Origin of the sequence: Spirillospora sp. NPDC052242, assembly GCF_040679555.1 — a bacterium.
GTDB lineage: Bacteria > Actinomycetota > Actinomycetes > Streptosporangiales > Streptosporangiaceae > Spirillospora.
Map to the genome: position 1 here is coordinate 1 of NZ_JBFAUZ010000030.1, position 57671 is coordinate 57671.

42 protein-coding genes, 1 tRNA gene and 2 pseudogenes (1 of these 45 running past the window's edge) are annotated in these 57671 nt (G+C 72.4%); 13 read left to right on the forward strand and 32 right to left on the reverse strand.

Going from position 1 to position 57671, the window contains the following annotated elements:
* Nucleotides 1-269: 269 nt before the first annotated feature.
* The gene (locus AB0L25_RS23890; protein ID WP_500174881.1) at nt 270-1058 is read left to right on the forward strand and encodes a ZIP family metal transporter; all 789 of its coding nucleotides are present in this window, start codon (nt 270-272) and stop codon (nt 1056-1058) included.
* Between the two features lie 99 nt (nt 1059-1157).
* On the opposite strand, the gene AB0L25_RS23895 is transcribed toward AB0L25_RS23890, so the two are convergent.
* The 4 genes and pseudogenes from AB0L25_RS23895 to dcd form a co-directional block, all read right to left on the reverse strand.
* Nucleotides 1158-2039 carry a glycine betaine ABC transporter substrate-binding protein gene (locus tag AB0L25_RS23895; protein ID WP_500174882.1) on the reverse strand — a complete coding sequence of 294 codons (882 nt, stop codon included), beginning with the start codon at nt 2037-2039 and terminating at the stop codon, nt 1158-1160.
* 35 nt (nt 2040-2074) lie between these two features.
* A pseudogene (locus AB0L25_RS23900) lies at nt 2075-2863 on the reverse strand (ABC transporter permease); the annotation flags it as partial.
* Nucleotides 2864-2946: 83 nt separating this feature from the next.
* Nucleotides 2947-4197, reverse strand: coding sequence for a quaternary amine ABC transporter ATP-binding protein (locus AB0L25_RS23905; protein WP_500174883.1), 1251 nt, complete (start codon nt 4195-4197; stop codon nt 2947-2949).
* Nucleotides 4198-4396: 199 nt separating this feature from the next.
* On the reverse strand, nt 4397-4972 hold the full coding sequence (gene dcd, locus AB0L25_RS23910) for a dCTP deaminase (protein WP_500174884.1): 576 nt from the start codon (nt 4970-4972) through the stop codon (nt 4397-4399).
* A 77-nt stretch (nt 4973-5049) separates the two neighbouring features.
* On the opposite strand from dcd, the gene AB0L25_RS23915 reads away from it, so the two are divergent.
* A tRNA-Gly gene (locus tag AB0L25_RS23915) sits at nt 5050-5120 on the forward strand.
* 73 nt (nt 5121-5193) lie between these two features.
* On the opposite strand, the gene AB0L25_RS23920 is transcribed toward AB0L25_RS23915, so the two are convergent.
* The 17 genes from AB0L25_RS23920 to AB0L25_RS24000 all read right to left on the reverse strand — a co-directional run bounded on the left by AB0L25_RS23920 (nt 5194) and on the right by AB0L25_RS24000 (nt 27833).
* Nucleotides 5194-5661 carry a tyrosine-type recombinase/integrase gene (locus AB0L25_RS23920; protein WP_500174885.1) on the reverse strand — a complete coding sequence of 156 codons (468 nt, stop codon included), beginning with the start codon at nt 5659-5661 and terminating at the stop codon, nt 5194-5196.
* 1115 nt (nt 5662-6776) lie between these two features.
* On the reverse strand, nt 6777-8429 hold the full coding sequence (locus tag AB0L25_RS23925; protein WP_500174886.1) for a tannase/feruloyl esterase family alpha/beta hydrolase: 1653 nt from the start codon (nt 8427-8429) through the stop codon (nt 6777-6779).
* Between the two features lie 42 nt (nt 8430-8471).
* Nucleotides 8472-9242 carry an SDR family NAD(P)-dependent oxidoreductase gene (locus AB0L25_RS23930; RefSeq protein ID WP_500174887.1) on the reverse strand — a complete coding sequence of 257 codons (771 nt, stop codon included), beginning with the start codon at nt 9240-9242 and terminating at the stop codon, nt 8472-8474.
* Nucleotides 9243-9546: 304 nt separating this feature from the next.
* Complete coding sequence (locus AB0L25_RS23935; protein WP_500174888.1) at nt 9547-12318, reverse strand: helix-turn-helix transcriptional regulator; 2772 nt, start codon at nt 12316-12318, stop codon at nt 9547-9549.
* 133 nt (nt 12319-12451) lie between these two features.
* The gene (locus tag AB0L25_RS23940) at nt 12452-15211 is read right to left on the reverse strand and encodes an AAA family ATPase (protein WP_500174889.1); all 2760 of its coding nucleotides are present in this window, start codon (nt 15209-15211) and stop codon (nt 12452-12454) included.
* A 152-nt stretch (nt 15212-15363) separates the two neighbouring features.
* A complete protein-coding gene (locus AB0L25_RS23945) occupies nt 15364-16170 on the reverse strand; it encodes a GNAT family N-acetyltransferase (protein WP_500174890.1) in 807 nt (268 codons plus the stop codon).
* 38 nt (nt 16171-16208) lie between these two features.
* Nucleotides 16209-17570 carry a dihydrolipoyl dehydrogenase family protein gene (locus tag AB0L25_RS23950; protein WP_500174891.1) on the reverse strand — a complete coding sequence of 454 codons (1362 nt, stop codon included), beginning with the start codon at nt 17568-17570 and terminating at the stop codon, nt 16209-16211.
* Nucleotides 17571-17677: 107 nt separating this feature from the next.
* A complete protein-coding gene (locus AB0L25_RS23955; RefSeq protein WP_500174892.1) occupies nt 17678-20434 on the reverse strand; it encodes a helix-turn-helix transcriptional regulator in 2757 nt (918 codons plus the stop codon).
* A gap of 38 nt (nt 20435-20472) precedes the next feature.
* Nucleotides 20473-20994, reverse strand: coding sequence for an STAS domain-containing protein (locus tag AB0L25_RS23960; protein ID WP_500174893.1), 522 nt, complete (start codon nt 20992-20994; stop codon nt 20473-20475).
* Nucleotides 20991-21200: a hypothetical protein gene (locus AB0L25_RS23965; RefSeq protein WP_500174894.1), complete on the reverse strand. Its 210-nt coding sequence runs from the start codon at nt 21198-21200 to the stop codon at nt 20991-20993. Before AB0L25_RS23965 ends, AB0L25_RS23960 begins: the two co-directional genes overlap by 4 nt.
* 85 nt (nt 21201-21285) lie before the next feature.
* Nucleotides 21286-23016, reverse strand: a complete 1731-nt coding sequence (locus tag AB0L25_RS23970; protein ID WP_500174895.1) for an L-aspartate oxidase — start codon at nt 23014-23016, stop codon at nt 21286-21288.
* Nucleotides 23017-23018: 2 nt separating this feature from the next.
* Entirely contained in the window at nt 23019-23237 is a 219-nt protein-coding gene (locus tag AB0L25_RS23975) for a hypothetical protein (RefSeq protein ID WP_500174896.1), read from the reverse strand.
* A gap of 372 nt (nt 23238-23609) precedes the next feature.
* Complete coding sequence (locus AB0L25_RS23980; RefSeq protein ID WP_500174897.1) at nt 23610-25436, reverse strand: ferritin-like domain-containing protein; 1827 nt, start codon at nt 25434-25436, stop codon at nt 23610-23612.
* A 64-nt stretch (nt 25437-25500) separates the two neighbouring features.
* Entirely contained in the window at nt 25501-25737 is a 237-nt protein-coding gene (locus AB0L25_RS23985; RefSeq protein ID WP_500174898.1) for a hypothetical protein, read from the reverse strand.
* 2 nt (nt 25738-25739) lie between these two features.
* Entirely contained in the window at nt 25740-26534 is a 795-nt protein-coding gene (locus AB0L25_RS23990) for a class I SAM-dependent methyltransferase (protein ID WP_500174899.1), read from the reverse strand.
* Nucleotides 26535-26604: 70 nt separating this feature from the next.
* A complete protein-coding gene (locus AB0L25_RS23995) occupies nt 26605-27039 on the reverse strand; it encodes a cupin domain-containing protein (RefSeq protein ID WP_500174900.1) in 435 nt (144 codons plus the stop codon).
* A 44-nt stretch (nt 27040-27083) separates the two neighbouring features.
* The gene (locus AB0L25_RS24000; RefSeq protein ID WP_500174901.1) at nt 27084-27833 is read right to left on the reverse strand and encodes an SDR family oxidoreductase; all 750 of its coding nucleotides are present in this window, start codon (nt 27831-27833) and stop codon (nt 27084-27086) included.
* A 230-nt stretch (nt 27834-28063) separates the two neighbouring features.
* Between AB0L25_RS24000 and AB0L25_RS24005 the strand changes: the two genes are divergently transcribed.
* Nucleotides 28064-29251, forward strand: a complete 1188-nt coding sequence (locus AB0L25_RS24005; RefSeq protein ID WP_500174902.1) for a low temperature requirement protein A — start codon at nt 28064-28066, stop codon at nt 29249-29251.
* Here the strand turns inward: AB0L25_RS24005 and AB0L25_RS24010 are convergent.
* Complete coding sequence (locus AB0L25_RS24010; RefSeq protein ID WP_500174903.1) at nt 29248-32052, reverse strand: helix-turn-helix transcriptional regulator; 2805 nt, start codon at nt 32050-32052, stop codon at nt 29248-29250. The two genes, AB0L25_RS24005 and AB0L25_RS24010, sit on opposite strands and share 4 nt — an antisense overlap.
* Nucleotides 32053-32474: 422 nt before the next feature.
* On the opposite strand from AB0L25_RS24010, the gene AB0L25_RS24015 reads away from it, so the two are divergent.
* Nucleotides 32475-32807 (forward strand): WhiB family transcriptional regulator, encoded by a 333-nt coding sequence (locus tag AB0L25_RS24015; RefSeq protein WP_500174904.1) that lies wholly within the window; start codon nt 32475-32477, stop codon nt 32805-32807.
* A gap of 75 nt (nt 32808-32882) precedes the next feature.
* Here AB0L25_RS24015 and AB0L25_RS24020 read toward each other — a convergent pair whose 3' ends face one another.
* The 5 genes from AB0L25_RS24020 to AB0L25_RS24040 all read right to left on the reverse strand — a co-directional run bounded on the left by AB0L25_RS24020 (nt 32883) and on the right by AB0L25_RS24040 (nt 41109).
* A complete protein-coding gene (locus tag AB0L25_RS24020; protein WP_500174905.1) occupies nt 32883-33542 on the reverse strand; it encodes a sigma-70 family RNA polymerase sigma factor in 660 nt (219 codons plus the stop codon).
* 76 nt (nt 33543-33618) lie between these two features.
* Nucleotides 33619-34344, reverse strand: a complete 726-nt coding sequence (locus AB0L25_RS24025) for an alpha/beta fold hydrolase (protein ID WP_500174906.1) — start codon at nt 34342-34344, stop codon at nt 33619-33621.
* A complete protein-coding gene (locus tag AB0L25_RS24030; protein WP_500174907.1) occupies nt 34341-35306 on the reverse strand; it encodes an alpha/beta hydrolase in 966 nt (321 codons plus the stop codon). The genes AB0L25_RS24025 and AB0L25_RS24030 overlap by 4 nt, the downstream gene beginning before the upstream one ends.
* A gap of 292 nt (nt 35307-35598) precedes the next feature.
* Nucleotides 35599-38196: a helix-turn-helix transcriptional regulator gene (locus AB0L25_RS24035; protein WP_500174908.1), complete on the reverse strand. Its 2598-nt coding sequence runs from the start codon at nt 38194-38196 to the stop codon at nt 35599-35601.
* 168 nt (nt 38197-38364) lie between these two features.
* Nucleotides 38365-41109 carry a helix-turn-helix transcriptional regulator gene (locus AB0L25_RS24040; protein WP_500174909.1) on the reverse strand — a complete coding sequence of 915 codons (2745 nt, stop codon included), beginning with the start codon at nt 41107-41109 and terminating at the stop codon, nt 38365-38367.
* A gap of 684 nt (nt 41110-41793) precedes the next feature.
* On the opposite strand from AB0L25_RS24040, the gene AB0L25_RS24045 reads away from it, so the two are divergent.
* Both AB0L25_RS24045 and AB0L25_RS24050 read left to right on the forward strand, forming a co-directional pair.
* Entirely contained in the window at nt 41794-44556 is a 2763-nt protein-coding gene (locus tag AB0L25_RS24045) for an ATP-binding protein (RefSeq protein ID WP_500174910.1), read from the forward strand.
* Between the two features lie 54 nt (nt 44557-44610).
* The gene (locus AB0L25_RS24050) at nt 44611-45501 is read left to right on the forward strand and encodes a polysaccharide deacetylase family protein (protein WP_500174912.1); all 891 of its coding nucleotides are present in this window, start codon (nt 44611-44613) and stop codon (nt 45499-45501) included.
* 65 nt (nt 45502-45566) lie between these two features.
* On the opposite strand, the gene AB0L25_RS24055 is transcribed toward AB0L25_RS24050, so the two are convergent.
* Nucleotides 45567-46343 carry an SDR family NAD(P)-dependent oxidoreductase gene (locus tag AB0L25_RS24055; protein ID WP_500174913.1) on the reverse strand — a complete coding sequence of 259 codons (777 nt, stop codon included), beginning with the start codon at nt 46341-46343 and terminating at the stop codon, nt 45567-45569.
* Between the two features lie 56 nt (nt 46344-46399).
* On the opposite strand from AB0L25_RS24055, the gene AB0L25_RS24060 reads away from it, so the two are divergent.
* From AB0L25_RS24060 to AB0L25_RS24085, 6 genes and pseudogenes are all read left to right on the forward strand, one after another.
* Nucleotides 46400-46747, forward strand: coding sequence for an ArsR/SmtB family transcription factor (locus AB0L25_RS24060; protein WP_500174914.1), 348 nt, complete (start codon nt 46400-46402; stop codon nt 46745-46747).
* A 524-nt stretch (nt 46748-47271) separates the two neighbouring features.
* A pseudogene (locus AB0L25_RS24065) lies at nt 47272-47598 on the forward strand (gamma-glutamylcyclotransferase family protein); the annotation flags it as partial.
* 242 nt (nt 47599-47840) lie between these two features.
* The gene (locus tag AB0L25_RS24070; protein WP_500174915.1) at nt 47841-48416 is read left to right on the forward strand and encodes a GNAT family N-acetyltransferase; all 576 of its coding nucleotides are present in this window, start codon (nt 47841-47843) and stop codon (nt 48414-48416) included.
* A gap of 318 nt (nt 48417-48734) precedes the next feature.
* Nucleotides 48735-49691, forward strand: a complete 957-nt coding sequence (locus tag AB0L25_RS24075; protein WP_500174916.1) for an NAD(P)-dependent alcohol dehydrogenase — start codon at nt 48735-48737, stop codon at nt 49689-49691.
* A 62-nt stretch (nt 49692-49753) separates the two neighbouring features.
* Nucleotides 49754-50101 (forward strand): MmyB family transcriptional regulator, encoded by a 348-nt coding sequence (locus tag AB0L25_RS24080; protein ID WP_500174917.1) that lies wholly within the window; start codon nt 49754-49756, stop codon nt 50099-50101.
* A gap of 114 nt (nt 50102-50215) precedes the next feature.
* Nucleotides 50216-50716 carry a protein-tyrosine phosphatase family protein gene (locus AB0L25_RS24085; protein ID WP_500174918.1) on the forward strand — a complete coding sequence of 167 codons (501 nt, stop codon included), beginning with the start codon at nt 50216-50218 and terminating at the stop codon, nt 50714-50716.
* Between the two features lie 7 nt (nt 50717-50723).
* Here AB0L25_RS24085 and AB0L25_RS24090 read toward each other — a convergent pair whose 3' ends face one another.
* Both AB0L25_RS24090 and AB0L25_RS24095 read right to left on the reverse strand, forming a co-directional pair.
* Nucleotides 50724-51068, reverse strand: a complete 345-nt coding sequence (locus AB0L25_RS24090; protein WP_500174919.1) for a hypothetical protein — start codon at nt 51066-51068, stop codon at nt 50724-50726.
* A 20-nt stretch (nt 51069-51088) separates the two neighbouring features.
* Nucleotides 51089-52051 (reverse strand): YbgA family protein, encoded by a 963-nt coding sequence (locus AB0L25_RS24095; RefSeq protein ID WP_500174920.1) that lies wholly within the window; start codon nt 52049-52051, stop codon nt 51089-51091.
* 126 nt (nt 52052-52177) lie between these two features.
* Between AB0L25_RS24095 and AB0L25_RS24100 the strand changes: the two genes are divergently transcribed.
* On the forward strand, nt 52178-53998 hold the full coding sequence (locus tag AB0L25_RS24100) for a PhoX family protein (protein WP_500174921.1): 1821 nt from the start codon (nt 52178-52180) through the stop codon (nt 53996-53998).
* A gap of 50 nt (nt 53999-54048) precedes the next feature.
* Here the strand turns inward: AB0L25_RS24100 and AB0L25_RS24105 are convergent, their stop codons facing one another.
* Nucleotides 54049-56670 (reverse strand): TolB family protein, encoded by a 2622-nt coding sequence (locus AB0L25_RS24105; protein WP_500174922.1) that lies wholly within the window; start codon nt 56668-56670, stop codon nt 54049-54051.
* 135 nt (nt 56671-56805) lie between these two features.
* Nucleotides 56806-57671, reverse strand: the end of a protein-coding gene (locus AB0L25_RS24110; protein WP_500174923.1) for an ABC transporter ATP-binding protein. Its footprint extends 1099 nt past the window's final position; the window shows 866 of its 1965 coding nt (coding positions 1100-1965); its start codon lies beyond the right edge, outside the window — the gene reads right to left on this strand; it ends in the stop codon at nt 56806-56808.

Sequence of the window (57671 nt, forward strand, 5' to 3'; positions counted from 1 at the left end):
GACGCGATCAACGAGAAGAAGAACGAGGGCGCGGCCAAGGAGTCCCTGGAAGTCGTGGACGTCTCCCAGCTCCTGATCCGCTCCATCAAGGGCGAGGGCAGCGCCCCTGAGAAGGAGCCCGTCGCCGCCGAGTAACCCGGCACGACGCACGCGCGCGGCCCCGTCTCCGGTTCGTCCGGGGGCGGGGCCGTTCGCATGTGCCGGATGGTCAAGGCTTCTGTAGCACGCCATGGACGGGTAGGAAGATCCACGCGGGTAGAGATCGGCTCATGGCCGTCCTCGTCTCCGTCCTCGCGTTCTTCATGACGCTCGCGGGCGGCCTCGCGGCCATGAAGGTCCGCGACCACCGGCACCTCGTGCTCGGCCTCGCCGGCGGCCTGATGCTCGGCGTCGTCGCGTTCGACCTCATCCCCGAGTCCCTCGAACTCGCGGACGCGCACCCCCTCGGCGTCCCCGCCCCCATGATCGCGTTCGCCGCCGGGTTCCTGCTGCTGCACGTCGTCGAGCAGGCCGTCGCGATCCACCGCGCCCACGAGGACGAGTACGCCCCGCACGTCCACGCCCACGGCGAACCCCACGGGCACCGCACCGGCCACGGACACGGCCACGCCCTCGGGAACGGCTCGCAGGCCGGACTGCTCGCCGCCCTCGCGCTCGTCCTGCACAGCCTCGTCGACGGCATCAGCATCGGCCTCGGCTTCCAGTCCGGCACCGACGTCGGCGTCGTCGTCACCCTCGCCGTCGTCACCCACGACTTCGCCGACGGCTTCAACACCGTCACCGCCGCGTCGCTGCGCCGCACCGACCGGCGGCCCGCCCTCGCGCTCCTGCTCGCCGACGCCCTCGCCCCCATCGCGGGCGCCGCGCTCACCACGCTCGTCACCGTCCCCGACGCCGTCCTCGGCCCCTACCTCGGGCTGTTCGCCGGGGTCCTGCTCTACCTCGCCGCCGCCGAGATCCTCCCCGAGGCCCACAGCCGCCACCCCCGCGTCCTCACCCTCTGCGCGACCGGCCTCGGCCTCCTCGCCGTCCTGTTCGTCGTCGGGCTCGCGCACTGAACCGCCCCGCAACGGCAGAGGGCCGTCCGGTTCGCACCGGACGGCCCTCTGACACCTGCGTAACGTCCCAGGTCGGGAGGGACGTTCAGCGGCGCGCGATCAGCCCGTCATGGACGTCGCGAAGTTCGGGTTCGCCTTCAGCCACTCGTCCACGGCCTGCTCGGGCTTGCCCTTGTACTTGTTCTCCAAGAGGTCCTCGAGCGACCCCAGCTGCTTGTCGTCCATCTTGAACTTCTTCAGCCAGCCGGCGACCTCCGCCTGCTCCTCGCCGAAGCCCTCGCGCGCGACCGTGAAGATGCCGTCGGGCTTGCCCATGGCGCCCTTCGGGTCCTTCAGGTCACGGATCGGGAACTTCGCGTAGGCCCAGTGCGGACGCCACAGCGTGACGACGATGTTCTCCTTGGCCTCGATGGCCTTCTGCAGCTCGGTGAGCATCGCCGGCGTCGACGACGTCTTCACCGTCCACTCGTCGTCCAGCCCGTACGCCGGGAGCATCTCCTTCGACGACACCCGGTACAGGCCCGAGCTCTGCTCGATGCCGACGATCGTCCCGTCGTACTCCCCGTGCTTGCCCTTCAGGTCCTCGAGGGACTGCAGCGGCGAGTAGTTCGGTACGGCGATCGTCAGCGGCGCCGAGTCGTACCACGACCCGACCTTCTCCAGCTTGTCGCCGTACTGCTTCCAGTAGTCCTCGTGCGTGCCCGGCAGCCAGGCGTCGAGGAACAGGTCCACGTCGCCCTGCGCCATGCCCGTGTACAGCGGCCCGGTGTCGAGCGTCTTGATCTCGACGTCGTAGCCCTTGTCCGTGAGCAGCTTGTCCCACAGGTGCGTGGCGGCCTCACCCTCGGCCCAGCCCGAGACCATGCCGATGGTGATGCTCTTGTCGTCGCCGCCGGAGTCCTCCGACCCGCACGCCGCGGTGCCGAACGCGAGCGTCAGAGCCACGGCCCCGATCGCCAGACCTTTGAGTTTCAGGCGCATGCCCGTCCTTTCCTTGTGTTGCGTGCCTGGCCGGTCTAGATCTCGACAGCGACGGTGCGCGAGACGCTCGAACGGTCGCCCAGGGCACCGGTGAGCCGGTCCAGGAAAATGGCGAGCACGACGACGGCGATGCCGCCCTCGAACCCGGCGGCGACGTCGACGCGCTGGATGCCGCCCAGCACCACCTCGCCGAGGCCGCCCGCGCCGACCATGCCCGCGATCACGACCATGGACAGCGACAGCATGATCAGCTGGTTGACGCCCGCCATGATCGACGGCATCGCGAGCGGGATCTGGATCCGGGTGAGGATCCGGCCCGGCGGCGTCCCGAACGCCTCGCCGGCCTCGACCATCTCCGGGTCGACGCCGCGGATGCCGAGCTCGGTCAGCCGGACGCCCGGCGGCATCGCGAAGATCACCGTCGCGACCATGCCCGGCACCGGGCCGATGCTGAAGAAGAAGATCGCCGGGATCAGGTAGACGAACGCCGGCATCGTCTGCATCAGGTCCAGCACCGGCCGGAGCACCCGGCTCACCATCTCGTTGCGCGCCGCCGCGATGCCCAGCGGGATCGAGATGACCACCGCCACCACCGCCGACACCAGCACCAGCGCCAGCGTGTCCATCGCCGGCTCCCACAGCTCGATGCTGTCGATCAGCATGAACCCGAGCAGCGCGAACAGGCCGACCTTCCAGCCCGCCACGAACAGCCCGATCAGCGCCAGGATCGCGACCAGCACCAGCGGCGGCACCGCCAGCAGCCCCTCCGCGAGGCCCTCCACGGTCGCCTCGCCGATCGTCACGATGCCGTCGAACAGCCAGCCCAGGTTGTCGTTGCACCAGCCGACGATCGTGGAGAACCACTCGCCGACCTCGATACGCGGCAGCTCCACCGCCATGCCCGTGCTCACGCCTGCTCCTTGCTCAGCGCGGGCTCGGGCGCGACGACGTCCTGCACCACCGCGTCGTCCACCTGCGTGTTGATCGCGCCCAGCGCCGCCAGCAGCGTGACCCGCGGGATCACGCCGAGCAGCGTCCCGTCCTCATCGGCCACCGGCACCGGCAGGTCGCTCTCCGCGCACCGCGCGAACAGCTCCGCCACCGGGGTGTCCGGCGGCACCGGCTCCGGGTCCTCCGCGTCGATCAGGCCGTCGAGCTTGTCGACGCCGTCCTGCACCGCGTCGGCGACCTTCGCCGCACGCACCCGGCCCCGCAGCTTGCGGTCCTTCGTCACCACGAACGCGGCGGACGTCTGGTGCTCGCGCATCGTCCGCAACGCCGTCCGCGGACCCGTCGTCGCGAGCACCGTGACCAGCGGCTTCTCCATGACCGACGCCGCGGTCAGCACTCTGGTACGGTCCACGTCCGCGACGAACTGGGCGACGTAGTCGTTCGCGGGATCGGTCAGGATCTCCTCGGCCGTCCCGATCTGGACGATCCGCCCCTCGCGCATCACCGCGATCCGATCGCCGATCCGCATGGCCTCGTTCAGGTCGTGCGTGATGAACACGATCGTCTTGCCGAACTTCGACTGCAGGTCCAGCAGCAGATCCTGGACCTCCCGCCGGATCAGCGGGTCGAGGGCGCTGAACGCCTCGTCCATCAGAATGACGTCGGTGCCCGACGCCAGCGCCCGGGCGAGCCCGACACGCTGCTTCATCCCGCCCGACAACTGTCCCGGGAGCTTGCTCTCCCAGCCCTCCAGCCCGACCAGCTTCAGGAACTCGCGGGCGGTCTTCTCGCGTTCTTCCTTCGCGACACCACGAACCTCGAGCGCGTACGCGGCGTTCGCCAGAACCGTTCGGTGAGGGAAGAGCGCGAAGTGCTGGAACACCATGCTGACCTTGTTCTGCCGCGCGGCCCGCAGGGCCTTCGGCGACAGTTCGGCGATGTTCTCGCCTTCGATCTCGATGCTGCCCGCCGTCGCCGGCAGCAGCCCGTTCAGCATCCGGATCAACGTGGACTTCCCGGAGCCCGAAAGCCCCATGACCACGAAGATCTCGCCCTGCTTCACCTCGAACGTCGCGTCGACCACGGCCGGCGTGACGCCGAGCTTGCGGACCTCCTCGGGGTCCGCGCCGTTTTTGATCCTCCGTTGTGCCTCGGCCGTCTTACGGCCGAACAGCTTTGTGACGCCTTCCGCGCGGAGTATGGACACGATCTCCTTCCGGGTTCCCACGTCCAACCGGCGCGGAAACGGGTCGCCTACACGTCCAGGCGCCCGGACTCGACGAGACTCACGTAAAGAGACTGTCAAGCGAACGCCAACACTCTGCGTCGCTCGAAACTACCTGCTGAGGGAACATGTTTCATCTTTTGGTGAGTTCAGTCACGTTAGGGTCACAAAACAGACACGTTCACACCTTTGTCCGGTGGAAGTTCAGGTACGACCGCGACGGCGTCGGCCCCCGCTGTCCCTGGTAGCGCGACCCGTACTCCCGCGACCCGTACGGGTGCTCGGCCGGCGAGCTCGTCCGGAACAGGCACATCTGCCCGATCTTCATCCCCGGCCACAGCTTGATCGGCAGCGTCGCCACGTTCGACAGCTCCAACGTCACGTGCCCGTTGAACCCCGGGTCGATCCACCCCGCCGTCGAGTGCGTCAGCAGCCCGAGCCGTCCCAGCGAGCTCTTCCCCTCGAGCCGCGCCGCCAGATCGTCCGGCAGCCCGAACACCTCGAACGTCGACGCGAGCACGAACTCCCCCGGGTGCAGCACGAACGCCTCGTCCGCCTCCACCTCCACCGGCCGCGTCAGGTCCGGTTGCTCCATCGCGGGGTCGATGTGCGGGTACTTGTGGTTCTCGAACACCCGGAAGTACCGGTCCAGCCGCACGTCCACACTGGACGGCTGAACCATGCCCGGCTCGTACGGGTCGATCCTGACCCGTCCGGACTCGAGCTCGGACCTGATATCGCGATCGGAGAGCAGCACGCAGAAAAGCTACCCGGTCCACACGCCCCCGCCGATCCGGTACGATGGCGCAAGCGCGGACGGCGACCCCGTCCCACGCGGGTGTAGTTCAATGGTAGAACTTCAGCTTCCCAAGCTGACAGCGCGGGTTCGATTCCCGTCACCCGCTCGCATGATGAAGGCCCAGGCCAGTGATGTATCACTGACACTGGGCCTTGCTTGTTCATCACCCGGCGTGCCCGCTACGTGCCCGATGCCTCGCCGGAGCCCTTCCGGCGCTTGTCCCGCTTCTTGGCCTTCTTCGCCTTCTTGAGTTCGCGCTCGACCATCTTCCCGAGCGTCGAGGCGATCTCGCGGTCACGTTCGCTGCGCGCGTGAAGGTAGACCTGGGCCGCCCGGATGGACGAGTGCCCCATGCGGTTCATCAGCTCGGCCAGCGAGGCGCCCGACTCGGCCGCGTAGGTGTTGCCCGTGTGCCGGAGGTCGTGGATGCGGATCTGTCCGACCGGCAGGTCTGCCCGCTCCAGAGCCCGAGCCCACACCTTGGAGAGGTTGCTCCGCCGGAGCTGGTTGCCCCGGACGCCGACGAAGACGAAGCCGTCCGGTCCCGGTTGGGCGTACTCGTCCAGGTGCTTGCGCACGTCCGGAATGATCAGGTCGGGGATCGCGACGGTCCGCCGGCCCGCCTCCGACTTGGGCTTTCCCTGCACGAGCGGCCCGAGTTCACGGTCTCGTCCACGCGCACGGTCCCGGCGTCAAGGCGGCGCCGCTTCGCGCCGCCGCAGGCCCGGCGGCTACGCCGCCCCCGGGCGTGCGGCGTGGGCGCCGGTCCCCGGACGGCGGACCGCCGGGCCGCTATTGCCGAAACGTCAGCCCGATCTACTCGGCGACGGGCGTAGCGCTGGAGCGTCGTCGTCCGGCTGACGGTCCCGGCGTGCATGGGATCGAGCGTGCGCTTACCAAGGGGTCTCGCGACCCCCCATGGACCCCCGCGCGCCGAAATACTCATTCGCGCGATGCCGCCCTTGCCGGGCTGGGGCCGTTCGCGCGAATAAGCACTTCGGAACGTGGGTGCGTCCGTCCGGGAGGACGACGAGGCCGAATGATGGACCGGACTGACATCGCCCCTGAGGTAGGGATCGCTGACTAACCTTCGTCGCGACGCTCACGACGGCGTATCCGCGAGTTGCGCACCGACGTAACGATCAGGCCGATCCACGTCCCCGCAAAGCCTCCTAATAGACCGGTGCCGATCGCACTGTCGGAACCGAGGTCGGCTGCCCACAGCACTCCTGCGAGCCCACCGATAACGAGACCCACGAACGCACCTAGCACATGCCCCTCCGACCGCCGACGACCGTCTCAGCCTTCCCTCAGCCCACAGCAGCCGTCCACCCAGTCACCACAACGGAACACCCTGGCCTCTGGGCCCGAAGCCGTCTCGCGAGCGTGCCCGTTGCGTGCCCGTCAGGGCGGACGATCACGGGCGCGTGCGGTCGCCAGCGGGGTTGAGGACACGCGAGGGCAGGTCAGCGGGTTCCCTGGTGATCGTTGATCTAGGGATGAGTGATCCCAAGCTGACAGCGCGGGTTCGATTCCCGTCACCCGCTCCACAGTCTCCGCAGGTCAGGCCCCTGCAGCACGCGTAGCGATCGCGCTCTCAAAATCGCATGTCAACCAGATGTCAATCTGTCTCCGCGTGACCGCGCGAGACTGTGACCCATGCCATACCGCCCTGGAGCGCGTCCAGCGACTCGGCGATGAACAAAGTGGCGCGCTCGTTCGCGACAGCCGCTCGTTGCCGACTTGCGGGAGGGAACGGGCGTCAGTGTCGGGGTTTGCCGGTGCACACGAAGTTCTCGGCCTGGTCGACGTCACCGTGGCCCTTGTACTTCGGCCAGCGCGGGTATTCGCACAAGGGGCGTGTGCGGTGTTCGGCGGCGGGGCCGGCATCGGTTGCGACGGGCTTCGTGGGCGGCTTGTTTCGGCTCGCCCAGGTGTCCAGGGCGGTGAGGGAGTCCCAAGCCAGGTCGAAGCGGCCGTTCCCATGGGCCATACCGGGTTGGACGTAGTAGCGCACGAAGCGGTGGATCGACGAGCCGTAGCGTAAGGCCATCCGGTCGTAGTGGGCGTTGGTCAGCTCCTCCGGGACCAGTACGTCCGTGGTGCCCTGCACGATGATGAGCTTGCCGCCACGGCGAGCGAAACGGTCCACATTGGGGTCGGTCGTGGCGAGGAGCCGCGACAGCTTTCTGACGCGCTTCTCGTACTTTCGATAGTCGAAGTCCGTCAAGGAACCGTTGCCGTCCTGCCTGACGAGGTAGCGGACGACGGGCCCCAGCAGCCCGAGGTAGCCGGCGGCCTCGGCGTTTCCCGCGTCGTCGAGCAGCATGGTGAGATCCGCGCCGCGCAAGAAGGGGTAGCGGCCGATACCGGTGACCCCGTTCGCCAGTGGGAAGGCGAACTCATGAGGAGATGCCGCGGTCCGCATGGTTCGGATCTGAGCGGGGGTCAAGCAGGTGGTGTCCGCGCCTTCGGGTTCGTCGGGGCAGCGTAGTGAGTTGATGGAAAAGGCACTGTCGCAGCCTCGGACGTTGGAGATCAGTCCATCGAAGGCGCCGTCGAGGCCGTCACATGTGCGGTACACGGCGTCTGTGACCAGTCGCTGTTCGGTGACGTCGAGATGGGCTCCGGGACGGTCGTAAGCCTGGTGCCACATGCGGTACCAACTGATCATCATCGCCTGATTCTCGATGGCCGGATAGTAGGCGATGATCCCGTCGTAGTCGTCACCGTAGCGTTGTGCGGCGACGAGTCCTTCGTGTCCTCCCTTGGAAGCTCCTACGTAGTACTGTTTTGTGGGTTCTTTGGTGTAGTACTTCTGGATTAGGGTTATGGCTGCATCGCGAGTGCGTTTTACGCTTTCCCCGGAGAAATTGGCGAGCGCCTCCTCGTTCAAGGCGAAGGATCCGGCAGGTGCGGTGCCCACGGCGGTGCCGCCGTCACTCCCGAACGTGACGTAGCCGCGGTCGATCGGCGGCTGTCCCTGGGCGGGATCGGCGTTGACGAACCCGGGGGCGACGTTGAGTCCGGTGACGACGGTTCCGTTGAACCCGCTGCCGCCGAACTGCACCGACTTTCCGTTCCATGACGTGGGCAGGTTGATCTGGAAGTCGATGTCGGGCGCCGCGGGGTCGAAGCTGTGCACCGTCCCACGGAGAAGGCAGAACTCGGGACGGCCGCTCGCCCGGTCGGTGCGGTGGAGCGTTGCGGAGACGACCTCGCCACCGCGGGTGGGAAGGCCGATGGCCGTGGCCGCGACGCGCTGTCCCGCCATGGACGCGCACCTGGCCTCGGCGTCGGCCACGAAGGTGCGGGCCGGACGCTCGGCGGCCATGGCCGGGGAGAAGGCCGCGAGCAGGCTGCCGCCCGTTGCGGTCAACGCGGTGACCGCGGTTGCGACAATGTGTCTTCTCATGTGTCTTTCGATTCTCGTGGACCGGTGGTCTCGGGTTGTCGGTTACTGCTCGTCGCCCGCGCGGATCAGCATTTCGTTGACGGCGATCCGTCGATCGCGCGTGACGATGTAGCCGATGGCGTCCGCGATGTCGTCCGCTCGCAAGCCCTCGATTCCGGCGATGCGCCGGCGGGCGGATTCGTGGACGATCTCGCTGGGTCGGTCCAGCAGTTCGGTTTCCACGGTGCCGGTTTCCACAGTGCCGGTTTCCACCACGCTGACTCGGACCTGTTCATCGTGCAATTCTTGGCGGAGTGATTCGCTGAACGCCTTCAGGCCGGACTTGGTGAAGCTGTAGACGCTGCTTCCCGGCGGGGCGGCTCGCCCGGCGGTCGAACCGAGGTTCACCAGGTCGGCCACCTGGCGGGGGGAGGTCGACGCCGCGTAGATCAACTGCGGGACGGCGGCGTGCGTGATGTGCAGGAGCGCCGCCACGTTGAGCGCGACCATTCGATCCCACTCGTCGACGGTGGTGTGCAGTGCCGTGTCGAGCAGCCTCAGATCGGCGTTGTTGACCAGGACGTCCAGGCGCCCCAGCCGGTCGAGCGTGTCCTGCACCGCCTCCTCGGCCTTGTCCGGCTCGGTGATGTCGAGCGGTATCTCGACGGCGTGCCCGCCCAGCTTCGCGATGCCGTCCGCGACCTGGTGGAGGCGTTCACCGACGAGGGCGACCGCCGCGCCCTCACGGGCCAGGCGGTGCGCGGTCGCGGCGCCGATCCCGCTGCCGGCGCCGGTGACGAGCGCGACCGCTCCCTCCAGCGGCTGGTCGGACATGACTGCCTCGATCCCTTCATGTCCAGGGAGCGCGCGTCCGGGTGCGGGCGGCGGGCCGCCCACGGACGCCGGCCACGGTCTCCCGGACCGCTGATGACAGGACGTAGCCGCCGCGCTGCGGGATCCGGCCGGGCATCCGGCGCCGCTCCCGGCACGGGGGAAACGTTCGGCGAGATGCCGACCCGTCCAGCTTGGGCGTGGCGCTCGCGGTTCGCACCAGGGTGTGTCCCTGGTCCACCCCCGAGCCATGGGTGGGGAGCCGGGGGGACGGGGCCCACCGGGGTTCCCGGCGGCCTTCCGCACGTCAGTGCGGAGCGGAGTCACCCAGGGACAGAGCATCGGAGAGCTCCCTGCGGGAGCTGATGCCGAGCTTGATGAAGATCTTGCGAAGGTGCCATTCGATCGTGCGGGGGCTCAGAAAGAGCCGGGCCCCGACCTCCGGGTTGGAGAAGCCTTCCCGCACGAGCATCGCGATCTGCTCCTCCTGAGGCGTCAGCGCGTGACTCGGCGAAATCTCGTCCTTGCGCTTTCGGACGGTCTCGCCGGTGGCGAGCAGCTCCCGGCGGGCCCGTTCGGCGAACGCCTCCATCCCGATCGACTGGAACATCTCGTGGGCGGTGCGCAGCCGGGTCCGCGCCTCGGCCGGCCGCCGGTTCCGGCGCAGCCACTCCCCGTAGAGCAGGTGAGCGCGCGCGAGTTCGGGGCGCAGCAACGTCCGGTCCAACCGCTCGATCGCCTGGAGGTAGAGGTCCGCCGCGGCGGTGTCGTCGCTCAGCAGCGCTCGGCAGCGCGTCAGGATCCCCTGGGCCCAGTCCGTGTCGCACGGTTCCGTCACGTCCGCCAGATCGTCGAGTGCACCGTGCGCGGCGTTGTCGTCCCCGACGCGCACCGCCGCCTCGACGAGTTCGGGCAGCGCCCATTGGGAGACGATCACATTGGCGCTCTGGATGGTGGCCTGGGCGGCCGACAACGCTCGCTCATGGTCGGCGAGGCCGTTGTGGAGTACCGCGGACGCCCACTGCGCGGACGCGACGCCGTTCAGCTGACCGGAGGCGCCCGCCTCCTCGATCGTCGCGGCGATCAGTGCCGTGGCCTCGGCCTCCCGGCCCCGCATCGCCGCGAGCAGGAGCCGGGTGTGGCGCGTCATGGGCACGCCCGCCGCGGCGGCGGCCGCTTCGGACTGGGCGTCGATCACGGCGGCCGCGTCGAGATCGCCGCTCAACAGGATCGGTATGCCCAGTGCGTGGAGATAGACGGGGAGCTCGGTCAGGGCACCGGCCGCCCGGACCTCCTCGACCGCCCTCGCGGGTGTCTCGGGCATGACGCGGTCCTCCCAGAGGAGCGCGGTCAGACCGCAGGCCGCCCAGCCCCACTTCAGGATGTCCTTCATGGGGTGGTGCTCGATCGCGGCCAACGCCCTGCGCAACGTGGGAAGCGCGGCTCTGCGCCCGTCGGTGATGAGCAGCGCGTAGCCCTCGAGGACGAGGTCGAGGGCGCTCGGCTCCCCTGCGGGGCGCGGCAGTTCCCGCATCGCCCGCGAGATCGCCACGAGGCTGTCCCGGTTCCCCGCCCCGAACGACGCGCTGGCCCAGGCGACGAGGTAGGTCTCGCGCGCCAGATCCATGTCGAAGGGCTCCAGCCGTTGCGCGGCCGCCAGGAGCATGGGCGGCGCCTTGTCGTTGAAGCCGGTCGCGAACGCGATGTGACTTCGGATGAGGTGGGCGCGCGCGTGCTGGTGCTCGCTCCGGGCGTTCCGGGCGGCGACGTCGAGGAGTTCGCGGGCGGCGTCGAGGTCGCCCGCCTGGAGGCCGGCGTCGGCGGCCGCCAGGGCGCGTTCGGCCCGCTGCGAGGTGTCGACGGTCAGGGCCACGGCCCGCTGCAGGAAGGCCGCCGCGGCGGCCAGCCCGCCGCGCGCCTGGGCCCGGTCCGCGGACCGTTCCAGTTCGGCGGCGACGGTCTCGTCGGGGCCGGTCGTCGCGGACGCGAGGTGCCAGGCGCGGCGGTCCGGATCGGCCTGCGCGTCGGTCTCCTCCGCCAGTGCCAGATGCACGGCCCGGCGGTCCTTCTTCCTCGCCGACCGGTACACGGCGGATCGCACGAGCGGGTGGCGGAACATCACTCGCATCCCGAACGTGACAAGCCCGTCCGTCCCGGTCGCCAGGGCTGCGGCCGGGGTGACCCCGAGCCGTTCGGCGGCACGCCGGACCAGCGCCGGATCACCGGTGGGTTCCGCGGCGGCGACCAACAGGAGCATGCGGGTCCGCTCGGGCAGATCTTCGATTCGGTTCTGGAAGCTCTGCTCGATCCGCCGGGGCAGCGAGCCGGCGTGCAGCAGGCCGAAACCGCCCGCCATCTGTGTCACGGTCAGCTCGCGCGGCAGTTCCAGCAGGGCGAGCGGGTTGCCCTGGGTCTCCGCCACGAACCGCTCTCGGACGTGCGGGTCGAGCCGGGCTTGCGTCGCCGAGTCCAGGAGGGCGTGGGCGTCCGCGTAGCGCAGCCCGGTGACCTCCATCTCCGGCAGCCCGAGCAGTTCCTGGCGCTGTTCCCGGGAGCCGAAGACGAGGGCGACCGACTCGGCCAGCATCCGGCGGGCGACGAATCCGAGGACCTGCGCCGAGGCCCGGTCCATCCAGTGCGCGTCGTCGACCACGCACAGCAGAGGGCCCTCCTCGGATGCCTCCGACAGGAGGCTCAGTACCGCCAGCCCGACCAGGAAGCGTTCGGGCGAAGGGCCAGCCCGCATTCCGAAGGCCGTCTCGAGCGCGTCCCGCTGGGGCTCGGGAAGATCGTTCAGCCGGCCCTGGAGCGGTGCGCACAGCTGATGCAAGGTGGCGAAGGCCAGCTCCATCTCGGACTCGACACCGACCGCCCGCAGCACCCGCATGTCGGTCGCCGCGCGCTCCGCGTACTCGAGCAGCGCCGACTTGCCGACGCCCGGGACGCCGTGCACGACCAGCACACGGCTCTCCCCGGTACGGAGTGCCGCGATGATCCGGTCGAGAGCAGCGCACTCCGCCGCCCGCCCGAGCAGTTCGACATGGTCCGTATGCCCGGCCCCGCGTGCACGTTGGTCCACCGCTCCCCGCCCTCATCGCAGTCAGTGCTGCCGGCAAGGCTGATTATGTCTGGAAAAACGCCCAGGATGTGCGGTCCCGACCGGTGACGACCAAGGGCACGGACTCCTCCGGTTCACGCGCCGGCATGGTCCGCTAAGCGCCCGGCGCCGCCTGGTCGAGGTCGGCGAGCGCGGTCTTCAACTCGGCGCGGCCTTTGATGCCGAGCTTGCCGAAGACCTTGCTCAGGTGGTACTCGGCGGTGCGCGCGCTGATGAAGAGCCGGGCGCCGATGTCCCGGTTCGTGAGTCCCTCGCGAGCGAGCCGGGCCACGTTGAGTTCCTGGTCGGTGAGCCATGCGACCACCCCTTGCGCGGGTACGCGGGTGTTCTCGCCGATGGCGTTCAGCTCGCGTGCGGCGCGGTCGGCGAAGCCGTTCAGGCCGACGTGCAGCAGCACCTCGTGCGCCGTCCGCAGGTGCTCCCGCGCCTCGGCGTGCCGACGGCGGCGGCGCAGCTCCTCGCCGTACAGCAGACGGCACCGCCCGATCATGATCGGGATGCCCTCGCGCTCGAAGCGCTCGATCGCCTCCAGGTACAGCGCCTCGGCCTCGTCGCCGTCGCGCACCTGTGCCTTCGCCATCGCGAGCACGGCCAGCGCCCAGTTGGTCCCGACCGGCCGTGTGACCCCGGCGAGCTGCTCGAACGCCTGCTCGGCGAGCGCGGTGTCGCCGGTGTGCGCCGCCGCCTCCACCAGCTCGCCCAGCACGCGCATCGCGTGGCTCAGCTCATGGGTGTACGGCAACTCCCGGCGGCCGGAGACCACCACCTCGGCGAAGCGCCCCAGGCCGTTGTAGAGGAGGGTCTCCGCGAAGTTGACCGCGCTCAACCCGTAGCCCTCGCCACGGGCCTGCGCGTCGAGACGGATCTGCGCGGCCAGGCGTTCGGTCTCCTCGGCCTGCCCCCGGTACGCCGAGAGGAACATCCGCCCGTACTGCGGCAGGGGGCTGCCGGTGACCTCCTTGATGGCGTCGATCTCGTCGCACGATGCTTCGGCCGCGTCCAGCTCGCCGTCGACCGTCTGCGCCACCATCAGCAGGCTCAGTGCGATCGGCAGCACCGTCAGCACGCCGTCGGCGCGGGCCAGCATCACCTGCCGATCCGCGAGCGCGCGCAGCCCGCGGGCGTCCCACAGGTCCTGCGCGGCGCGCGAGGCGAACCACATCCAGTGCAGCTCCAGCGCGTCCGGAGCCTCGTCGAGGAACGCGCGCTGCGCCCGCCGCAGCGTCTCGATCGCGGCCTCCTGGCCCTTCGCGGCGAGAAGGGCCTGCCCGCGCAGGATCAGATCCCGCGCACGCCCGGATTCCTCACCGTCGGTCGCCTCCAGGATCGCGTTCGCGACCTCGGCCACCTGCTCGGCGTCACCGAGACGGCCGCCGTACACGGCCGCCGTCAGCGCCTCGATGTAGGTGTCGCGGGCCAGCACCGGATCGAGCCCTTCCAGGCCCTGTGCCGCGGCGAGCAGCAGCCGTGCCCCGCTGCCGTCGCGCCGGAGCGCGTACCCGGCACGAGCGCGCAACCGCGCGATCAATGCCTCCTGCAACGCGGAAAGCGGCAGCTCGGCGGCGATGTCGAGCAGGCGGAGGGCCGCCGCGGGCGCGCCCGCGTCGTGCTTGGCCTCCGCGGCCGCGATCAGCCGCTGCCCGCGGCGGTCCGGTTCGGGCGTCAACTCCGCCGCACGCTCCAGGAACGCGCCCGCGGCCGCGGCCCCGCCGCTCCGCCGGGCGCGCACCGCCGACCGCTCGAGGTCGGCGGCCACCTGCTCGTCCGGACGCGGCGTCGCGCGAGCCCGATGCCACGCCCGGCGGTCGGGGTCGCGATCGGCGCCGGTGGCGTCGGCCAGCGCGGCGTGGACCCGGCGCCGGTCCTCGGGCGACGCCGCACGGTAGACGGCCGATCGCACGAGCGGATGCCGGAACTCGACGCGCGTGCCCACCGTCAGCGCGTCGGCGTCCTGGGTCGCGTCGAAGTCGTCCGGGCCGACGCCCAGTACCGCGCTGGCGCGCCACAGCAGTTCGGGATCGCCCGTCGGGTCCGCCGCCGCCAGCAGCAGCAGTAGACGTGCCGACTCCGGCAACGGCTCGAGTTGCGCGACCAGGCTCTGCTCGATGCGGCTCTCCAGCGGCATCGAGCCGCTCGGCGCGGACCCGTCGGCGAGCCCCGCCGGGCTCAGCGCCCGGGGCAGTTCCCGCAACGCGAGCGGGTTGCCGCGTGCCTCCACGATCAGCTGGTCGCGGACGCGTTCGTCGAGGCCGCCGGGGGCCGCCAGGCGCAGCAGCTCGCGCGCGTCGTCGTCTCCGAGGCCCTCGACCGGCAACCGCCGGAGCCCGCCGAACACCTCGCCGACCGTGCGCATGACCAGCACGAGGACGATTCCCTCGACGTCCAGGCGCCGGGCGGCGAACGCCACCGCCCGCGCCGACGCATCGTCCAGCCACTGCGCGTCGTCGACGACACAGAACATCGCCCGGTCGCCCGCCGCCTCGGTGAGCAGGCCGAGCACCGCCAGCCCGACCAGGAAGGGACTGGGCGCGGACGCCCGCCGCAGCCCGAACGCCGCCTCGAGCGCCTCGCGCTGCGGTGCCGGAAGGCGCTCGGCCGCCCCCATCATGGGCCCGCACAGCTGATGCAGGCCCGCGTAGGCCAGCTCCATCTCCGACTCGGACGCCACGATCCGTTCGACCCGGACGTCCGCCGCCATCCGCGCCGCGGCGTGCTCCAGGATCGCGGTCTTGCCGACACCGGCCTCACCGCAGACCACCAGCGCATCGCTCCGGCCCGCACGAGCCCGCTCCACCAGCGCGTCCAGCTCGGCGAGCTCGCGACGCCGTCCCCGCAACGGTATGGTCCCGGTCACTCCGTCACCCGCACGGGGACGCGCAGACGCATGCTGTCTCCCACGGCGTCACCTTCGCTGGCCTTGCCGAAGCAGGTGGATTCTTTTCAGATCACCCTAGCCGGGACATTGCCGGTGCACGAGCGGTGACCTGGGCCGGCCCGGCGGGGAACTCACCGGGACTGCTGGAGGTCGCCCGGACGCAGGCGGTATTCCTGGAGCAGGAGCCGGTGGTACCTGTCCGTCTCGCCGACCCACTCCATACCGATCCACTCGACCGTCGCGGCGGCCCGCCTGTTCGCCGGACGGACGAGCGAGATCACCTCCTCGAGCCCCTGCTCGAACGACCACCGGGCCAGGGTCAGCCCCGCCTCGGTGGCGTAGCCGTGGCCCCACTCCCGAGGATGGAGTTGCCATCCCATCTCGTACGCCTCGTCGGGTGGCAGCGGCAACAGCGTCGCGCCGCCGACCAGCTCTCCCGTCTCCAGGCTTTCGATGGCCCAGCGGCCGCCGGGGACGAGCAGGCGCCCGTCCTCGGCATGCCACCTCTCCAGGATCGCCCGCATGGCCGCCAGATCCGGAACCCGGTCCATGGCGGGACTCAACCAGCGTGCGACCTCGGCGGTTCCGTAGACACCGAGCGCGGCGGCGGCGTCGTCCACCTTCCACGGCCGCAGGACGAGGCGTTCGGAAGCCAGTTCGTGCGTCAGGTCCCGGTACTCGGGGTGCCGGGCGATCCAGCCGGAGTAGAACGGGCACACCGCGCGCACCTTGAGCCCCTGCGAGCGGACCTCGTCCAGCGAGGCCCGGGCGAGCGCCGCGCCGACGCCGCGCCCCCCGTACGCCGGACGCACCTCGGTGTGCGTGAAGGTGATCCGCGCCTGGCCGCGGGTGTACTGGGCGAACCCGGCCAGGTCACCGTCCACCCATGCCTCGTACCGGTTCTTCCGTGGGTTGTCGGTGACTGTCACGCCTGACATGGACGGCTCCTCGATATGTCGATCGTGTACGGCCGGATTCAGCGGAGCGCGTCCAGTGCGGCTTCCACGGCCCGGTGGAAGGTCGGGTAGGTGTAGATCATGTGGGCGATGCGGGCGGTGGGCACCTCGGCGTGGACGGCGACGTTCAGCCCGTACAGCACCTCACCGCCCGCGGGACCGGCCGAGGTCGCGCCGACCAGGACTCCGCGGTCGGCGTCCTCGACGAGCTTGATGAACCCCTCGGTGCCCGGACCGTGGATCCAGCCGCGCGTGGACGAGGCGATCGGCACCAGCGCGGTGCGCACTCGCATCTCCTGTTCGCGAGCCTGCCGCTCCGTCAACCCCACGGCCCCGATCTCGGGATCGGTGAAGGTGACGCGGGGCAGTGCCCGGTAGTCGGCGTCGGGACCGGGCTCGCCCACGATGTCGCGGACGGCGATCCGCGCCTGGTACATGGAGACGTGGGTGAAGGCGCCGCGGCCGGTGACATCGCCGACCGCCCACAGCCCGTCACCGGCCCGCATCTGCCCGTCGGTGGGCACGGCGCGTGCCGCGGGATCGACCCCCACGGTGTCGACCGCCAGCGCGGCGAGGTCCGTGCGGCGGCCGGTCGCGACGAGGAGACGCTCGGCCCGGAGCGGTTCCGGTTCGCCTTCGAGCCGGACCTCGAACGCCGTGCCGTCGTGGTCGACGCGTGCGGCCCGAGCCCTGTGCCGGACGGTGACGCCGTCAGCCCGCAGCACCCTCTCGGCCAGCTCCCCGGCTTCCGGTTCCTCCCGGGCGAGCAGCCGTTCATGACCCTCCACGACGGTGACCGCGCACCCGAAACGGGCGAACACCTGGGCGATCTCCACCCCGATGGCGCCGCCGCCGAGCACGATCATCGACGCGGGGAGCTCCTCGGTGGCGATGGCGTCCCGGTTGGTCCAGTACGGCGTCGCCGGCAGACCCGGGATGGGGGGAATGACGGGACGGGTGCCCGTGGCCAGCACGACGCCGCGCCGGGCCCGATAGGTGGTGTCGCCCACGGTCACCCGACGGGGCCCCGCGAGCCGCCCCGTCCCGCGGACCAGCCGCACGCCCTTGGCCACCAGGCGGTCGGCGGCCGCCCGGTCGTTCCAGGCGTCGGTGGCCTCGTTCCGGACGCGGTCGGCGACCCGCTTCCAGTCCGGGACCGCCTTCCCTTCCCCGGCCAGGACGGGGACGCGGCCGGCCTCGGCCAGGACGTCACCGGCGCGGATCATCATCTTGCTGGGGACGCAGCCCCAGTACGGGCACTCGCCCCCGACGAGTTCCGCCTCGACGCCGACCACCTCAAGTCCCGCTTCGGCGAGCGCGCCCGCGGCGAACTCACCGCCGGGCCCCAGTCCCACGACGACCACATCGACTTCGACGTTCACGCGGCTTCCCTTCTCTTCCTCTTCTCGGGGCGGCGATGATCCTCATGGCCGCCCGGCTGATTCCCCGGGCCGACGCCGGTCGTCGGTTCCGGTCTTCGGGAACAAGGTCATTCGGCCTCGTACGCCAGCACGAGGCGGGCGAGGTCCACCCGGGAGTTGATGTCCCATTTGGCGAAGACGTGCCGCAGATGGGTGTTGACCGTGTGGCGCGACAGGAACAGTTGCTCGGCGACCTGCCGGTTGGTGGCTCCCCGCGCCACCAGCCGCACCACCTCGACCTCCGCCGCCGTCAGCCCCCAGCGGCCCTCCTCCGCGCCGTCGCGGGGCCGATGCGCCCGGCGCACACCGAGCAGGCGCAGGCGCCTCCGTACACGGGCCGCGTCGCGTGCGGCGCCCGCCGCGCCGTACAGGTCCAGCGCGGCGTCCAGGAGATGCCGCGCGGCGGGGTCGCCGCGCTCGCCGAGAACCCGTCCCGCGTCCTCGGCCGCCGACGCGCGGACCAGCGGCCGTTCGGTCTCCTCGAACAGCTTGACGGCGTGCAGCAGGAGGTCGGGGTCGCCGTCGACGATGCCGCGAGCCTGGGCGGCGACGCCCCTGAACAGGGTGTATCCGTGATCGAGGCTTTCGGCGCGGGCAGCGGCGGCGCTCGCGGGCCCGGGGAGCCCGGCGCGCAGCGCGAGGCGGACGAGGACGACGTGGTCGGCGGGATCGGGCGGTGTCCCGGGCGGCGAGCCCGGGGCTTCCGGGGCCTCCCAGGCGCGCTCGATGAGCGTGGCGACGCGAGCGGTGTCGCCCAGGGCGTCCGCGGCCAGCGCGGCCAGCCACGCACCGGCGCGCCGGACCGCCGGCGCTTCGTCGTCCATCATCCGCGCACCGTCGGCGGCGCAGCGGCGGATGCCCTCCCGGTCGCCCAAATGAACCGCAGCCCTGCCGAGCGCGTACCGGACCGCGGCGTCGGCGCCGTCCCCCGAGGGCGGGGAGCCGGACGAGGCCAGGGCGGTGTCGGCCGCGGTGCGGACGGCGTCGAGCCGGCCCGCGGCGAGCAGGATCCCCACGCGGGCCATCGACCACAGGTGCGCGGCGGCCGTGTGCCCGGTCCGCCGGGCGGTGCGGACACCGTCGTCGGTCTCCCGCAGCGCGGCCCGGATCCGCCCGGACGCGGCGAGGAGGTACGCCCGCCCGCAGGCCGCGGGCGCCCACGGCGGTTCCGGTGTCCGAGAGCGGGCGGTATCGGCGTCGGCCGCGTCCTGGAGAAGGGCGTCGGCCCTGTCCTGGAGCTCGAAGGCGAGATCGAGGTTCAACCGGGACAGCTCGATCCCGGCCCTCGCGGCGAGCACCGTGGCTTCGGCCGCGGGGCCGGTCCCGGCGGGGACGCGGTCACCGGCGGCGATGGCCTGCGCCGCGCGTCCCGTCTGGGCGAGATGCAACGCCTGGACGGCGGACAGACCGGCGCGCAACCCGACCGGCAGGCCCGGCAGCGTCAGGGCGGTCCGGCACTGGCGGAGAGCCTCGGCGGCGGAGTAGTGGCCCACGACGCGCGCCACCCTCAACCGCAGTCCGGCCTCGTCCTGCGGGGTGAGGAAGCCCTTGAACGCGGTGTCCGCCAGCGCCTCGGCCTCGGTATACCGCCCGATCCGTCCCAGGAGGTCCACCGTCTCACCGACGATCTCGGCCGTGCACGGCCCGGTCGTACCCGAGAGTTCCAGCGCCCGGCGGCACAGCACCACCGCCTCCGCCGGCGCGTCGGGGGCCAGGTCCGCCGCGGCCTCGCGGAGCAGCGCAACGGCTCGGTGGTCGCCGGGCACCGCGCTCGCGGCGAGGTCGGCGGCGATGTCCACCGCCCTCGCGCCTCCCGCCACGCGGACGTCCACCGATCGGCGCCGCAGGCTGCGGCGCAACGCCACGGGGAGCGTCTCGGCGACCGCCTGCCGCATCAAATCGTGCTGAAACTCCAGGTGGGCGTTTTTACTGAGCAGAATGCCGGCGTCGACCGCAGCACTCGCCCCCGCTGCCACCTCACCGACCGGAGAGCCGGTGAGCAGGCCCAGTTCTTCGACCGTGAACGCCCGATCGAGGACGGCGGCGCTCTGCACGCCCACTCGGGCGGGCGGCGGCAGCCGGTCGAGCCGCCGCCGGACCATCGCGTGGAACCGGCGCGGGATCGTTTCGGCGGTCGCCGAGGCGACACCGTCCCGGATCGCCACGAGCCCGTCCTCCCGCATGCCCTGAAGCAGTTCGACGACCGGTCCCGGCATGCCTCCCGCACGCCGCACGAGGTGCCGGATGGTCTCGCCGGGTTCGGCTCCGAGGAGGTCGGCGGCCAACGCGATCGCGGCGCGGTCGGGCAGTGGACCGAGGACGATCCGATGCCCGCGGCCCTTCCGCGTCCGCTCCAGCAGCGGGAGCGCGCCGGACGTGACACTCGGGACGCGCTCCCCTGCGAGCACCCACAGGAGCGCGGTGTCCGCCGAGTCGTCCAGAAGCGTCGCCAGTGCCGCCGACGTCAGCGGATCGAACCACTGCACGTCGTCGAGGCAGACCACCAGCGGTGCCGAGCCGGTGCGCGGTGCTTCCAGCATGGGGCCGGGGGGACCCGGGAACCCGCCGGTCTCCTGCCGGCAGGACAGGCCCGCGGCGAGAGCACGGGTACGGACCTCCGCGAGCAGCCGCGTCCGTCCCGAACCCGGCGGGCCCTCGATCACCACCACACCGCCTTCTTCACGGGCCAGTGCGGCGAGTCGTCCCTGGAGCGGTTCCAGTTCGGGCTCGCGACCCCGCAGCGGGAGATCGGCGCCCTCGCGGGGACGCGCCGGGCCGGAGCCCGCGCGTACGCACGCCGTCCGCGTCATCTGTTCGACCGCCATGACTCCTCCGTTCGCCCCCCGGCCGACGGCGGTTGCCGTCAGGACACACTGTGGCCGCGCGGGCACCGCGGTCGTATCCGGGAGCCCCTGGCCCGGGTCCCTGGGGTGAGGGCGGGCCGAGCCCCGGGGGTGGCGTCGCGAGCGAGCATGAGCAGGCCGGGGACCCGGCTCCATCCCACGATGTCCATCAGCTTGGCCAGATGGGGCGCGACCGAGCGCAGCACCAGCCGCCGGTCCTGGAGCCCCAGCCGGGACGCGGCCGCGGCCAGGGCGCGCAGCCCGCCGACGTCGATGAAGCTCAGCCTCTCCACGTCGACCCACACGTCGCCGGAACCGTGCTCGAGAACGCTCGACAGCGCGGTGGTGAAGGAGGCGAGGGTGGTGAGGTCGATCTCCCCGTCGACGACCAGGTACGGGGGCTCGAAGACGCCGTCCAGACGGAGCAGCGCGCTGCGCACCCGCACACCTTCGAGGAGGAAGCCCGAGCCGTCGCGGGTCTGTGCCCGGTCGCCTCCGGAGCCCGCCGCGTCGGGGCCGTTCTCTACGGCCTGGTCGGTCATGCGCTCTCCCGTGAAAGTCGCCGAATTCGGTGGGAACCCGATCGGGTGCCGTCGCGCAGCACTTCCGCGTCGACGACGTCCCGTAGCGCCTCGGCGGCGTCGGGGTTGCGCTCCGGGTCGAGTGAACGGAGTGCGCGCAGGTCTTCGAGCGATGCGATCTCCGGTGGTGCTGCGGTCCCGGTGGACGGCCGCTGTGGGTGGTTCACGAATGTCTCGATTCGGTGAGGGGAGGGCGGACGCGCCGCGCGGTCGCCGCGGCGGTCGTCACAGGAGGGGTTCCGGGCCGGCCCGCTACTCCACGAGCTTTCCGTGGGAGGAGACCTCCCGCATGAGTGCGGCGATCTCCGCGGGGATCGGCGGGATCTCTTCTCGTTCGATCCGTCCGGGCCCCGACCACACCAGGTTGACCTGCAGTGATTCGTCGAGTTCGGGGTAGTCCGAGCGGTTGTGGCAACCGCGGGTCTCGCGCCGTTCCAGGGCCGCCTCGAGGGTCGCCCGGGCGGCCAGCAGGGTGGACCGCAGATCGAAAGCGTGCGCGAGGTCCTGGTAGCCGGCGTTGTCGGGATGGACGCCGATGTCGCCGGTCAGCGCCTCGATCGCGTCCAGTTCGGCCAGGCCCGCACGCAGGCCCGGCTCGTCGCGGACGACCCCGCCGTGCTCGGTCATGACGTCGCGGACCGCGCGCTGAAGGAACCGGACGTTCTCCGGGCCGTCGCAGGCCAGCAGTTCGTCGACCTCGTGACGCGCCTCCGCCAGCGCGTCCGCGTCCCGGCGCTGGGCCTGGAGGCCGGCCGAGTAGTCGGCCGCCGCGCCGCCCGCGATCCGGCCGTACACCAGCAGTTCGATGAGAGAGTTGCCGCCGAGGCGGTTGGCGCCGTGCAGGCCGCTGGCGGCCTCGCCGATGGCGTACAGGCCCTCGACGTCGGTCCCGTGGTCCTCGGGACGCACGCGCACGCCGCCCATCGAGTAGTGCGCGGTCGGGGCGATCTCGATCGGCTCCCTGGTGATGTCGAGCGTCTGCAACTCCAGCAGCGTCTGGTGCACGCGCGGCAGCCGATTCATGATCGTTTCGCGGGGCAGGTGCGACACGTCCAGCCACACCCCGCCGTTCGGCGTACCGCGGCCCTCCTTGATCTCGGTGTAGGCGGCCAGCGCCACCCGGTCGCGGGTGGACAGTTCCATCCGCTCGGGGTCGTAGCGGGTCATGAACCGCTCGCCGAGGTCGTTCCGCAGGATCCCGCCCTCGCCGCGCGCCGCCTCCGACACCAGCGTCCCGGCGACGTCCTCGGGTGCGAGGAGTCCGGACGGGTGGAACTGCACCAGTTCGGGATCGCGGATCCGGGCACCGGCGAGCACGGCCAGCCGGAACGAGTCGCCGGTGTTCTCGTCCCGGCGGGAGGAGGTGCGCCGCCAGATCCGGGTGTGCCCGCCCGTGGCCAGGATCACCGTGTCGGCGTGGATGACATAGCGTCCGCCGTCGCGCAGATCGAAACCGTACGCCCCGAAGATCACGTTGTCGCGTACGAGCAGACGGGTGATGTACGCGGTGTCCAGGATCGGGACGTCCAGTTCGGCGGCCCGCCGCACCAGGGCGCGTTGGATCTCCAGCCCCGTGTAGTCGCCGCTGAAGGCGGTGCGCCGGTAGGTGTGGGCGCCGAAGAACCGCAGGGAGATCCGCCCGTCGGCCTCCCGGGCGAACGGCATTCCGTAGCGGACGAGGTCGTCGATGCCGCGCGCGGCGCCTTCCGTCACGATCCGCACCGTCCGCGGGTCGGCCAGGAGGTAGCTCTCCTGCAGGGTGTCGGCGGCGTGCTGCTGCCAGGTGTCCTGCGGGTCCATCGTCGCCAGAGCGGAGTTGATGCCCCCGGCGGCGAGCGTGGTGTGGGCATCGGCCTTGGGGCGTTTGCCGACCGCCAGCACGCCGACGCCCCGCTCGGCGAGCTCGATCGCGGCGCGCAGCCCCGATCCACCGGTGCCGATCACCAGTACCGGTGTCGACAGCCGTCGCTCGGAACCGTCCATGATCACTTCTCCTTGTCGTTCGTCGGCTCAGCCGGGTGGCAGGGGCGGATCGAAAAGCCATTGGCGGAGGACATCCGGACGGTCTCGAAACAGCCGAGGCCGTGGTCGACGAGCCCGTGATCGCCGATGACCGGCAGGTCGGCCGCACGCGCCGCCTCGTGCGCGGACCACTCGACGGCCCGCAGGCCCGCCGGTGAACCGTCGGCCACCACCACCGGCATCTCCGACCTCCTGGTTCCCGTGTTCGCGTCGCGGGCGGCGGGTACGCGCCCTCGCCGCCCCCGTTGGGTGAGGACGCGTATCCGCCGACATCGATCACTGTCGCCGTCGCGACGGCGGGAGGGACCAGGGTCGTCCACTGGCCCGTGCCCTGGGAGGACACCCGTCCCCTGGGGCCACCGGCGGCCGGCTCGCGGGCAGGGCAGAACGCGGCGAACCCGGTCGATCGCACGCGGCTGCACTTCGGTGGGCGCTCGGACTCGTGCGGAGCCCACCCGTGCAGCGACATCGCGATCGACCGGGTACCGACGCGCCGGCCGCCTACCGGCCCATGACGCGTTCGCCGATGATCGTTCCGGTCCTGTTACCTCTTTCTACGCCGCCTCTTCCCGCCCGGTGCTGCGCTCCGTCGTGACGGCATGCTCACCGGGACGGCCGGTCACCGGGTCTTCCTCGCGGAAGCCGATCTCCCGGTGGGTGCCGTCGCACAACGGCTTGCCCGCGGAATGCCCGCAGCGGCACAGCGTCATCCGGTTGCGGGTCTCCAGAGGGCGTCCGTCCGCGCGCAGGACCGGCACTCCGCCGGTGACCCACAGGGCGCTGGCCAGGCCGTCCTCCTCCTCCAGGACGGAGATGGCCTGCGGCAGGTCGACCTCGATGGTCTCGCCGCCGCGTTCCAGCGCGTAGCTGTAGGAACCCGACGGGCAGTGGTCGATGCGGCCCATGACGCCGGACCGGACGTCGCCGTCCTCGGTGTCGTCGAGCATCTTCGCGATCGGCCGGGTGCGTCCGATGCAGAACGCCGCGTGGATGCACAGCTCACCGACCCGCTGCGCGGATATGCCGACGCCGTCGTGGACGTGCTGCAGTTCCCGGTACGTCCGGACATCGGCGTTCTCGGTGCCGTCGAAGCCGACCACGGCGTGCGTCCCGTCGCAGAACGGTTTGGCGGACGAGCGGCCGCATCGGCACAGCGCGTAGGTCTCCTCGGTCGGCAGGTCCTCGCCGGTCTTCCAGGTCAGCGCGTCGTTTCCGGCGGAGACGACCTTGACCTTGCGTCTGAGCGGCACCTGGCCGTACACGAGGTAGGGGCCGTCGGGAAGCACGACGATCCGCCGCCGGTCACCGCCGCTCCAGCGGCGCGACTCGGGCGCCACGTACTCGAATGTGGGCCCGGCGGTCATGCCGTCCCCGTCGGGCATCCGCATGAGTGCCCGGGCCTGCGCCCCGAGCCCGTACATGGTGCCGGTGGCGACCGCGAGCAGTTTCGGGCTGCCGTTGAACGCCTGCTCCAGCAGGTGCAAGACGGCGCAGTAGGTGTGGTTGAACTCCTCCTGGGCAACGCGGATCGCGCTGCCCGGGGCGTGGTCGGCGACGCGCGGGTCGGCCCTCAGCGGGCGGACGCCGTCGGGGTCGACGCGGATCGCCTCACCGGTGGGGCCGGAGCCCGGGGTATCGCCGCGCCTGAAGCGCCGGCCGACCCGCAGTTCCTGGAAGCGGTAGTAGTGCGCGACCTCGTCGCGTTCGGGGTGGTGGACGTCGCGGTCACCGTCCCAGACCTCGCCGCGGTCCATGCCTTCGCCCTGCTCGACGATCTCCCGCAGCGCGGTGAGCGCCGACGCCAAGTCGGTGACCGAGGTCAGCCGGCCGGTGGTGTTCCGGAAATGGCCGACGTGCACCTGCCGGGCCGGGTCGCCGGAGAAGACGGCCCCCTCGCCGAGCTCGTCGCAGAGACGGCGCAGCGCCTCCTCGATCGCGGCGTAGAACTGCCCGATCGTCTCGTAGCCGTCGGCTTCCGGCGGGGCGCCGGGCGGCGCCGGCCGTTCGAGCCGGAGGAACACGTCGAGCGCTTCCGGACCGAACGGGAGCAGCGACAGCCGCAGGCCGCGGTCACCGTGCGGGAGTCGCCGGGGATGCGGCGGCAGCATCCGCGGCATGTCCAGCCGCGGGCGCCCGCCGACGGCGTTGAGCAGGTTCGCCGCCAGTGCCAGGTGGAGCATCCCCTCGATGAAGACGCCGGCCACCACCTCGACGGCTTCGGGGTTGCGCTCCGGGTCGAGGGAGTAGAGCGCGCACAGGTACGGCGGCAGGGTCGCGTGCTCCAGCTCGATCGCCCACTGCAGGTGCTCGCGAAGCTCGTCGAGCGTCGCGATCCCGGCCGTCGTGGCGGGCGCGGCTTGCTGGTTCTGTACTGGGTTCACAGGTGTCTCGCTTCGGTGTCGGAAAGTGGGTTCGCGACGGCGCCCCGTCCGGCGGTGCCCGGGTTCAGGCGCCCCCGCCGGTGCCGTCCCGGCCGGGGCGGGCGCCGCGTTCCAGTTCCTGGATCGCACCGAGGAGGTTGCGGAACCCGATCTCCTCGCGCTGGACGTCGGTGGGGTCGAACGGCCACTCCGAGGCGGGCAAACCGGCGACCTCCTCCGGACGGCTCGACTCGGCCAGGTTCAGCTCGGCCTCGACTTCGATCTCGAGTTCGATCTCGAAGCCGTCGTCACCGGTCGACATGCTCATCTCTCCTCTACGCATGGCTTGCCGGATGCCCGGCGCAACGGACGTTTCACTGCATGGACCAGCCGCATCGACACCTGCCCGGACGCGAACAGGCGGGCGAAACTCTCGCTCTGGCGGGCCGCCAGCGCGAAGGCGCGGTCGTCGCGGTGCCGCCGCGCGACGACCGCGGCGACCTGCTCGGCGCGCCGCGACCACGACAGCGGCGTGCCGCCGGGCCGATCGATCTGTTCGATCAGGTCGAATCCCGTGGTGGCGAGCAGCTCCTCCAGCTCTCGCTGGGTCGGGAAGAGGTTGCCGTCCGGAGCCGGGAACGACCGTGCGCTCCGGGCGACGACCACCAGCAGCCCGAGCGGCGCATGCGGACCGAGCACCCGGTGGATCTCCCGGAGCAGGGCGGCCTTGTCCACGACGGTGCACAGGACGCCCAGGCACCAGGCGGCGTCGACGGACTCGGCGCGGATCGGCAGCCGTTCGCCGGACGCCCGGACGACCGGCAACCCGAACAGCCGCGCCGCGGCCCGGCATGCGACGGGCATCGGCTCCACCAGGACGGGCCGGACGCCGAACCGCTTGGCTGCCCAGGCCGCCGGGCCGCCGACACCGGCGCCGACGTCCAGCAGCCTGCTCCCGGGCGACAGTTCGCACGCCTCCGCCAGCCAGGCCAGGGCGGCCGGGTCGGCGCTGCCGCGGCAGGCGGCCGGGATCGCGTGCCGCTCACCCAGTTGCTCGACGGCGTCCGCGGTCCACCCGGCGCCGTCGTCGAACTCGGCGATCATCGCCGATGTGGTCACAACGGTCCCTCCGTCGGGGCGGCCCGCCGGTCTCCCGGCGGGCCGCCCGCAGTCGCGGTCTCGTGGCGGGTCAGCAGACGCGAGGCGCCCGCAGATGCTCGCGTTCCGCCAGTTCGGCCTCGTCCACCAGGGTGAGCATGGGCTTCCCGGGCTCGCAGAGCATCGTGACGGTGAAGCGCAGCGGGACGTCGTCGCGGTTGTTGCCGTCCTGGTAGTGGACGACGTCGCCGCCGGGCTCCCAGAACACCTCGCCCGCGCCGACGACGCGTTCCGGCTCCCCCTCGACCTCCAGCAGCATCTCGCCCTCCAGCACGTACCCGAAGGCCGGGCCGGAGTGCCGGTGCGGGGGCGTGCCGGGGTCGCCGGGCGGGTACTCGATGACCACGGTCATCGCGTGCGCTCCCGCCGGGATGAACGGCGGCTCGGCCTCCTGCAGCATGGTGAGCGCCGTCCGCCATGCGGACGACCTGCTCTCCGGTCCGCCGCTCTGGTCACTACCGGACATGGGACGTACCTCCCTGACTCGTGGGTGCGAGGCGTGCCGCGGCACTACGCCGCGTCGGTCTTCAGCCATTCGGCGTAGGTGATCTCGCCGAGGGCGGCGCCGTCGCCCGGTACGAGGTCCCGCTCCCCCATGACGGCGCCGAAGTAGCGCGCCTCGGGGTCGGTGACGACCTCGCGCGGGTCCTCCAGGGCCGCGAGCGCCTTCCGGAAGAACTCGTCCATCCGGTACTGCGTCGGCCCGGCGATCTCGACCGTCCGGTTCAGCGGCGACCCCGCCGCCGTCCTGCCGACGGTCCGGGCGACCTCCTCGCCCGCGATCGGCTGGAACCCGACCGGGGCGATCCGGACGTTGTCGCCGTCCGCGGACTCGTCGGCGATCCGGCGGACGAACTCGAAGAACTGCGTGGCGTGCACGATCGAGTAGGGGATCCCCGACTCCTTGATCAGCTTCTCCTGGGCGAGCTTCGCCCGGAAGTAGCCCACGTCGGGTCGCCGTTCGGCGCCCACCACCGACAGCGCGACGTGGTGGCCGACCCCGGCCTTCTTCTCCGCGGCGAGCAGGTTGCCGGTGGACGTCTCGAAGAACTTCAGCACCGCGGCGTCCTCGAAGGACGGGGAGTTCGACACGTCCACGACCACGGACGCGCCCTTCAGCGCCTCGTCGAGCCCCTCGCCGGTGAGCGTGTCGACGCCGGTGTTCGGTGCGGCCGCCACCGCCTCGTGGCCGTGCTCACCGAGCTTGCTCACGACTTTGGAACCGATCAGTCCGGTACCGCCGATCACCACGATCTTCATAAGGAGCCTCCTTGTCCGCCGGGGCGTCCGTCCGCCGCCGGTCGACAGCTAAGACCGGGCACCTCCGCGACCTGTGACGCCCGCGCCGAAAGATCTTCGACGTCGCGACCGTCCGGTGCGCGGTGTCACAGGCGGGGACGCCGTCCGGTCTTTGTCAGCAGGACGGCCCCATGGAGCGACGGGAGCGAAACGTGCCGCCAGCAGACGCCAGGTATCGGATCAGGGTTCGGATGACCGCGCGTGCGGTCGACGAGCCGCATCGCACGGCCAGGCCCCTCGAACTCCTGTTCGATCTGACCTTCGTGGTGGCCGTCGCGGCCGTCACCGGCCGGCTCGCGCACGACATCGCCGACGGGCACGCCCTCGCCGGGCTCGCCCCGTTCTTCCAGGTCTTCTTCGCGGTGTGGTGGGCGTGGATGAACTTCACCTGGTTCGCCTCGTCGTACGACACCGACGACGCCGCCTACCGGTTGCTGACCATGGTGCAGATGGCCGGCGTGCTCGTCCTCGCCGCAGGGGTGCCGGCCGCGGTCGACGACGCCGACTACCGCGCCGTGACGCTCGGCTACTTCATCATGCGGATCGCCCTCGTCGCCCAATGGCTGCGGGCCGCCGCCGGAGACGCGGCGGGCCGCCGTACCGCGCTGCGCTACGCCGCGGGCATCGCCGTCCTCCAGGCGGGCTGGGTGCTGCGGCAGGTCCTCGCCGAGACCGGCGTCCTGCCGGAGGCGGCGGGGCTACCGGCCTTCGCCGGGCTCGCCGTCCTGGAACTGGCCGTGCCGTGGTGGGCGGAGCGGACGAGGCCCACCAACTGGCACCCCCACCACATCGCCGAACGCTACGGCCTGTTCACGATCATCCTTTTCGGCGAGAGCGTCCTGGCGGCGTCCAACGCGGTCGGAGGTGCGCTCGAGGCGGCGGAGATCAGCGGTCCTCTGGTGGTCATCGCCGGGTCCGGTCTCGTCCTGTTGTTCGCGCTCTGGTGGCTGTACTTCCTCGCTCCGGCGGGCGAAGGTCTGGACGAGCGGCGCCACCGGTCCTACCTGTGGGGATACGGCCACTACGGCGTCTTCGCCGCCCTGGCGGCGCTCGGCGCCGGCCTCGAGGTCGCGGTGGAGCAGACCGGTCATCACATCGAGGCCGCCCCCGTCGCCATCTGTTATGCCGTGGCGATCCCCGCCGCGGCGTTCGTCGTCCTGCACTGGCTCGTCCACACGCCCATCGTCACCGGATCCGTCGTCCACCCGGCCGCGGTGGCGTCCGCCGCGACCGCTCTCCTCCTCCTGCCGCTCGCCGCGCCGCGCATCGGCGTGGCGCCCGTCATCGCGGCGATCGCGGGCGTCTGCGTCCTCGTCACCACCGTCACCATCCTTCCCGGGGCCGGTCGCCCGTCCCGCCTTGGGGCCGGTCGCCGCTAGCCCGCGACGCCGGACGCGGAGCGCCGCAACTGCCTGCGGGAGGTGACACCGAGCTTGGCGAAGATCTTTCGCAGGTGCCATTCGACGGTGCGGGGGCTGATGAAGAGCCGGGTTCCGATCTCCGGATTCGTCAGCCCCTCCCGGACCAGCCGCAGGATCTGGCTCTCCTGCGCGGTGAGTTCGCCGGGCGGCTCGGCCGCGCGCCTGCGCACCTGCTCGCCGGTGGCCAGCAGTTCGCGGGCCGCTCGCTGGGAGAAGGCCCGCATGCCCATGGCCGTGAACGCCTCGTGGGCCGTTCGCAGCTGCTCGCGTGCGTCGCGCTGGCGGCGCCGGCGGCGCAGCCATTCGCCGTAGAGCAGATGGGCGCGGGCCAGTTCGCCGCGGACACGGGTGCGGCCGAGCCGGTCGATCGCTTCGCGGTAGTGTTCCTCGGCGGATGCGCCGGTGCCGACGAGGGCCCGCGAGCGCGCCGCCAGTCCCAGCGCCCAGTCGGTACCGCACACCCGCGCGAGGTCGTCGAACCGCCGTAGCGCCGCGTCGGCCTCCCGCGGTGCGCCACCGCGCACGGCGGCTTCGATGCGTTCGGGAAGTATCCACGCTTCCGTGACGACGCCGCCGAGACGATCGCAGGCGTCCTCGGGCGCAGCGGCCGGCACGTCCCCGTACCGGCCGAGGCTGTTGTTGAGGACGGCCATGGCCCACCGGCCCACGGTCGTGTCGTCGCCGCCGCCGCGGCGGGCGGCCTCGGCGGCGACGGACCTCGCCAGCGCGGCGGCGTCCGCCTCGCGCCCCTGCCAGGCCGCCAGCGCCAGGGCGGCGTAGGGCGGCCACGGATTCTCGACCACCTCGGAGACCGTCTCGAGTTCGGCGACCAGCGCCGCCGCCGCGGCCGGCTCGCCACCGACGAGCTTCGCGATGGTATGCGAGGTCAGCGCGAGGGGAAGGTCGGTGGCCCGGCCCGTGTCCCGAGTGAGCCGCAGATGCCGGGACGTGAGCTCGTTCCAGGTGTCGTAGTCCCAGAGCGTCGCGGCGGCCAGCCCGGCCGGCCAGGACCAGCGGAGTCCGTCGTCGTCCGGCAGGTCCGGGGCGCGGAAGGCGCCGACCGCGGACTTCAGCGCCCCGGCTCCCGCCGCGAGACCTTCGGTGAGGCAGAGGGTCATCCCGTCCAGGAGCCTGTCGGCCACGCGCGGGGCAGCCTGCGGAGGCGGGGCCGACCGTGCCGCGGCGGCCGCCTCCAGCAGGGCGGCGCTGTCGGCCGGATGGCCGGCGAACAGCGCCGCGCCGATCGCCTCCAGGTAGGTGTCGCGGGCGAGCGGCGCGTCGTGCGGCTGGAGCCGGCGGGCCGCCTCGAGCAGGAGCAGGGCGGACGCCCCGTCGCGTTTCGTGCTGAAGGCGATCTGCGCGCGCAGCAACTCGACCCGGCAGCGCAGGCGCCGGTCGAGCGGGGCCGCCTCGGCGATGGACAGCAGCCGCAGCGCGGTCCGCGGCGCACCGGCCTGGTGGGCGGCCTGGGCCGCGGTCAGGGCACGGCCCTGCCGGTGAGCGGGATCGGGGGTCAGCTCGACCGCACGGCCCAGGAACGCGGCCGTCCCGGCCGCCCCGCTGCGCGCCCCCGCCCGCCGCGCGGAGCGTTCGAGTTCGGCGGCGACGTCCTCGGCGGGCGCGGAGGCCGCCTGCGCGGTGTGCCAGGCGCGGCGATCGGCATCGGAAACGGGGTCGGTGACCTCGGCCAGCGCACCGTGCGTACGGCGCCGCTCCTCCGGGGACGCCGTCCAGTAGGCGGCCGACCGCGCCAGCGGATGGTCGAAGCGCACCCGGTCACCGATGTGGACGAGCCCGGCGGACACCGCCGGCGCCGCCGCTTCGGGGCCGACCCCGAGCCGCTCCGCGGCCCGCCACAGCAGCACCGGGTCTCCGCCCGGTTCCGCGGCCGCCACCAGGAGCAGTCTCCGCGTCGGGGACGCGAGGCGCGCCACCCGCCGCCGGTAGATGTCCTGGACGCGGTCGCCGGAGACGCGTGCTCCGGGCGGGCCGAACCCGCCGGCCAGCTCCGCCCGGGACGCCTCGTGGGACAGCTCCAGCAGCGCCCGCGGGTTGCCGCGCGTCTCATCGACGATCCGCTCCAGCACCCGCTCGTCCCATGGCCCGGGGACGACCGCGCGGAGCAGCGTGCTCGCGTCCCGGGCGGGAAGCCCGGTGACCACCAGTTCGGGCAGTCCGGTCAGGGCCGCGTCCGGGTCTGCCGACCCGGTCGGCTCCGGTGCCGGGCCCGGCACCGGGTCGGGCGCCCGGGTCGCCAGGATGATCGCCACGGACTCGGTCCGCAGCCGGCGGGCCGTGAACGTCAGGACCTCCAGGGACGCCCGGTCGAGCCACTGGGCGTCGTCCACGAGACACAGCAGCGGCCGGTTCCGCGCGGTCTCCGACAGCAGCCCGAGGACGGCCAGCCCGAGGACGAACAGGTCGGGCGCGGGTCCGAGCCGCAGGCCGAACGCGATCCGCAGCGCCTCGCGCTGCGGGTCGGGAAGGCGGGGGAGAAGGCCGGTCATCGGGACGCACAGCCGGTGCAGGCCGGCGAAGTCCAGCCCGCGCTCCGACTGGACGCCCGCGACGCGCGAGACGTCGAACCCGTGCGCCCGCTCGCCCGCGTGGTCCAGCAGCGCCGTCTTCCCCGCTCCCGGCTCGCCGCGCAGTACCAGCGCGCGGCTCGCGCCGTCCCGGACGTCCTGGAGCATCGCGTCGAGCCGGGCGCGCTCCTCCCGCCGTCCGTGCAGAGGCCGGAAGCCGTTCCCCCGGTCCATTCGACCATCCGGGACACGGGCAACGGGTGCCCCTCCAATGAACGCCGAACGTCTTCCCGGATCCGTCGTGAAAGGAATGCCGGCGGGGACCCGGTCGTCCAGGTCCGGTCGCCGCTCTCTGATTTCCATGGTGACCGATCTCCTTGATGCTCGCTTAGTTGGAAACAGCTCTGCCACAGGGGTATTCGCTACCTTTGACCGAACTGATCTCGCAGCCGTGACACTTCTGGGGACGGCCCGGCCGCAGAACCGCCATCGGCGGGAAACGGGCCGGTCCGGCTCCGTCGTCGGCGACCAGGGCCAGGGGTGCGCCCAGTGGCCCACCCGGGTGCGTTCGGCGCCGATCCGGATGACAGTTGTCGTTGACGAACTCGAAGTGCAGTGGCGATCGGAGAGACAATGGTGATCGGCGTGAAAGCGACATGAGCAAACTGACCTCGCGCTGGGCCGAATCGGCATCGTGCCGTTCGGTCGATCCCGACCTGTTCTTTCCCGTGGGCAAGGAAGACGTCTATTCGGTGCACATTGCGCCGATCCGCCAGATCTGCGCCGCATGCCCCGTCGCAGGCCCCTGCCTGGAATGGGCCCTGCGCACAGGCGAGCCGGACGGCATCTGGGGCGGTACCACTCCCGGCGAGCGCCGCCGCATCCGCGCCGCCCGGGGAACCGCGCTTCCGCGACCGCCGCGACCCGGCGTCCGGCACGGCGGGTCGATGGTGCCCGACTCGGCGCCGACCGGCCGCGGCCCGGGATGACGGCCACGGCCGTCGGCCCCGCCGCCCGACGCGGCGGGAGGTGCCGCCCGGCGGAGGCCGTGCCGTGCACCGCGGTCAGGCCGCCCTGGCACCGCGGTCGCCGGAGGAGTTGACGACGTCCGCGGCGAAGAGATCCTCCAGAGCCGTTACGTTTCCCTCCTGAGCGGCGGTGAGGAAAGTCGACAGGAGGCGCCGGTGCTCGCCGGTGTCGATCGACCCGCGCCGGGGTGCGTGCAGGCGCTTGCGGGCGCGGCTCACCAGCTGGCGTACGTTGGCCGGGCTGAGCCGGATGATCTCGGCGATCTGCTCGTAGGGATAGACGAAGGCTTCGCGGAGGACGTAGGCGGCCCGCTGGGCCGGGGTGAGCTTCTCGAGCAGCAGCAGCAGGGCGAGTTCGAGCGCCTCGCCGCGCTCGGCCCCGACGGCGGGGTCGGCGCTGGTGTCGATGGGCTCCGGAAGCCAGGGGCCGATATGGCAGATCTCCCGGCGTGCCCGCGCGGACTGGGCGGCGTTGATGGACAGCCGCGTCGTGGTCAGGGCCAGGAACGCCTCCGGATTGCCGATGGACGGATGATCCACCTTCTGCCAGCGCAACCAGGTCTCCTGGACGATGTCCTCGGCCTCCGTCGCACTGGCGAGCATCCGGTAGGCGATGCCGAAGAGGCGCGGGCGCACTTCGGCGAAAGCGGCGGCGGCCCGGTCCAGGCTCGTTCGATCTAGTCCTTCAGAATGCATGCTCACTCGCACCTTCAAAGCGATGGTGTCGATACATCGGGCCCGGCCGCAGGCCGGGCCCGATGGGGGATTCCGCTCAGCTCCGCCGCTGCCCGGCGGCGTCGAGGATCGAGGCGATCACGGCGTCGGGCCGGGAGGCCGCGATGGCGTGGGAGGCGCCGGCGACCTCACGGGTCTCCCGTGCGGCGGCCCGCTCGGCCATGAAGCGCAGGGCCGCGGCGGGGATGTTGAGGTCGCGCTCACCGAAGACGAACCATGACGGCACGGTGCGCCACGCGGCACCGTCCTCGCTCACCTGGTCCGTCAGCGCCCGCTCGGTCACCGGCCGCTGGGTCGCCGCCATCAGCGCGGCCTGCTCGGCGTCCAGGTCGGCGCAGAACTGGTGGTGGTACTTGTCCGCATCGATCCGGAACTCGTTGCCGCCGGAGGAGACCGGATAGGCGACCAGTGCGTCCGCCAGGGTGCTGCCCTCGAACTTGCCGGAGAGCTGGAACGCGCTCTCCCCGGGCTCGGGAGCGAACGCGGAGACGTAGACCAGGGACCGGACGGCGGGGACGCCGGTCGCGGCCCGGCTGATCACCAGACCGCCGTAGGAGTGGCCGACGAGCACGACCGGCCGGCCGATGCCGGCGATGACGTCCCGTACGTAGGCGGCGTCCTCCGCCAGCCCTCGCAGCGGGTTGGCCACGGCGAGCGCGCGCAGCCCGCGGTCGGCCAGGCCTCGGATGACGCCGTTCCAGCTCGCCGATTCGGCGAAGGCTCCGTGGACGAGGACGATGACGGGCCGTTCGGCGGTGCTCATGCGTTGTCCTTTCCGGGGTGCAGGGCGGTCCTGAGGACCGAGACCGCCTGGGCGACGGCGGCTCGCACGGCCCGGCTGTCGCTGAGGGGGTTGAGCATCATGAAGTCGTGGAGCGTGCCGTTGTAACGGACGCTGGTGGTCGGGACGCCCGCCTCGGTGAGCTTGCGGGCGTACGCCTCGCCCTCGTCGCGGAGCACGTCGTTCTCGTCGACGACGACGAACGCCGGCGGCAGACCCGCCAGGTCGTCGGCGGTGGCGCGCAGCGGCGAGGCGGTGATCTCGGCACGCTCGGACGGGTCGGTGGTGTAGGCGTCCCAGAACCAGGCCATGGCCTTGGCGGTCAGGTAGGGGCCGGTGGCGAATTCGCGGTAGCTGCCGGTGTCCTGAGCGGCGTCGGTGACCGGGTAGTACAGCGACTGGTGCACGAACCTCACGTCGCCGCGCCGCTTGGCCATGAGGGTGAGGGCGGCGGTCATGTTCCCGCCGACCGAGTCGCCGGCGACCGCCATCCGGGCGACGTCCAGGTTGCCCTTCGCGCCGTTGGCGGTCAGGAACCGGGCGGCGGCGTACCCCTGCTCGATCGCGACCGGGTAGCGGACCTCGGGCGACCGGTCGTACTCCACGAACGCGACCGCCGCGTGGGCGCCGACCGCCAGCTCGCGCACCAGCCGGTCATGGGTTCCGGCGTTGCCGATGACCCAGCCGCCGCCGTGCATGTACAACACGACCGGCAGGACCTCCTCGGCCGTCCCGGCCGGCTTGACGACGCGGACCCGCACCTCGCCGACGTCCGCGGGCACGGTGAGCCACTTCTCGTCGATGTCGGGCATGCCGACCGCGTCGGCCTGGAGGTCGTCCAGGACCTTGCGGGCCCCGTCCGGCCCGAGCTCGTAGAGGAACGGCGGCTTGGAGGTGGCGTCGGCGATCTCCTGTGCCGCCGGTTCGAGAACATGACCGCTCATGGGCGTCCTTCCTTGACGGTGGCCGGACATTGGCCACTCGATCTCTTCGCCGACCTTTGCGAGCGCCATTTCGCCCGCCTCAGGTCGGTCGTACCGCGGGGTTCGACAACCCCGTGTATTCACCATCCCGCGCTCGTTGAGATGTGACATGACACGAACGTATGAGATCAGAGAACTGCAGCTCGGCGAGGCTAACCACCGTCATCCGGGTGGAGTTGCGTCACAACTAAAAGGCAGCACGAAAGGCCGGAGCCGTCCCGATTGGAACGGTTCCGGCTCGGCTTTTTAGTTGTCAGGCGGCGGTGTCGTCCCGTTCGTGGTAAGCGCGCGCAAGTGCCGCGCGTGAATTCACTCCGAGCTTTTTGAAGATGTGCATGACGTGGGTGCCGATCGTGGCGGGGGACAGGAAGAGCCGCTCTGCCGCCTGCCGGTTGGTCGCCCCTCCGGCCACGAGTGCGGCGACCCGTCGTTCGGCGGGCGTGAGCGCGTCCCACCCCCGTGCGGCCCGAGGCCGCGACGGCCGCGGCGCCCGCCGCCGGTGGCCGACGGCGAGCAGCGCGCGCCGCACCCTCGCGACCTCGTTCTCCGCCCCCGCGCGCCTGTAGACGTCCCCGGCTTCGACGAGGTGGTCGACGGCGGCGTCGCGGTCGGAGTCCAGAAGCAACCTTCCGGCGTCCTCCAGAGCGGCGGCGAGCGGCAGCGGACACCCGACTCCGCGAAGGATCCGGGCGGCTCGCCGAACCGCTTCGGCGTCGTCGGCCAGCAGCCCGCGCGCATGCGCGGCCGTCGCGGCGAAGAACGGGACGCCGGGGTTGCGGGCGGCCCTGCGCTCGGCCTCGGCGACCGTCGCGACGGCGAGCGCCGTCCGGCCGCCGGCCAGCGCCGTCCGGACGGACGCCGCATCGTCCTCGGCCGCCGCGAGGCCGGCGGGTGCCGCGGGCCACGCGGGCCACGCGGCCGATGCCCGCGCCGTCCCGTCCCCGTGGACCTCCCCCGGCCGCTCAGGCGCGTCGGGGGCGCCCGTCAACGCCCCCACTCGCCCGATGACCGAGAGCGCGGCGCGCGAGACGGCCTCGCCCGCACCGGACTCCTTCGTCACCGAGAGCGCGGCCTCGGCGTCCGCACGGGCCTCGGCCGGCCGGCCCGCGGCCAGGAGCAGCCGGGCACGGGCGGCCAGCCAGACGGGCAGGCCCTCGGCGTGACCGGGCCGCCGGGCCGCCGCGACGCCCTCGGTCGCTTCACGCAGCCCCTCCCGCACTCTGCCGGTCATGCCGTGCAGCGACGCCTGCCAGACCGCCGGGACGAAGAGCGTCGACCGCGCCGGCACGGTGGCGACGGCCTCGGCGGCGAGGCGCTCGGCCGAGGCGAAGTCCAGCCCGACGGCCCGGAGCATGGAGTCGGTGGTGCGAACCAGGGCCAGAGCCGCGTCGCTCCCGCTCCGCGAGGCGATCTCGACGGCGGCCGGGAGCAGCCGCTCCGCGGCCGGGACGTCGCCGGTCAGCAGCGCGGCGAGGCACCACGACGCCATCAGCGGAGCACGCACCCCGTCCGGCGCGCCGTCCAGAGCGGCTCCGGCGCGGCCGTGCAGCAGGGCTTCGGCGTACGAGCCCTGCAACGCCGACATCGCCGCCCCCAGCCGCACTCGTGCCTCGACCGTGGCGGGCAAGGGACCGCTCAGGACCGTCTCGGCGAGCACCCGGCCCTCGCCGCCCCGGCCGACGCGCGCGAGCAGGGGGAGAGCGTCCGCGACGGCGGCGGCACGTTCCGGCGAGCCCGCCGGGGCGAGCGCGACGGCCCGCCGGGCGATCGGCACGGCGGCGTCCGGAGCGGTCTCGGCGAGTTCGGTCACGCCCCTGCGCAGCAGCGCGGCGGCCTCGCAGTCCCCGGGCTCGGCCGCCTCGGCCACGGCCAGGGCGACCTGGCCGATGGGTGCTCCCTGCGCCAGGCTCAGCTCGGCGGCCCGCGACAGCAGCGTCCGGCGCAACGGCACGGGCACCGTGTCGCGAATGGCCTCGCGCTCCCCGTCGTGCCGGAATGTGAGCGGGTCCGTGGGACGGACGAGGCCGACGTCCACGGCCTCCTGGAGCGCCGTCACGACCTCGCCGAGGGGGTGTCCGCCAAGGTCGGCGAGCCGGCCGGCCTCCGGCTCGGGGCCGAGCACCGCCGCGAGCCGGAGTACCTCGCGGGCGAGCGGCGTCAGCCGCCCGAAGGGGCGCCGCGCGGAGCCGGAGGGGGAGACCGGGTCCGGCGGCCGTCCGAGACGGACCGTCCGTGCGCCGGCGTCGACGAGTGCGGCGACGGTCGCCCGCAGGTCGGCGTCCGGCGTCCCCGTGCGGACGGTGACCAGCCAGAGGATCGCGCCGGAGGACGGCCGGGCCGCGAGAAGGCGCAGCGCGTGGAGGTTCTCGGTGCCGCACCACTGGAGGTCGTCGATGACGACGAGCAGCGGCCCGTGCAGCGTCGCCTGCTCCAACTGTCCCTGTACCGCCCGCAACAACCAGAACCGCTGTTCGGCGGACTCGGACAGCGTGCGAAGGAGCCCCGCGTCGATGACCGGGCGCACGTGGGACGCCGGCGTCCGCAGGAACGCGCCGAACGGGACGTTCCGGTGGCGGTCGCCCTTCCCGCCGAGCACGCGGATCGGAAGGGTCTCCGCGAAGGCCCGTGCCTCCCGCGCGACGCGGCTCTTGCCGGCCCCGGGAGGTCCCTCGACGATGAGCACGCCTCCGCATCCCTCGGGCAACCGCGAGATCCTCGCGGTCACATGGGCGAGCTCGGCCTCAAACTCACGCGGCCCGAGCCCCCGCCGGTGCGGCGGACGGTCACCGGTCTCACCGGGCCGCCCCTGAGCGGGTCCCGCGCCTTCGTCCCGCGTCCGCTCGATCGCCATGTCTCTCCTCCGACCTGCAGGTCGATGCCCTTCGCCGTCACAGAACACTGTGGGCCGGGCATGGCCGCGGTCGTATCCGGGAGACCCTGGCCCGGGTCCCTAGGGGGCGGGACGGCCGACCCGGGGAGGAACACGGGCGGAGCACCCCGCACGGAACGCGCGCGCAGGTCAGAGATGGTCGTCGAGCGCGTGGCGCGACGTGACGCCGAGTTTCGCGAAGACCCTGCCGAGGTGGTACTCGACGGTGCGGGGGCTGACGTAGAGCCGCGCGGCGATCTCCTTGTTGGTCAGGCCGGTACGGGCCAGCGCGGCCACCCTCGCCTCCTGCGGGGTGAGCTCCTCGGCGGTTTCGGCGCTCCGCTTCCGGGCGGTCTCCCCGGTGGCCTGGAGTTCCCGGGCCGTCCGGTCGGCGAACGCCGTCATGCCGAACTCCGTGAACAGGTCGAGGGCGGTGCGGAGATGCCCGCGGGCCTGGGTGCGGCGGCGTTCGCGGCGGAGCCACTCGCCGTAGAGCAGGTGGGCGCGCGCCAGGTCGACGCGCATCCGGGTACGTCCCAGCCGGTCGATCGCCTCACGGTAGAGCCGGTCGGCCTCACCGCCTTCGCCGAGCAACGCCCGGCAGCGGGCCTCGAGACCGAGCCCCCAGTCCGTGCCGCCCGCCCGGGCGGCCCGGGAAAGACGTTCCAGCGCGCGGACCGCCGGCTCGTGCCGACCGGTGCGCACAGCCGCCTCGATCAGTTCGAGCGGCGCCCAGAGCACACCGCACCCGTGCGGCGACCGATGGTCGACGCCGGCCGGCAGGACGGCTTCCAGAGCACGCTCGTACTCGCCGAGCCCGTTGTAGAGCACGGACCGGGCCCAGTGGCCGAGTTCCACGGTCCGCCACTCCCCGCGGCCCGCCCCTTCCCTCGCGACGGCCTCCGCGAGCCGCTCGGTCTCCTTCACGTCCCCGCGCCACGCCGCGAGACCGAGGTTCCCGCTCTGCCGCATGACTTCGGACGTGGTCCAGACGTCGGCGGGGACCGCTTTCGACTTCGCCTCCTCGTTCAGTCTCCCGGCCGCCGCCAGGTCGCCTTGGAACAGGAGGAGCATCGTGGACATGCCGAGGGCCAGGGGCAGCAGTGCGAGCGCGCCGGAGTCACGGATCAGCCGAAGGTGGTCGCGCGCCAGCCTGCAGCCGGCCTCGTCGTCCCACAGGGCCATGGCGCAGAGGTTGAGGGACCATTGCCACCGGAGCTGTTCCGCGTGGGTGCCGCCCTCGCGCATACCGGCGGCCACGGCCCGCCGCAGGGCGGGCGCGGCCGTCCCGGGTTCCTCCGTGTAGAGCAGAGAGAGCGCGTCGAGGACGAGGTCCGCGGTACGGGGCTCGCCGGGCGCGCGGGGCGCCTTGCGTGCGGCCGCCGCGATCCTGGTGACGGCCGCCCAATCGGGCAGCGTCCCGACGGCCGTGAACAGCGCCTGCAAATAGGTGTCGCGTGCCAGGGAGGCGTCGACCGGCCCGAGCCGCCCGGCCACCTCGCACAGAACGTCCGGAGTGGACGCGCCCCGGGCCGGGTCGATCTCCGCGCGCAGGGCCTCGACCCTGGCACGGTGCGGTTCGTCCGGTGGCCCGGCCTCGGCCACCGCCAGCAGTGCCAGGGCGGACTCGGACGCGCCCGCCATGTGCTGGGCCCAGGCGGCGTCCAGGGCGCGTTCGGCCCGGCGGCGGACGTCGGGGGTCAGCTCGACCGCCCGCCGCAGGAACGCCGCCACGGCGGCCAGACCGCCGCGCGCCCGGGCGCGCCCGGCCGACGTCACGAGCTCCGCGGCGATCCCCTCGTCCGGATGGTCGGCGCCGTGGGCGCGGTGCCAGGCCCGGCGGTCCGGACCGGTGCCCGCGTCGGTCGCCTCCGCCAATGCCCGGTGGACCCGCCGACGCTCCCCCGGAGCGGCGGCGTCGTACACCGCGAAACGGACGAGCGGCTGCCGGAAACGCACCCGATCGCCGATGTCGAGCAGGTCCCCGGCCTCGCCGACCGGCGCGGCGCCGAGGCCGAGCACGGCTGCGGCGCGCCGCAGCACACCGGGATCGCCGAGCGGTTCGGCGGCGGCCAGCAGCAGCGCCGTGCGGGCATCGTCCGACAGACCGTCCAGCCGACGCCGCACGCCGTCCTCCGGGCGGACCGCCGGCGACCGCCCGGACACCGCCGCGAACCCGCCCGCGGACGCCCCCCGGACCAGTTCGAGCAGGACGAGCGGGTTCCCGCGTGACTCGAACAGGATCCGGTCGCGCACCTCCTCGTCCAGCGGTCCCGGGGCCGCCCGGGCCACGAGGGCCCGCGCGTCCCCGTCCCCCAGCCCGCCGACGTCCAGCACGGGAAGGTCCGGCGGCATGCCGGCACCGCGGACCGCGAAGACGCAGGCCACGCGTTCGTCCGTGAGGCCGCGGGCCACGCGGGCGAGGACCTCCGCCGACGCCGGGTCGAGCCACTGAGCGTCGTCGATGACGCACAGGACCGGCCGTTCGGCGGCGGCCCTGGCGAGGAGGTCGAGCACGGCGAGGCCGATGAGAGAGGAGTCGGGGGCGGGACCGGCGTGCATCCCGAACGCCGTGGCGAGCGCGTCCCGCCGTGCTTCGGGCAGGGAGTCGAAAACGTCCAGCATCGGCGCGCACAACTGGTGGACATGCGCGAAGGGCAGCTCCATCTCCGCCCGGACCCCGGCGGCGATGGCGACCCGGAACCCTGAAGCCTTCCCGATCAGGTGATCGAGCAGTGCGGACTTCCCGACCCCGGGCTCGCCGCGCAGGACGAGAACCCGGCTGCCGCCGCGGACGTCCGCGAGCAACCGGTCGAGCGTCTCCCGCTCCGCCTCCCTGCCCACCAGCGGCCATGGGATCGCTCCCATCCGCCCGCGGGCGGAAGTCTCAGGCATCCACCGCACCCTCCGCGCCCAAGGTCACCGGCGGGGCGAATCGCTACGCGCGTCCCACCGAATGTAGACGATAATCATCTATCTGTGCGATGCGCCCGGCGCCCCTGCCGCGAGAGCGTTGGAGCAGCGAGGAGTCGGGTCCCCGGCACGCATAAAGGCACGGAGGGCACGGGTCCGTCGCGCTTCGCTTCCAAGCTTCGTGGAAACCACTCCGGGCGTATCGATGGCGACGATGCCGCTGGGGAGCCGGACCGTGCCGCGCCATGACGCGGAGGGCGCGACCGATTTCGCCCGGAAGCTGCGCGCCGCAGGCCATCCTCTCGCGAGACCGCCGTTGCGCCGCATCCCCGCCGAGCGTCGGCACGGACTGCCGCTACCCCGGCCTGCCGCGGGCCCGAGCGGCACGTGCGCGACGGGAGCCACGCCCGCGCCGGTCTCGGCCGGCATCGACGTGGCGGCGGCCGCAGGGGCTCCTCGGCGTAGGCCGGTGACTCGCCCAGAACGCGTGTCCGGTGAGCTCGCAGGCCGTGGAGGGGACGGGAAAACTCTTATCGATACAGTTGGGAGCCTATCGGGCGGATTCCGGATCAAGGTCAGACAGAAGTGGCATTCTGACGAATGCGCCCGATGGCTGCCGACTTGGCCGCGCCGATGGCTTGGCGCTGAACGGGGAGCGTAGAGGGCATGGGGACGCTGTCTGGGCGCACGCCGCTGCTGAATCGGCATCGAGAGCGTGCTGAGCTGGACGGCCTGTTGGGGGATGTGCGCTCCGGGCGCGGGCGGGCCCTGGTGCTGCGTGGCGAGGCGGGCGTGGGCAAGTCGGCCTTGCTGCGGCACACGGTGGGACGGGCGGCCGATATGCGGGTGGTCCGCACCGTGGGGGCGGAGTCGGAGATGGAGCTGGCTTTCGCCGGCCTGCATCTCCTGCTCGCGCCGCTGCTGGACCGGATCGAGACGCTGCCCGGCCCGCAGCGGGACGCGCTCATGGTCGCGTTCGGGCTGCGCAAGGGGGACGCGCCCGACCGGTTCATGATCGGGCTGGCGGTGTTGACCCTGCTGGCGGAGGCGGCGGAGGAACGCGCCTTGCTCTGCGTGGTCGATGATGCGCAGTGGCTGGACCAGTCGTCGGCCCAGGTGCTGGCGTTCGTCGCCCGGCGGCTGCTGGCCGAGCCGGTAGGGCTGATCTTCGCGGCGCGCGAGCCGGGCAGGCATTTCCACGGGCTGGTGGATCTGGAGGTGCGCGGCCTGGCCAAGCAGGACGCCCAGGCGCTGTTGCGCTCGGTGGTCCGCTTTCCGCTGGACGAACGGATCAAGGACCGGATCCTGGCCGAGACGAACGGGAACCCGTTGGCGCTGCTGGAACTGCCGCGAGGGCTGAGCCCCGCGCAGCTGGCGGGCGGATTCGGGCTGGTGGAGGCCCAGGCGGTCCCGGCGCGGGTCGAAGAGAGCTTCCGCCGGCGGCTGGCGGCGCTGCCGGCCGAGACCCGATCGCTCATGCTGGTCGCGGCGGTCGAGCCGACCGGCGACCCGGTGCTGATCCGGCGCGCGGCCGGACGGCTCGGGGTCTCCGCTTCCGCAGGGGAGCCCGCGGAAGCCGACGGGTTGTTGGAGATCGGGGCGTGGCTGCGGTTCCGGCATCCGCTGGTGCGGTCGGCGGTGTACTCGGCCGCGTCGTCGGCGGAGCGGCGGGCGGCGCACGGTGCGCTGGCCGCGGCGACCGACCCCGCGTCCGACCCCGAACGCCGGGCCTGGCATCGCGCCCACGCGGCGCTGGAGCCCGACGAGTCCGTGGCCGGTGAGCTGGAACTGCTGGCCGACCGGGCCCAAGTACGCGGCGGCATCGCTGCGGCGGCGGCGTTCCTGAGGCGCGCGACCGAGCTGACGCCCGATCCGGTCAGACGCGGGGGGAGAGCGCTGGCCGCCGCCCAGACGGCCTTCGACGCCGGTGCCCCGGACCAGGCGCTGGAGCTGCTCGTCTCCGCGGAGCGGGATCCGCTGACCGAGCTCCAGAGCGGACGGGTGGTCTGGCTGCGGGCCCAGATCATCTTCGCGCGCAAGCGCGGCGGTGAAGCCCTGAGGCCGCTGCTGGATGCGGCCGGTCGACTGGCCCATGTCGATGCGGGACAGGCACGCGAAGCCTACATCGACGCCATGGGATCAGCGGTCTTCGCCGGCCGGCTGGGCCAACCGGGCCTCCTGCGAACGGTGGCCGAAGCCGCACGCACCGCACCTGCGGGACCGCTGCCGGCGCGGCCGGCCGACGCGCTGCTCGACGGGCTGGTGGCACGGTTCGCCGAGGGCTTCGGTGAGGCGGCGCCGCGGTTGAAGCGCGTTCTGCGGGCGTTCCGGCAGGAGGCCAGACGCAACCCGGACGACAACATGCGCTGGCTCTGGCTCACCTACCTGGTCGCCGCGGACATGTGGGACGACCAGACCTTGCACGAGCTGGCCGAGTACGCCGTCCAGGCGGCTCGCGAGATCGGCGCACTCCACTTCCTCCCTCAAGCCCTCACCTACCGCGCCGCCGTGCACGTCTACGCCGGTCAGTTCGACGCGGCGGCCACGTTGGTCGAGGAGTCCGACGCGATCTTGAAGGTGACCGGCAACTCCTACTTCGGCTTCGCCTCCAACCTGCTCCGGGGCTGGCGCGGAGGGCCCGAGGCACCGGCGCAGCTGGAGGCCGCCGCCGAATGGGCGAGCACCTGGGGCGAGGGGCGAGCGATCAGCGCGTGCCAGTACATGAGCGCGTTGGCGTACAACGCCTTCGGCCGGTACAAGGACGCTTTGGACTGCGCGGAGCGGGCGTGGGGGCATGACGACCTGGGGGTCACCGGGTTCGCCTCCGTCGAACTGATCGAGGCGGCCGCGTACGGCAAGACCCCCGAAGCGGCCACGCCCGCGCTGCGACAGCTCGAGGAACGCGCCACCGCCAGTGGCACCGACTGGGCCCTCGGCCTGCTCGCCCGGTCGAAGGCGCTGCTTTCCGACGGCCAGGCCGCCGACCTGCTGTATCGAGAGGCCATCGAGCGTCTCCAGCGCAGCCGGGCCGCCGTGTACCTCGCCCGCACCCATCTGGTGTACGGCGAGTGGCTGCGTCGCGAGAAGCGGCGCCTCGACGCGCGTGAGCACCTGCGCACCGCCCACGAGATGCTGCAGCGTTTCGGCGCGACGGCTTTCGCCGACCGCGCCCAACGCGAACTCCTGGCCACCGGCGAGACCGTCCGCAGGCGCACCGCCGGCACGCCCGGCGGCGGCCTCACTCCGCAGGAGGAGCAGATCGCCCGCCTGGCCCGGACGGGCCTGTCGAACCCGGAGATCGGCGCCCAGCTCTTCCTCAGCCCGCGCACCGTCGAGTACCACCTGAGCAAGGTGTTCGCCAAGCTCGCCATCACCTCTCGCCAACAGCTCGCGGACGCGTTGCCCGACCTGGACCACGACCGTGCGTGAGCCGTCCCGCTCGACCCCCTGCCCGCCGTCCCTGCGCACAACGGAGAAACTCACATGACCGAAAAACAGCCCTGGCAGTGGGACGAGCAGACTTGGCGCGGCCACGTGGCGCGGGTCCGCGCGGGCCGCTCCCTGCACCCCGCCTCCTGGCCGGGAGGCGCCCGCGTCGCGGTCGCGCTCTCCTTCGACTGCGACCACGAGACGATCGCCTTGCGCGTCGGCGAGACCGCGCCGGGCAAACTCGCGCAGGGAGAGTACGGCTCCCGCGTCGGTGCCCCACGGGTGCTTCGGCTGCTGGAGCGTTTCGGCGTCCCGGCCTCGTTCTTCATGCCGGCGGTCTCGGCACTGCTGCACCCGGAGGAGGTGCGCGACTACGTCGCCGCCGGCCACGAGGTCGCCATGCACGGCTGGATCCACGAGAGCAACATGCTGCTGAATCCGGCCGACGAGCGCGAGCTGGCCCTGCGCGCCGCCGACACCCTGGAGAAGCTGTCGGGCACCCGCCCGGTCGGCATCCGCACTCCGGCCTGGGACTTCTCCGACCACACCCTGGCCATAACGCGTGAGCTGGGCCTGCTCTACGACTCCTCCCTCATGGCCGACGACGAGCCGTACGAGCTGCTGGCCGACGGCGAGCCGACCGGCGTCGTGGAGATCCCGGTCGAGTGGATCAGAGACGACGTGCCGTACCTGTTGCTGGAGCACGACGGCATGCTGCGGGCGTGCCCGCCGCCGCGGGAGGTGGCGGGGATCTGGCGCGACGAGTTCGACGCCGCGCTCGAGGAGGGCGGGCTGTTCCAGCTCACCATGCACCCGCAAGTCATCGGTCACCGCTCCCGCATGACCGTGCTGCGCGAGCTACTGGAGCACATCGACGCGCAGCAGGGCGTCTGGTACGCCACCCACGCCCAGATCGCCGAGTACGTCCTGGAGCAGAACCCGTAATCCCCGCTGCTCGGACACTTGGACCGGAACAGGACCGGGTGGGCCGAGCGGGGCCGGGAGCGCGGTCAGGAGAGCTCCAGGCCGCCGTCGATGGTGAGGACCTGACCGGTGAGCCAGGTCGAGGCCGGGTCGGCCAGTCGCAGGATCCACACCGCGACTTCCGCCGGTGCGCCGCGACGCCCCAGCGGGATGCGGGCGGCCTCGTCCGCCTTGATCTGGGCGATGGTGGCCTCGTCCAGTCCGGCGGCGGCCAGCGCCTGGCTTTCGGTGGGGCCGGGGGCCAGCGCGTTCACACGGATCCGATCTGCGGCCAGCTCCACCGCCCAGCTGCGGGTCAGCTGCTCCAGCGCGGCCTTGGAAGCGGCGTAGTGCGCGGCGCCCGGCAGCGGCCGGTGACCGTAGGTGCTGGAGACGTTGACGATCGAGCCCGCACTGTCGCGCAAATGCGGCAGCGCGGCGCGGGCCAGCAGGCTGGGCGCGGTGACGTTGAGGTCGAACAGTTCGCCGATGCCGTCGGCCGTGGTCCGGCCCAGCGGCATCATCCTGGTCGCACCGGCGTTGTTGACCAGCACGTCCACTCGGCCCCACCGAGCGACCGCGGCGTCGATCACCTGCTGCGCCGCCTCGGGCGCGCGCAGGTCCGCCGGATGCACCTCGATCTGCGGATGGAGTGCGGCCGTCTCATCCAGTGCGTCCTTGCGGCGGCCGACCCCCAGCACCCGGGCTCCGGCGGCCGCGAACGCGTCGGCGGCGGCGCGGCCGATCCCCGAGCCCGCACCGGTGACGACCACGACCATGCCCTCGAACTTCGTCTCGACTTCGCCGTGAAGCTGAACGGTCACTACCCATCCCCATTGTTCGATGTTCGTGAAACATCGAACAAGGTAGCATCGCCGCCATGAAACAGGCACACCATCCCGAACCGGGCGAGATGACCCTGGTCGCGGTGCTGGGAGCGCTCAGCGACCCGATCCGGGTCGGCCTGGTGCGCGTACTGGCCGACGGCCACGAACGCGGATGGGGCCAGTTGCGAGCCCCGGTGGCCAAATCGACCCTCAGTCACCATTTGCGAGTCCTGCGCGACGCCGGCCTCACCCGCACCCGCCAAGAAGGCACCCGCTGCTTCGTCGAGCTGCGCCGCCACGACCTGGACACCCGCTTCCCCGGCCTCCTGGACTCGGTCCTGGACGCCGCCCACAGCGACGACATCGGCGCCCACGTCCAGGTGACCGGCACGCCCGACTGACGCCGCAGACGTCGCGCGATCGGCTTCGCACAGTCCCGGCGGGCAAGCCGGCGGATGAGCCAGTGCGCCAGCGAACCCGCCCTTGCCAACACCTGTGACCCGCCGCCGAAGCCCTGGAGTGGCCGGCGGGCCGGATCAATGAGCTGATCAATCGAGCCGATCGCCAGAGCCCGATAGATAGCACGGCGATCCCCCGCGCCGAGGGATGGAAGTAGCAGCGCACGTTTCCGGCATCTCGGCAGCCAGAGAGGACAAGAAGACCAACGCCCGGCTACGCCAGGCCAAAGGGACTTCTAGACGCCAGCGAGGCACCCGACGCCATCCGCCAGGCCGCCGGCTCGGCCACGGCCTCCAGAGCGCGAGCCTGACCGCGCAGGCCGAAGCCGAAGACGTCCCGTGACTCCGCCTCCTGAGCGTCCACCGGCGGCGGACGTGCCGTCGTTGATCGCTCCGTGAACCTGAGCACCGGGCGCCGCTCACCCCGACCGACCTCGCCGAACTCTGGCCAGCCGGACCGCCTATCGGTGGACCCGGAGGCCCTGTTCGTCTACGGCGGTCTCCAGTTTCCTGAGGTCCTGTTCGCCCTGATCGACCGCGTACCCGACCGCGAGCCGGCATCCGCCGAGGGATGGCGAGTCGCCACCCTGCCCGGACGCCCGTACCCCGGCATCCTCCCCGGCGACAAGACCGCACACGGCTACCTGCTCACCGGCCTGAGCCCGCAGGAGTGGCGCCTCTTGGACGCGTTCGAGGACCCCGTCTACGAACTCGTCCGAGTCGACCTCACCGACGGCCGCCACGGCTGGACGTACGCATGCAAGTCAGCACGGTCGAGGCACCGCCCCCCTTGCCCCTGTTGGCGGCGTCGGACGTCTGTGCGTCTCTGCAATGGACAGTTGAGCGTGCGTGACTGGGGAACCTCGTGGTCCCCCAGATCCCTCCTGGAGCGTTGTGCGTCTTTGCGTGCGGTAGCGGGTCAGAGCTGCCGAACCCAGGAGGTCGCCCAGGTGGCGGCTAGGTCGCATCGTTGCTGGGATGTCGCCCGCAGTAATCCGTTTTGTGTGTCACCACGGCTCTGTCAGCATGAAGCCCCATGCGCCACCCTCTTGACACGCTGGACTGGCCGATTTCCACCGACCGACTGCTGTTGCGCCGGGCCGCCCCCGACGACTTGGACGCGACCTGGGCCTACCGGCAACTACCGGAGACTTACGAATGGGTTGGGGCCGCCACGGCGACATACGACGACTACCGTGAGCGTTTTCTCCGCGAGGAGCGGCTCGCAGACCTGCTCATCGTCGAACTGGACGGCCAGGTGATCGGCGATCTGACGCTGCAGGTCCAGGACGCTTGGGCCCAGGAGGAGGTCGCTGAACAGGCGAAAGGCGTCCAAGGAGAGCTCGGGTGGACGTTGGATCCCTCCTACGGCGGCAAGGGCTACGCCACCGAAGCGGTACGCGCCCTCATCGACATCTCCTTCAGGAGCCTTGGCCTGCGCCGCCTGCACGCGGAGTGTTTCTACGACAACGAACCTTCGTGGCGGCTGATGGAGCGGGTTGGGATGCGCCGCGAACGGCACACGGTGAGAGACTCTCTCCACCGCAGCAAGGGATGGCTCGACGGTCTCACGTACGCGATCCTGGCCGAGGAATGGCCCGCTTCCGAGTGATGGACCACCCCGCTGTCCGGTCCCATATCAAGATCACCGGATCTGGCCAATGCAGGTAAAGCCGTCGCGGTCTGGTCGGGCGTGACTCCCCTGCCGTGGTGAATCCGCAGTATCCGGCGGCCCGTCCTCAGATCGGTCGGGTTCTCGTCGATTCCCGTCACCCGCTCCACCACGAAGGCCCAGGCCAGTGATGTATCACTGACACTGGGCCTTGTTCGTTTATCACCCGGGTTGCCCGATGTGCCGCTGGAACCCTGGCCTGCGGTTGCGGAGATGGCTACCCTCCGCTCGGGGGATGCTTCCGAGTCGGGAGACCAGATGCGGGCAGTCGTCTACGACAGGTACGGCTCGACGGATTCACTACGGGTGGAGGACGTGCCGACGCCATCGCCGGCTCCGAATCAGGTCCTCGTACGGGTGGTCGCGACGTCGATCAATTTGTCGGATTGGGAGACTCTGCGCGGGGCTCCGCTGTACTCGCGGATCGGCGGGTTGCGAAGGCCGCCGCGCAGGACGCTCGGCTCGGACATCGCCGGACGGGTGGAGGCCGTGGGCTCGGGGGTGTCTCGCTTCCGCGTGGGAGATGAGGTGTACGGCGACAATCTCGACTTGAAGGGAGGCTTCGCCGAGTTCGCGGTGGCGCCCGAGTCGGCCCTCGCTCACAAGCCGGAGCGGCTGACCTTCGCCGAAGCGTCGACGATTCCACAGGCGGGCGCGATCGCGCTGCAGGGAACGGCCCCGGCCGGTGAGGGACGCCGGATGCTGATCAACGGGGCCGGCGGCGGCTCGGGGGCGTTTGCGATCCAGTTGGCCAAACGCGTCGGCGCCCATGTGACCGCTGTCGACAACGCCGCCAAGCTCGACTTCATGCGGTCGTTGGGCGCAGACGAGGTGATCGACTACCGGAGAGAGGACTTCACTCGGACCGGTGAGCGGTACGACCTCGTGCTGGATCTCGTCGCCTCCCGCTCGCCGCTCGCCTGCGGGCGGGCGCTGGCCCGCGGCGGCCGGTACTGGTGCGTCGGCGGCTCCGTGCCGGTACTGCTCGGGGTCGCGACGATCGGCTCGATCGTCGGCCGACTCACCGGGCGGAGGATGGGAGTTCTCGTGGTGCGTCCGGGACCCGCGCGCTTCGAGCCGGTTGCCGACCTCTGTGTCCAGGGCGAGGTCGCCGTCCACATTGACCGCACCTTCCCCCTTGACGACGTACCTGAGGCGCTGCGCCACGTCGGTGAGGGCCACGCCCGCGGCAAGGCGGTCGTGACGATCCCCTGACGTGCGAGCACCTGGCGCGGCTGGCCGGGCAGGTCCCGCCGGGCGCCGACGGTCGGGGGCCGGTGCCGGGCGACGCCCGCCGGCTGCTGGACCGGCTCGGGCCGATCCCCGCCTACCTGGTGGACGAGCGGCAGGACATCGTCGCCTGGAACCGTGCGGCCGTCGAGCTGATCACGGACTTCGGGGCGTTGCCCGCCGAGGAGCGCAACACCGTGCGGCTGTCCATCCGGCTGGGCGGTGCGCTCTGCTCGCCGCCGGAGGGTGAGGGGAACGCGTTCGCCCGGCAGTTCGCCGCGCAGTTGCGCGCGGCGAGCGTCCGCCGTCCGGCCGACCGGGTGCTGGTGTACACCGCGGAGCCGGGGAGTCCGAGTGCTGCCGCGCTCGCTCGTCTCGGCGGGGCCGGCGGGTGACCCGCGGCCGCTTCCGGACGGGGGCCGATGCGGGGGCGGACGGGTCGGTTACGGTGGGCGCGTGACCGAATGATCTTGCCCGGCCGCGGCCGGGCGCACCGCCCGGGAGCGCGCATGCGGACCAGAGGCCGCCGGACGCCGGACGCCGAGTCGCCGTGGGACGAGATCGTCCCGCTGCTGTGGATGGGCGGGCACCACTACCGCGGGCCCGGCGGGGTGCGGGTGCCGGCCGTCGTCGGCGGCGAGTTCGACCTGGTGGTCAGCCTCTACGTGCGGGACGGCCATGGTCCGGGGGCGGGCGTCGAGCATCGGCGCGCGGAGATCCCGGACGGGCCGCTGACCGCGGACCAGATCGAGGTCGTGTGCGGGGCGGCGGAGGCCGCCGCTGAGGCGGTCCGGGACGGCCGCCGCGTGCTGGTCCGCTGCCATTCCGGCTACAACCGGTCGGGTCTCGTCGTCGTCCAGACGCTCGTGGGGCTGGGGTACGGCGTCGAGGACGCGATCTTCCTGGTCCGGTACCGCCGGTCGAAATGGGCGCTGAACAATCCCCTGTTCGTCGACTACCTGAACACCGGGCTCGACGTCGCGCGCCTGCTGACCGGCCTGGACGCCTGATCCGGCGTCACCCGTCCCGGAGGGCTTCGGCTCGGCGGGTCAGGTCGGCGGCGATGTCGTCCCAGTCGGGGCCGTGCAGCCGCAGGTTGTCGGCGGCGCGGCGCAGGAGGGCGGAGTCGTCGGGGCGCTGCAGGAGCGCCAGGCGGTAGGCGAGGTTGCGCACCCAGACGGGGAGGCGGCCGTCGACGATGTTCGGGCAGAGTTCGTCGAGCATCGCGACGATCGCGTCGGCGTCGGCGAACGTGAGTTCCTCGATGAAATAGTGCTCGCGGTGTTCGCGGTCGCACGCGGGGGCGGGGCGGTACTCGTCCCCGTAGAGGCAGCGGGCGTGCTCCGTCAGCGTGCGGTGCATGGCACGAGCCTACGGCGGGGTCACAGGTGGTGGCGGAGGACGAGGGCTTCGGGGAACGGGTCGAGGTAGGTCTGGTCGGCCATGTAGCGGCACCGTTCGCCTTCGGCGTGGTGGCGGAGGAGGGCGATGGGGACGCTGAGCGGGGCGGTGCCGTCGCGGTAGGACTCGATGGCGGCGAGGACGTCGTGGCGGCGGGTGGGGTCGAGGTGGTCGCCGAGGAAGCCGAGGACGTGCTGGAGCGCGTTCGTGTGGCGGCCGCGGGTCGCGCGGACGGCGAGGGCGGCGGTGAAGGCGCGGCGGTAGTCGGCCTCGACGTCGGCGGGGGCGCGGGAGCCGGCGCGGGCGACGACGCGGCCGGTCGCGCGGTAGCCCTCGGGGTCGTGCGCGAGGAGCTGCATCTTGTGGCGGCCGTGGAAGGCGACGAGGTCGCGGGGGCGCCAGTCGGCGGCGAAGAACTCGCGGAGGCGGGCGTGGGCGAAGACGCGTTCGACGAAGTGTTCGCGGAGGACGGGGTCGTTGAGGCGTCCGTCCTCTTCGGCGGGGAGGTCGGGGAGGGCGGCGCGGACGCGGGCGGCGAACACGCCGGTGCCGCTGCGGTCGACGGGCTGGCCGTCGGTGCGCTCGCCCGGGAGGCCGGAGGCGTGGCGGGGGAGGTTCTGCAGGCCGCAGCTGGGGGACCGGGCCTTGAAGACGTAACCGTCGAGGTCTTCGAGGCCCGGGACGCGGTGGTCGGCGAGCGCGGTGAGGGCGGCGGTGGGGTCGGCGCCGTCCTTGGTGCGGACGTGGCCGTCGGTGTGCAGGCGCAGGGTGGGGCGGGGCGTGCCGAGACCGATCTCCATCTCGGGGCAGACGGGCACCCAGTCGACATGGGGGGACAGCCGGCCGGTGAGGAACCGGTCGCGGCTGTGGGCGCCGTTGTAGCGGACGGGCGCGCCGAGGAGGCAGCTGGAGACCGCGAGGCGCGGGCGCGGGTGCGTGTTCATTCCGCTGGTCGCCCTACCCGGTGCGGCGGCGGTGTACCCGTGCCGTTCACGCGTGCGCGGTGATCAGGACATTTCGGCTTCCTAGGGTTGCGGGGCATGTCCGTTTCTCCTGGTTGGAGTCCCTCTGTGCGTTCCGACGACAGCGCTTCGATCTCCGCGCTCGCCCGGCGCCGCCTGTCCCGCCGGACGGTGCTGGCCGGCGGGCTCGCGACCGCCGCGGCATCGTTCTTCGGCTCCCCGGCGGAGGCCGCGGGACGGTCGCGGCTGCTGGGGTTCCCGGCGATCGGGCCGAGCACGGCCGACGCGGTGGTGCTGCCGCCCGGGTACCGCTACCAGGTGCTGTTCCCGTGGGGGCACCCGATCGTGCCGTCCGGTCCGGCGTTCGCCGAGGACGCGGGGAACACGGCGGCGGAGCAGGCCGTGCAGGCGGGCGACCACCACGACGGCATGTGGTTCTTCCCGCGGACGAGCGGGCGGTCGGGGCTGCTGGTGGTGAACCACGAGGCGACGACGGAGCGGCTGCTGCACCCGGACGGGACGGACGCGTGGACGGCCGAGAAGACCGCGAAGTCGCTCGCGGCGCACGGGGTGTCGGTGATCGAGGTGGAGCAGGGCCGGGACGACCGGTGGCGGATCCTCGAGTCGGAGTTCGCCCGCCGGATCACGATGACGACGCCCGTCGAGATCACCGGGCCCGCGGCGGGGCACCGGCTGCTGCGGACGGGCGCGGACCCGGAGGGCGTCCGGGTGCTGGGCACGCTGAACAACTGCGCGAGCGGGCCCACGCCGTGGAACACGTATCTGACCTGCGAGGAGACGGTCAACAAGTACTTCTACTTCGGGGCGGAGCCGCCCGCGGCGGGGTCGGTGGAGGAGCGGTACGGGATCGGTTCGGAGAGCCCGTACCCGTGGCACACGACGGACGAGCGGTTCGACATGCGGGCGGAGCCGAACGAGTACAACCGGTTCGGGTGGGTCGTGGAGATCGACCCGTTCGACCCGTCGTCGACGCCGAAGAAGCGGACGGCGCTCGGACGGTTCGAGCACGAGAACGCCGTGGTGGTGTACGGGCGCCGGGGCGAGGCCGTCGTGTACATGGGCGACGACACGCAGTTCGACTACTTCTACAAGTTCGTGGGCGCGGAGCCGGTCGGCAAGGCGCTGCGGAACGGGCGGAGCCCCCTCGACGCGGGCACTCTGTACGTCGCGAAGTTCGAGGAGGACGGCACGGGCCGCTGGCTGCCGCTGGTGCACGGGCGTCCGGGGCTGACGGAGGCGGACGGGTTCGCGGACCAGGCGGAGGTGCTGATCCACGCGCGGCTGGCGGGGGACGCGGTGGGCGCGACGCCGATGGACCGGCCGGAGTGGTGCACGGTGCAGCCGGGGACGGGCGCGGTGTTCTTCACCTGCACGAACAACACGGCCCGGACGGAGGAGACGGACGCGGCGAACCCGCGGCCGAACAACCGCTACGGGCACATCATGAAGATCGACGAGGGCCGGAACCCGAGCGCGACGGTGTTCGAGTGGGACGTGTTCCTGCTGGCCGGGGACGAGGCGAGCGGCGCGACGGTCCCGGCGGACCAGGCGTTCGGTTCGCCGGACGGCCTGTGGTTCGACCGGGCGGGACGGCTGTGGATCCAGACGGACGGGTCGCAGCCGGCGGTCGGGGGCGCGGCCCAGAACAACCAGATGCTCGCGGCCGACACGCGGACGGGCGAGATCCGGCGGTTCCTGGTGGGGCCGCCGCGGTGCGAGATCACCGGGATCACCGCGACGCCGAACGGCCGGTCGCTGTTCGTGAACATCCAGCATCCGGGTGATTCGGGGACGCCGGCGAATCCGCGGGCGAGCTCGAACTGGCCGGACTTCAGCCCGACGGGGCGTCCCCGGTCGGCGACGATCGTCATCACCCGGGAGGACGGGGGCGTGGTCGGGGCCCCGTGACCGGGGCGGTCCCCGCAGCGGACGGGTTCCGGTGCGGGGGCCGCGTGCCGTCAGGTGCCGTTGGCGGGCTGGGTGTGCGCGCGTCCGTCGATGGTGGTGGTGAGGGTGCCGGTGGCCTGGAAGATGTTTTTGAGGACGTCGATGGTGAGGACGAAGCCGCCGGGGCTCGTCTTCTTGGTGGCGTCGGCGCATCCGGTCTGGGTGAGGTCGGAGTGCCAGTCGACCTTGGTGGTGGTGAGGCCGCTGCTGGTCCCGGTGACCTTCTCGGTGCCGTTGAGGACGTGGTGGCCGTCGTCGGAGTAGTTCGTGTAGGCGACTTCGACGGTCTCGGCGGCCCCGGCGGCGTTCGCCGTGATCTTCACGGTGGCGGTGCCGGAGGCGGCGCCGTCGACGGTGTAGGTGCCCGCGCGGGGGTGGGGGCGGGTCGGCGAGGGGTCGCCGGGCTCGTAGGGGGTGCCCCACGGGACGGTGTCGGAGATCGGCGCGACGCGGCGGGGCCGGACGGGGTCGCGGTCGGTGAGCCGGGCGATCATGACGCGGTAGGTGCGGCCGCCGGGGGCGGTGGACTCGGGGCAGGGCAGCGGGTTGTGGCCGCCGCAGGCGGGCGCGGTGACGAGCCGCTGGTAGTACATGACGCTCGTGCCGTCGGGCGACCAGGCGGGGTCGGCGCGCCCGTTCCAGTTGGGGTCGTTGATGCTGCCCGGGCCGCCGTCCCCGGCGGCGTTGATGAGCTGCCCCTGGTAGGAGCCGCGGTCGCCGTACCGGTCGATGAGGATCGGCTGGAAGAAGCGCCGCTGGCCGTTGTTGCGGGTGGACGACGTGGCGCTGGTGGAGACGAGGTCGGTGAGCGGCGGAACGCCCCGCATGCCGGCCATGAACATCTGCCGCCCGGACGCGCGGGTGTCCATGGCGACGGTCCACCGGCCGTCCGGTGAGAGGTCGACGGGGTCGGTGTACTCGGGGTTGGAGGTGAGGCGGCGGACCTTGCCGGTCGTGAGGTCGGCCGCGAACACGTCGATGTTGGACGACTCGGCCGGGTAGCCGACGTAGGTGACCTCGCGGCCGTCCTTGCTGAAGCCGCGGAGCTCGCCGACGGAGAGGGCGCCGGTGTCGATCTCGAGCTTGCCGGGGTCGTCCGGGTCGACGCGCACGGGCTGCTTCCGCGGGTCGGGGTCGAACAGCCGGGTGACGTTGACGACGTCGTAGCGCGGGGTGTGCGGGGTGCCGGTCTCGGGGGACGGGTCGAACTTCAGCCGTCCGAGGTAGGCGAACTGGTCGAGGTCGCCGTTCACGGCGGTGAAGTTGTTGAAGCCGATGTGGACGCCGTCGGGGTGGATGCGGAGTTCGCGCATGGCCCCGCCCGGGCCGGACCCGTCGGGGGACGTGTTCCAGCGGATCGGGTGGATGCGGGTCCGCTCCGGGGTGCAGGCGACGAGCCCGCGGGGGCCGCAGTCGATGACGTTGGTCCCGGCCAGGACCCGCCTGCCGTCGGGGAACGGCTGCGGGTAGTCGAGCGCCTCGGTGCGTCCGGCGGAGTTCTCGGGAGGCACGCCGCAGGTGACGCACTTCCAGGGGTCGCCGCCGGGGAACGTCGTCCCGTCGGTCTTGAGGACGATCAGTTGCGAGCCCGCGTAGACGCTGCGGGGGTCGGGTGCGGCGGGGGCTCCGGCGAAGGTGACGTCCGCGACGATGTGGCGGCCGTCCGGCAGGAAGCCGCCCGCCTGGAAGTTGCCGTCGCGGCTGAGGCAGCCGGTCCCGTGCGGGTTGACCTCGGTGGTGCAGGCGCCGGGCTCGTCGGCGGGCGCGACGGGCGGCAGGGGCAGTTCGGTGATCTCGATCGGTTCGGGGTCGGGCGCGGGCGGCTTGCCGACGGTCTCGGGGTGCGGGGCGGCGGCGCAGTCGCACTGCTCGGGCAGGCTCCAGGTGCCGATCGGCTTCCAGGCGGCGCCGTCCCCGGGCCGGGCGCCGTCCGATTCGCGGCAGTCGGACGAGCCGCGCCGCGGCGCCCGCTCCGACAGCGACGCGTCGCGCGGCGGCGTCCCGCGGTGGCAGGACGCGCGGTCGGAGTGCAGGTAGAGGGTGGTGCTCGGGTCGGGGGCGAGGGTCAGCGCGAAGCTCGACGGCCGCCGCTTCCCGTCGTGGTAGAGCCGGACGCCGCCGGTGGGCGGCGGGCCGCCGCACCGGTCGCCGCCGGTCCCGGTCCCGGCCCGGGCCGAGACCCGCAGGGACAGGACGTCGCCGGGCCGGACGTCCGGGGCGGTGATGCGGCCCCACGGGACGGTGACCTCGCGGGCCGTGCCGGCGGAGCCCGCGCGCAGCCCGCCGACGCAGCGGGCGAGCCCGGTGGCGACGGGCTCGCCGTCGTTGAGCAGTTCGACGCGGACGTCGAAGCGCGCGCGGGCGTCCCGCCGGTCCGCCAGGCCGAGCCAGAGCCGCGCTTCGCCGAGCGCGGCGACGGAGACCAGCCCGGCCTCCGTCAGGCCGGGCCGGTGGGCGCCGGTCGCGGTGCCGCCGACGGACGCGGCGGGCACGACGGGCGCGGCGGCGGGGGCGGGGGCGGCCTCGGCGGGACGTGCGGGGCCGGGGCCCGCGAGGGCGGTGGCGAGCAGCGCGCCGGCGAGCAGCGCGCCCAGCCGTCCGGTTCTTCGTGTCGGGGTCATGAGGTTCGGCATGCACCACAACCTTCTTCGGAGGTGTCCGCGTGTCCCCCGGCTCCGCGGCGATCCAAAGTAGAGTTGCAGTACGATTTTCGTTGGTCAAGAGTCACGTTCTCGTAGAAGGTGAACGGAATGCCCGCCCGGGGTGCGTCAGGTGGGTCGCGCGGCGTCGTCGTGGGCGAGGTCGAACCGGTAGGCGGACGCCTGGAGCCCGTACAGCTCGGCGTAGAGCCCGCCTTCGGCCAGGAGTTCGCGGTGGGTGCCGTGCTCGGTGACGCGGCCGCCGTCGAGCACGTAGATGCGGTCGGCGTGCCGGACGCTCGCGAGCCGGTGCGTGATCAGCAGGACGGTGCGGCCGTGCCGGGCGGCGTGCTCGCGGATCTGCTCGAAGAGGTGGTGCTCGGCGCGCGCGTCGAGCGCCGCGGTGGGCTCGTCGCAGATCAGCAGCGGCGCGTCCCGGTAGAAGCCGCGGGCGGCCGCGAGCCGCTGCCACTGCCCGCCCGACAGCTCGTGCCCGTCCGCGAACCGCTTGTCGAGGAGGGTGTCGAGCCCGTGCGGGAGCGCGGCGACGACCTCGGCGGCGCCGGACGCGGCGGTGGCGCGGTCGACGGCCTCGCGGACGCCCGGCGCGGCGAGGTCGTCGCCCATGGTGACGTTGTCGGCGGCGGTCATCGGCCAGTGCGTGTGGTCCTGGGCGACGACGGCGATCGCGCGGCGCAGGACGTCGGGGTGCAGCTCGTCGGCGCGGACGTCGTCCCAGCGGACGGCCCCCTCCTGCGGGGCGTACAGGCCCGCGAGGATCTTCGCGAGCGTGGTCTTGCCCGAGCCGTTCTCGCCGACGAGCGCGACGATCTCGCCCCGGCGGAGCCGCACGGACACCTTTTTCAGCGCGGGCCGGTCGGCGTCGGGGTAGGTGAACGTGACGTCCTCGGTGGTGATCTCCCGGAACTCGCGGAGGCCGGGCGCGTCGGCGGGGTCGCGCGGGGGGACGCGCCGTTCGGCGGTCTCGCAGTAGG

Bases quoted from the DNA above. Each gene is read 5' to 3' on its own strand.
- AB0L25_RS23890 (WP_500174881.1), top strand. From the start codon at position 270: ATGGCCGTCCTCGTCTCCGTCCTCGCGTTCTTCATGACGCTCGCGGGC.
- AB0L25_RS23895 (WP_500174882.1), bottom strand. From the start codon at position 2,039: ATGCGCCTGAAACTCAAAGGTCTGGCGATCGGGGCCGTGGCTCTGACG.
- AB0L25_RS23925 (WP_500174886.1), bottom strand. From the start codon at position 8,429: ATGAGAAGACACATTGTCGCAACCGCGGTCACCGCGTTGACCGCAACG.
- AB0L25_RS23930 (WP_500174887.1), bottom strand. From the start codon at position 9,242: ATGTCCGACCAGCCGCTGGAGGGAGCGGTCGCGCTCGTCACCGGCGCC.
- AB0L25_RS23945 (WP_500174890.1), bottom strand. From the start codon at position 16,170: ATGTCAGGCGTGACAGTCACCGACAACCCACGGAAGAACCGGTACGAG.
- AB0L25_RS23955 (WP_500174892.1), bottom strand. From the start codon at position 20,434: ATGGCGGTCGAACAGATGACGCGGACGGCGTGCGTACGCGCGGGCTCC.
- AB0L25_RS23960 (WP_500174893.1), bottom strand. From the start codon at position 20,994: ATGACCGACCAGGCCGTAGAGAACGGCCCCGACGCGGCGGGCTCCGGA.
- AB0L25_RS23970 (WP_500174895.1), bottom strand. From the start codon at position 23,016: ATGGACGGTTCCGAGCGACGGCTGTCGACACCGGTACTGGTGATCGGC.
- AB0L25_RS23975 (WP_500174896.1), bottom strand. From the start codon at position 23,237: ATGCCGGTGGTGGTGGCCGACGGTTCACCGGCGGGCCTGCGGGCCGTC.
- AB0L25_RS23985 (WP_500174898.1), bottom strand. From the start codon at position 25,737: ATGTCGACCGGTGACGACGGCTTCGAGATCGAACTCGAGATCGAAGTC.
- AB0L25_RS23995 (WP_500174900.1), bottom strand. From the start codon at position 27,039: ATGTCCGGTAGTGACCAGAGCGGCGGACCGGAGAGCAGGTCGTCCGCA.
- AB0L25_RS24000 (WP_500174901.1), bottom strand. From the start codon at position 27,833: ATGAAGATCGTGGTGATCGGCGGTACCGGACTGATCGGTTCCAAAGTC.
- AB0L25_RS24005 (WP_500174902.1), top strand. From the start codon at position 28,064: ATGACCGCGCGTGCGGTCGACGAGCCGCATCGCACGGCCAGGCCCCTC.
- AB0L25_RS24010 (WP_500174903.1), bottom strand. From the start codon at position 32,052: ATGGACCGGGGGAACGGCTTCCGGCCTCTGCACGGACGGCGGGAGGAG.
- AB0L25_RS24015 (WP_500174904.1), top strand. From the start codon at position 32,475: ATGAGCAAACTGACCTCGCGCTGGGCCGAATCGGCATCGTGCCGTTCG.
- AB0L25_RS24020 (WP_500174905.1), bottom strand. From the start codon at position 33,542: ATGCATTCTGAAGGACTAGATCGAACGAGCCTGGACCGGGCCGCCGCC.
- AB0L25_RS24025 (WP_500174906.1), bottom strand. From the start codon at position 34,344: ATGAGCACCGCCGAACGGCCCGTCATCGTCCTCGTCCACGGAGCCTTC.
- AB0L25_RS24030 (WP_500174907.1), bottom strand. From the start codon at position 35,306: ATGAGCGGTCATGTTCTCGAACCGGCGGCACAGGAGATCGCCGACGCC.
- AB0L25_RS24035 (WP_500174908.1), bottom strand. From the start codon at position 38,196: ATGGCGATCGAGCGGACGCGGGACGAAGGCGCGGGACCCGCTCAGGGG.
- AB0L25_RS24040 (WP_500174909.1), bottom strand. From the start codon at position 41,109: ATGCCTGAGACTTCCGCCCGCGGGCGGATGGGAGCGATCCCATGGCCG.
- AB0L25_RS24045 (WP_500174910.1), top strand. From the start codon at position 41,794: ATGGGGACGCTGTCTGGGCGCACGCCGCTGCTGAATCGGCATCGAGAG.
- AB0L25_RS24050 (WP_500174912.1), top strand. From the start codon at position 44,611: ATGACCGAAAAACAGCCCTGGCAGTGGGACGAGCAGACTTGGCGCGGC.
- AB0L25_RS24060 (WP_500174914.1), top strand. From the start codon at position 46,400: ATGAAACAGGCACACCATCCCGAACCGGGCGAGATGACCCTGGTCGCG.
- AB0L25_RS24070 (WP_500174915.1), top strand. From the start codon at position 47,841: ATGCGCCACCCTCTTGACACGCTGGACTGGCCGATTTCCACCGACCGA.
- AB0L25_RS24075 (WP_500174916.1), top strand. From the start codon at position 48,735: ATGCGGGCAGTCGTCTACGACAGGTACGGCTCGACGGATTCACTACGG.
- AB0L25_RS24085 (WP_500174918.1), top strand. From the start codon at position 50,216: ATGCGGACCAGAGGCCGCCGGACGCCGGACGCCGAGTCGCCGTGGGAC.
- AB0L25_RS24090 (WP_500174919.1), bottom strand. From the start codon at position 51,068: ATGCACCGCACGCTGACGGAGCACGCCCGCTGCCTCTACGGGGACGAG.
- AB0L25_RS24095 (WP_500174920.1), bottom strand. From the start codon at position 52,051: ATGAACACGCACCCGCGCCCGCGCCTCGCGGTCTCCAGCTGCCTCCTC.
- AB0L25_RS24105 (WP_500174922.1), bottom strand. From the start codon at position 56,670: ATGCCGAACCTCATGACCCCGACACGAAGAACCGGACGGCTGGGCGCG.